This window comes from Veillonella denticariosi JCM 15641, from assembly GCF_002959855.1.
GTDB classification, from domain to species: Bacteria; Bacillota; Negativicutes; order Veillonellales; family Veillonellaceae; genus Veillonella; species Veillonella denticariosi.
Genome location: NZ_PPDB01000003.1, coordinates 1 through 57671, shown reverse-complemented (window position 1 = coordinate 57671; position 57671 = coordinate 1). Strand labels below are relative to the sequence as shown.

Here is a 57671-nt window from a genome sequence, read left to right as displayed (position 1 = left end):
TCGATTCCCTTGTGTTGGGGGAAGGCCAGATTTTGAGTCAGTTAAAGGGGGCTTATATTCAGGCGTATAGCGCAGGCTGTACAGGTACAATTTTTAATATTCTATTTCAACGTGCCATCGGTGTCGGTAAAAAGGTACGTACCAATACGGGTATTGCGAATACGCCGGTATCGGTCAGCTATACGGCTGTCAATCTTGCGGAGGACAGTCTGGATAAACCGTTATCCGAGGCGACGGTTCTCATCTTAGGGGCCGGAACGATGAGCGAATTGACGGCGACCCACTTGCAGGCAAAAGGGGTAAAGACCATATTCGTGTCGAACCGTACCTTTGCTAAGGCGGAAGCGTTGGCAAAACGTTTCAACGGTAAAGCGGTCAAGCTCGATCATTTCGTGGAACAGGCGAAGAATGCGGATATTCTCATCACATCGACGGGGGCGCCGCATTATATCATCACCCCTAAAGAAGCGAAAAAAATCGTTCAACTGCGCGAAGGAGAACCGATTGTTATGATCGACATCGCCGTACCGCGCGATATTGATCCGGCTGTGGCTGATATCGATGGAATTTATTTATTTAATATTGACTCTCTTGAAAGCGTCGTAGAAGAAAATAAGGCGCAACGCGAGGAAGAGGCGCGTCGGGCTGAACCGATCATTCACGAAGCCATCGAAGATTTATTGGATAAGCTAAGTTATTTATCCGTTCGTCCTATGATGGCCTTATTGACGGAGAAGGCTGAGCGCATACGAAGTCGTGAATTACACAGGGCGCTCGCTAAATTACCGGATATTTCCGATAAGGAGCGACGCATTATGGACTCTATGAGTCGTATGATTACCCGTAAGATTTTACGGGAACCTATGATTCACTTCAATGAAATCGCAGGTACGGAGGAAGAAGGTCTGTACTGGGAATTATTCAAAGATATGTTTAATCTTGAGAAAGAAGGCTGATGCCATGAGAGATCATATTCGTATCGGCACGCGAAAAAGTGCCCTTGCCCTATGGCAGGCTGAACATATTAGTGCGGAATTGAAGCGTCTGTATCCCGGCGTTTCAGTGGAGCTGGTTCACTTTAATACAAAAGGGGACCGTATCTTGGAAAAACCGCTCGCTCAAGTGGGCGGCAAGGGATTATTCACGGCGGAACTGGAAGCGGCTATGCACGACGGAGACATCGATATTGCCGTACATAGCCTGAAGGATATGCCTACGGAATTACCGGAAGGCTTGACCTTAGGTGCTATATCCGTTCGTGAAGTTCCCTATGATGCCCTTGTGAGCCCTGAGTATAAGACACTTGATAAATTGCCTCAAGGTGCCCGCATCGGTACGAGCAGTTTACGTCGTCAGGCACAGCTGCTTCATGTGCGTCCCGATTTACGCGTAGAGGTTATCCGCGGCAATGTACAGACACGTCTCAGTAAGATAGAGACGGACAATCTGGATGGCGTCGTGTTGGCGCAGGCCGGTCTTAAACGGCTAGGTCTGGAGAATCAGATTACGCAGGTGTTTACGGCGGATGAAATGATTCCTGCTGTGGGCCAGGGGGCGCTTGCTATCGAGTGCCGTGCGGATGATTCGGAAATGCTCGAAATGCTGGCGCCTATCAATGATGAAGCAACGCGTTATGCCGTAGAAGGGGAGCGCAGTTTTCTGCGTCAACTCAACGGCGGTTGCCAGGTGCCGATGGGCGTTCACGGCACCATCGAAAAGGGGCAGCTACGATTAAAGGCGATGATTGCATCCCTTGACGGCAGGACCGTATATGAAGGTGAGATTTCCGGCCCCGCTAAAAAGGGTGAAATTCTCGGGAAAAATCTTGCGAGAGCTTTATATGAAGAAGGGGGCAAGCATATTGTGGAAGCCCTTATAGAGGAAGGAATCATAAAATGACAGGTATGGTATATCTAATCGGTGCAGGCCCCGGTGATGTAAAATTAATTACCGTAAAAGGTCGAGAGTGCATCGAGCGTGCAGATGTAATTGTATATGACTATTTGGCGGATGCTCATCTGTTAGAATGGGCCCGTCCCGATGCGGAACTCATTTATGCGGGTAAACAGTGTAAGGATCACACGATGCATCAATGGGAAATCAATGAATTATTGGTGCAAAAAGGGAAAGAAGGTAAAATCGTGGCCCGTCTGAAGGGCGGTGATCCGCTCGTGTTCGGTCGTGGCGGAGAAGAGGCTATGGCCCTTGGCGAAGCCGGTGTTCCCTTTGAATTTGTTCCCGGCGTTACTTCGCCGATTGCGGCGCCTGCTTATGCGGGAATTCCTGTAACGCAACGGGCTATGGCCACATCCTTTGCGGTTGTTACGGGCCATGAGGATCCGACAAAATCCGTTTCCGGCATTCATTGGGAAGGCCTTGCGACTGCGGTGGATACACTTTGCTTTGTAATGGGTGTCGGCAATTTGCCTGTTATTGCGGAGAAATTGATGACCTACGGTCGCGCGCCGTCTACACCGGTCGCGCTCGTTCGTTGGGGTACGAAGCCTGTACAGGAGGTATTGGTGTCTACCCTTGAACATGTAGTGGAGGATGTGGAGAAGGCTCAGTTAAAAGCCCCTGCCATCATCGTTGTAGGCGATGTGGTAAATCTTCGGGAGAAATTGCAATGGTTCGATAATAAACCGCTGTTCGGTAAAACCGTCGTTGTTACCCGAGCCCGTGCTCAAGCGAGCGCTTTTCGTGAAAAGTTGATGGCACAGGGCGCCAATGTGGTTGAAGCGGCCGCTATCAAGACGATACCGATGGACCTTTTCGATGAGGATAAGCGTATCATCGCGAATGCCAATACATATCAATGCGTGGTATTCACATCCGGTGAAGGTGTTCGCTATTTCTTCGATGCACTTTATAAAGAAGGTAAGGATACACGTGCCTTAGGCTATGCAAAAGTGGCAGCCATCGGTTGTGCGACGGCCCGTGAACTTGGTAAATACGGTATCGTGCCGGATATTATCCCTGCTGATTACAAGGCGGAATCCGCCGTTGAGGCCCTTGAAGAAGAACTGAATGCGGGCGACTCCGTATTGTTGATTCAACCGAAGGTGGCACGTGATGTCATTCCGCGCTGCTTGCGTCACCGCGATATGAATGTAGACATTTTGCGCCTGTACGAAACGACACAGGATACATCTCAACAGGAGGCCTTGATTAATGCGTTGACTGAGGGCTCTGTGGATTACATTACGTTTACAAGCTCCTCTACGGTGACAAATACGATTCAGCTGTTGGGTGAAGATGCATTAAAACTATTGGCTAATACCAGGATTGCCTGTATCGGACCGATTACGGCTGCCACCGCTATGAGTGCGGGTCTTAATCCGCACATTATCAGCGAAGTATATACAACCGATGGCCTAGTTAATGCCATTGTAAAGGATGCTAATGCCTGAATGGGATAGAACATAGCTGGTTTCTGTTTATGAAATCGGTAATACTCTATTGCATATTTATGAGCTGGCGTTCAATTTTAATTAGCCCGTACAGGGCGATAGGAGGATTACATGTACGACTTAACATATCGTCCTCGCCGCTTGCGTATCAATCCTGAAATGCGGGATTTGGTGCGCGAAACGACACTCGACGTATCCGATTTAATTTATCCGTTATTTATCGTTCCCGGTGAAAGTATCAAAAAAGAAATCGACACGTTGCCGGGTCAATACCATTTGTCCGTTGATGAGGCCGTGAAAGTTGCTCAGGAAGCATACGATCTCGGCATTCGCGGCGTAGAAATCTTCGGCATTCCTACCTATAAGGACGAACAGGGTTCCTCAGCATGGGATATGTCGCAGCCTGTACAACAGGCGATTAAAGCGATTCGTCAGGCGGTGCCTAATCTTTTGGTTATCTCTGACGTATGCTTGTGCCAATATACATCGACAGGTCATTGCGGCATGATCGAAGATCACGAAATCCTGAATGATGAAACGTTGCCGCTACTTTGTAAGGTGGCGGTGAGCCAGGCGGAAGCAGGTGCTCATATGGTGGCGCCGTCCGATATGATGGACGGCCGTGTCGGCGCTATCCGTGAAGCCCTCGATGCGGCGGGATATAAAAATGTATCCATCATGAGTTATGCCGCAAAATATGCGTCCGCTTATTACGGTCCGTTCCGTGGCGCCGTAAACTCCGCACCTCAATTCGGGGATCGTAAATCCTATCAGATGGATCCGGGGAACCGATTGGAAGCTTTCAGAGAAATCGAACTCGATATTGCGGAAGGCACGGACATCATCATGATTAAACCGGCATTGTCCTATCTGGACATCGTCCGTGAAGCACGCGACCGCTATGAATTACCGGTGGCCGTATACAATGTGTCCGGAGAATACGCGATGGTTAAATCCGCAGCCGCGGCAGGCCTCATCGACGAGGAACGACTCGTGATGGAGACGATGCTATCCATGAAGCGGGCCGGGGCCAAGATCATCATCACATACCATGCCCTTGATATTGCAAAATGGTTACAACAATAAGGAGAAGCCATGTTACAGTTAGGTAAATCTGAAAAAGCTTTTGATGAGGCGAAGCGGTATATGCCGGGCGGCGTAAACAGTCCGGTGCGTTCGTATCGCAGTGTGGGCTCCAACCCGCCGTTCATCAGCAGTGCCAGCGGCAGCCGCATTTATGATATCGATAATAACGAATACATCGACTACGTATTGAGCTGGGGCCCCATGATTCTGGGGCATGCAAGTCCTGAGGTCATCGCGAGCCTGCAGGAGGCGATTCCGCGCGGTACCAGCTATGGAGCGCCTACGTTGTTAGAAACGGAATTGGCGAAGAAAATTCAGGCCTTCATGCCGTCCATGGAAATGATTCGCCTTGTGAACTCCGGTACGGAGGCGACCATGAGCGCCTTGCGCGTGGCTCGTGGTTATACGGGGCGCGACCGCATCGTTAAATTCGTAGGCTGTTACCATGGACACAGCGATTCTCTCTTGGTGAAAGCAGGCTCCGGCCTCGCTACATTCGGTGTACCGGACAGCCCGGGCGTGCCGCAGGGGGTAGCGGAAAATACAATTACGTTGCCGTATAATGATAGTGATGCGGTGCGTGCACTATTCGATGATATAGGCGATACCATCGCGGCTATTATCGTGGAACCTGTGGCGGGCAACATGGGCTGCGTGCCTCCTGCAGCAGGATTCCTTGAAACCTTGCGGGATGTGACAAAGACGCATGGTGCACTCTTGATTTTTGATGAAGTCATGTGCGGCTTCAGAGCGAGCAGCGGCGGAGCTCAAAAACTGTACAAGATTAAGCCTGACCTTACCTGCCTCGGCAAAATTGTCGGCGGCGGTATGCCGTTGGCCGTATTCGGCGGTGCTCGTGAAATCATGAGTCAAGTCGCTCCGTCCGGTCCGATTTACCAAGCCGGCACGTTGAGCGGCAATCCGATTGCCGTAACTTCCGGCCTTGCCACATTGTCCATCTTGCAACGGGATCCGACCATCTTCAAGCAGGTGGAGGATGCGACCATTGCACTTTGTGACGGACTCAAGCAGTTGGCTGCAAAATATAATGTGCCTGCTACGGTGCAACGCGTGGGGTCCATGTTTACACTGTTCTTTACGGATAAACTGGTCTTGAATTTCGACGATGCAGCGGCCTGCAATGAAGAACATTTCAAACTGTTCTTCCATCATAACTTGAGTCACGGCATTTATTATGCTCCGAGCCCTTATGAAAGCAACTTCGTGTCTATCTGTCATAAGAGCAGTGAAATTGAGCGTACATTGGCTGTGGCTGAGGAAGCTTTCAAAAAAATCAGTGATACATTGTAATTAAAATATAGCCATAATCAAGGCTAACTTGATTATGGTATGTGTGTATTCTCGATATAGGTGATGAACATGCAGTTTTATAAGAACTTAAAGCGTGCTCGCGTGCGCATGGGTAAGAGCCAAATCGAAGTAGCAAAGGCCGTAGGTATCAGTAATGCGGCGCTTTCAAATTACGAAACAGGGTATCGCGAACCGGATTTAGATACACTCTGTGCCCTGTCCCGTTACTATGGACTGACCTTGGATGAACTGTTGGACGTGAATAATACGGTTCATAATCCCATTTATGATCTCAATCCGATTCTGAAAAACAGATATATTGCCTATAAAGGTGATGTATACGAGCTGAAAGAATCTCAAAAACGCGTTCTGTTCCGTGAACTGGACCGCCTGTTTGAGGACTTTGAACGGTCGAAGATAAGCAGCAGTACAAAGCCGAAGACCTATAAACACGGAAACCCTCATATTAACCGTAACGGTCTGGCAAATACGGCAGGAAGCCTTGCTGCGCGTCGTGGTACAAAGAAGTAATCATTTTTGATAGATGATTGTTGTACTTGTATATTGATGGGGTTCAGTACATAACTACATTTAAATAAAAGGAAGGCCTATACTTCTTTGCTCTTCGTGACCTACGGTCGCTGCAAAAGTATAGGCCTTAATTTATAGGACTATAGATGTGAGAATTCTTGATTATATAAAACATATTTATACAAAAAATATTGATTTTATGTTTTTTTTGAGAGATATAATCGAATTAATAAGTTAATATTTAGATGGAAGTGATATAAAAGGAGAGAGGAACTTAATAATAAAATTATTGGTTATACAACTGATGGGGATGAGTTAATGCGGCAAATTAAATTTAATATAGGGAGCGTATATTTTGTATATAGGTAACATAGAGGATTTGTAGGGATGAAATTTAGAACTATTTATTCTATCATTTGGTATATGTTTATAGGTTGCTTTAGCTTGTGGCTGATTTGTGGTTTAGGTTATAAATTCTTTTTTTATGATGCTGTTGAGAAGTCTAGGTCAGAGTTGACACAAGCTTTAAATCTCTATTTCCCTCGAGATTATTATATGATTGATGGAGAGGTTTATGATTCTAATAGAAGAAATCTTTTATCAATAGGTCAATCAATTAATATAAAAAAAGACTCACAACATACAGATTTAAAATCAATAGTACCCTTAAGTGGGAATTGGACTCTCATTAAACAAAATGAGTCTCGTTGTGTCTATGAAAGTCAATCATATAGAATATATGTAACAAAGAATACGCAAGATGATGGGTATATTGTAGTTCTAACTCATAATAACTGGTTGGAAATATTACATTTATAATCAACTTGTTTTGATGCCTAGATATTGGTGGCCATGGCGGTTTAGTGATTTTGATAAATATGTTAATTCAATGTATTGGGAACGGTATTAAATATGGATATAAAAATTTATAGTTAAATTGGTGATTGAGCAGATTATATAGTTGGTATTGTTAAGGAAATCGATAACCTTAGAACTTTAAATATTCCATTATAATAGAGGAAGACATATGGAGATAATAATTAATGAAAAAAGAAATGTTGAATTTTATTTTCTAATCATTGCATTGGGGACAATTCAAGCTTATAGATATAATTGTATTGACTTAAATATATTAGAGTCTTTATTCTACAGGATGGATATGTTACAAATAATCAATGAAGAACATTTATCATCTGAACTGAAGGAGATTACTTTTCAAGGGATGGCGCTTGAGGATGTTGAATCTTGGGTTGGTGGAGTTATACCGACCATTCTGTTAGTGGATACCATAAATGGTATTGATTATGATTGTAAAGCTTTGTTACTAGATCCTGTATATCGTTCTTGCTTCAAGTCTTTTACCTTATTTGATAAAATGCATGGGAATAAGTTTAGTCTTACTATTAAGTTTAATTCATTATTGAGTTTTGAATATATTATGACTATTTTTATGTTAGGCTATACCTATTTTTTGATAGAGCTCGATGATCAATTCTCTGAGACATTTCTTGCTTTTAAAAATAATATTGTCAATGGCATTATGAATTTAAATTATGAGTACTCTGAGTATTTTGTTGAAGTGATGGAGCAATTCAATAGGATTAATATTAATGATGACATATTGAATGTTAAACGCCAAAAATTTTATTTAAAGACAATAAGTATTAATATAAGAGATTATTTCGCTTGTATAAAGAAAGATGAAATAAATGTTGATTTTGATTTTAGTAAATCAGGCGGATTAAAGTATTATGTTATTTCAACTAAGTGAGAGTCTACTTAGGGGAAATAATATTAGTAAAATGTATGGTAATTGATGGTATTTACCTTATATCAACTTAATAAAGTCTTTGATAAATAGAAAATTGATGAATCGGCAACCCGTATAGCCGGTAATGCACCTGGTAGTGGGTTTTATCTTCTGAGTCCAAAAGAGTTGGGTATTCGAGCTATGAGAACTCAATTTGAAATAGAGGATTAATTATGAAAAAAATGGTTTCTTATTTTAATTTATTGCCTTTATCGGTTAAACTTATTTTCGGCTTTACCCTTATATGTGTGATTATCATTTCTTTATTGACAATGGCTGCTTTTTTTAATAGACCGAATCAAATTCAAAAGCTTCAATTATATGAGCAAAAGCTTGTAAGTATATCTTCTCATAAGGTAAGTGAAGAACATTATGCTACAGGTAGGAATGGTCAGGTTTATAATTTTAAAATCACATATAAGAATATTGAATTTGAAAAAGTCAAAGCTTTACTTTCACATGAGAGAATGAAGTGGCGTGAAGATAAAAAAAGTTATAAAATAGGCTACGATTTAAATAATGATATTACTGTTAAACTTGAGGAAAATTCTCTTGATAATAGGGTCGTTGTAGTTTTGACGACAGAGAAGTAGTTAGTAAATAAAAAGAGGTTATTAAATCTTAGCGTATCTAATTGTTGTATTAATCTATTATTATCTTATTAGTTAGGGCGTTGATTACTGTATAACTATAATAATATTATACTTATGTTTAACTTGATGTTTGTATCTTTAATGGAAGATGGTTGATTCGCTTTAATTAACTATCTTCCGTTTTTTATTATGTTATAAATATCGAGAGATTCTATCAAATTCACCAGATTTCTACGTCATTATGAGTGTTTTATGATAAAATAAAAGGTATGAATACTTCAATAACTAGGTCTATTACCTATAATGGCGACAGAATTGAATACGAGTTGACCATCAAGCGCGTGAAGAACATGAATCTGCGTATTACAAAGGATGGTGTCGTCCATGTGTCGGCGAATGCTTATGTGCCGGAGCATCGCATTGACGCCTTTGTTATGGATAATATGCCGTTCATTGAGCGGACCCGATTCAAGATTGATGCGCTCAATGCCAAGCGGATCGAGGCGTTACAGTATGTAGACGGTGAAAGTTTATCTATTCTGGGCTTGCCCATTACGTTGCATGTAATCGAGCAGGACGGAAAGCCTCATATCGGCTTTGACGGCAAGGCACATCTCATGATGTATGTGCCTCATGAGGCGACTTACGAGCACAAACACAAACTGATGCAGGCTTTTTGGCGTCAACTGGGGGACAAGGTGTTTAATCATTGGGCACAGGTTGTGTACAAACGCTTTCACCAGCAACAAATCGATGTGCCTAAGCCGACGGTAAAGCAGCAGCGCATGAAGAGTCGTTGGGGCTCGTGTACGCCGTCAAAGCAGCTCATCAAGATGAATATGCGCCTGTTGGAAGGCCCGCAGGCATATATTGAATATGTTATGGTTCATGAGTTTGCTCATTTTAAATATCTGGATCACTCAAAGAACTTTCACAATCTGGTTGCCCAGTTTCTGCCGGATTGGAAGGCTCGTAAGAAGTCATTGAACGTGTATTTTGCTCATCGCCCTTAAAGGAGGTGTACCATGCAGCCATTTGTACATTTACATAGTCATACGGAATTCAGCTTGCTCGACGGCATCAGCCGTTTGCCTGACATGGTACGTCGTGCGAAGGAGTTGAATCAGCCGGCCTTAGCCATTACGGACCATGGCAATATGTATGCGGCCATTTACTTTTATAAAGAATGTGTAGCGCAGGGCGTTAAGCCCATTATCGGTTGTGAAGTGTATGTAACGGAAAACAGCCGATTTGACCGTCCGGAGGGGCGCAGCCGGGAGCGTTTAAAGCATTTAATCCTCTTGGCAGAGACCATGGAAGGGTATCGGAATCTCGTTAAAATCGTGTCGAAGGCGTCGACGGAGGGAATGTTATACCGTCCGCGTGCGGACCACGAGCTGTTAAGGCAATACAGTAAGGGGATTATTGCCCTCAGTGCCTGCATTCAAGGCGAGATTCCTCAGTATATTTTACAGGATAATATGGAAGGGGCTAAACGCTCCATCGAATGGTATATCGAGACGTACGGCAAGGATAATTTCTTCCTGGAGATTCAAAATCACGGATTGCCGGAGGAATTGAAGGCGCAGGAGAAACTCATCCAGCTCAGTAAGGAATATGGTCTCGGTATTGTCGCCTCTAACGATTTTCACTATGTCTTAAAAGAGGATGCGGATGCACAGGATATCAAGGTTTGTATCTCTACAGGCCGTCGCCGTGCCGAGGTGGATCGCTTAAAGTTCCCTAATGATGAGTTTTATCTAAAATCTGGGGATGAGATGGCAGAGCTATTTGGACATATTCCAGGGGCCATTGAAAATACCTTAAAAATTGCGGATCGATGCAATGTGGTGTTCAATTTCGATGAACATCATTTGCCTCATTTCGATGTGCCGGAAGGGGAAACGGCGGCGTCTTATTTGCGTACCGTCTGTGAACGAGAAATTCCGCGCCTTTACGGTGAACCTACAGATGAACTGATGAAGCGCCTCGATTATGAATTGGGCGTTATCGGTACCATGGGCTTTGAGGATTACTTTCTCATCGTGTGGGATTATGTGCGATATGCACGGGAGCACGATATCTTAGTAGGCCCCGGCCGCGGGTCCGCAGCGGGTTCTGTCGTGGCGTACCTCTTAGGCATTACGGGCCTTGACCCGTTAAAATACGATTTGCTCTTTGAACGGTTCCTCAATCCGGAACGTGTCAGCATGCCCGATATCGATATCGATTTCTGCTATGAAAAGCGGGGGCAGGCTATCGAGTATGTAACGAGAAAATACGGACAGGAGCGGGTATCGCAGATTATTACATTCGGTACCGAAGCGGCGCGTGCCGTTATCCGTGACGTAGGTCGCGTTTTGGACTTGCCTCTGGCCGAGGTGAACCGCATCGCCAAGATGATTCCCAACGAATTGGGTATTACCTTGGATAAGGCTTTACAGGGCAAGGATTTAAAGGTTCTGTACGAATCGGATTCAAATGTAAAAGAACTGTTTGATTTCGGTAAAAAACTGGAAGGGATTGCGCGCAATTCGTCCACCCACGCGGCGGGCGTCGTAATTTCCGCCGACCCGCTCGATGATCACGTACCTGTACAAACTGCCAACGATGAAGGCTTTGTCACTCAGTATGACAAGGATAATATCGAGGAACTGGGCCTCTTGAAGATGGACTTTTTGGGGCTCCGTACCTTGACTGTTATGGGGGATGCCTTAAAGCTCATCAAGGCGAATCGCGGAATTGATTTGGATTTGGATGCGATACCGCTCGATGATGCGGCGGCTTGTGAGCTTCTCACAAAGGGTGACACATCCGGTGTGTTCCAGCTCGAGTCCGAGGGGATTACGAAACTCGTTATGGACCTCAAGCCGGAGCACTTCGAGGATTTGATTCCGTTGGTGGCGCTCTATCGTCCGGGACCGTTAGGATCCGGTATGGTGGCGGACTTTATCGACCGTCGTCACGGTAAAAAAGAGGTTACCTATTTACATCCTATTTTGGAACCGATTTTGAAAGATACCTTCGGTGTTATTCTGTACCAGGAACAGGTTATGCAGATTGCGTCCGCCATGGGCGGATTCTCCCTCGGTCAGGCGGATTTGATGCGCCGCGCCATGGGTAAGAAAAAGGAATCTGTTCTGAAAGCACAGCGAGAGTCCTTTATTCAGGGCTCCGTTAAAAACGGTATCGATGAATCCGTGGCGAATGAAGTATTTGATTTGCTCGTATACTTCGCCGGCTACGGCTTTAATAAATCGCATAGTGCGGCGTATGCGTACATCGCGTATCAGACGGCATATTTGAAAGCCCATTATTTCCCTGAATTCATGGCGGCTACGATGACGAGCTTCATGCAGAACATGCAGAAGTTGACCTACTATATCAATGCCTGCAAGAAGCACAATGTTAAGGTACTAGGCCCAGATATTAACTATTCTGAGCGCAGCTTTGCCGTACAAGATGACTCTATTCGTTTCGGCCTTGGCGGTATCAAGAACGTCGGGGATAATGCCATTGATCGTTTGATTCGTGAGCGCAATGAGCATGGCCTCTATACGGATATTGTGGATTTCTGCAAACGCGTTGATAATAAGGTCGTGAATAAACGTCTTCTTGAAAGCTTAATCCGTTGCGGTGCGATGGACGGATTCAAGGAAAATCGCAATCAGTTGCTCCATATGTATGAAAGCGCTCAGGCTGTAGGTGCCAAGGAGCAGAAGGATGCGGCCATGGGCACCGTGAGTCTCTTCGGTGAAACGGAGGAATCGGCGGATTTCATCGCCGTACCGGATCTGGAGGATTTGCCGGAGGACGATAAGCTGAAGGATGAAAAGGAATATACCGGCTTTTACATTACGGGGCATCCGTTGCAAGGATATGCGAAGGAACTGGATGGACTCTTTGAATTAGGGGCGTTGATGGAAAATCCTGAGCGATATGACGGACAAACCATTACATTCGGCGGCCTCATCGAAAATAAATCGGACCGCATGACAAAACGCAATGAGGTTATGTCCATTTTGCGCATCGAAGATTATTCCGGTGCGGCCAATGTGGTGGCCTTTCCAAAGGTGTTCAGCCAATGTCAGCAATTCCTTGCCGTCGATATGATTGTAAAGGTAAAAGGTCGTGTCGATGCCGATGAAAAGGGTGTGCAAATCATTGCTGACCGGATTTCGCCTCTGAAGGTAAATTATGGTCAGGCGAAGCATATTGCCATCCATATTCACAGCCAATACGATACACCTGAAAACAGTGAGGCGTTAAAACGCATTTTGGTGAATACCGATGGTGGCGTGCCGACGTCGTTATACTTGCATCGTCAGAGAAAGCGCATCAACTTGCCGGCCAGCATGTGCTTCGATCCCAGTGATGAGTCGATTAAGGCTATCGAGGCCGTTTTGGGCGAAGGTGCTGTGGAAATTCAGTAAATTCATATGGCTATTCGTGTTGCATAGGGTACATCTTAGAACTCTATGTATTGATATAATAATGTAAATATGATGTTATAAATTTATTACTTAATGTGAAGAGATATACTCGATTAGGAGAGATTATGAAACGTACCAAAATCGTATGTACCGTGGGTCCGGGGACGGATAAATTCGGTATATTGGAAGATATGATGCGGGCCGGCATGAACGTGGCTCGATTTAACTTCTCTCACGGTACTCATGAAGAGCAGGCGGAACGTATGCAGATGGTGCGTGATGCGGCGATGATTGTGAATAAACCGATTGCTCTCATGCTCGATACAAAGGGACCTGAGGTCCGACTCGGCTTATTCAAGGAGGGGAAGGTGTTCCTCGAAGCGGGGCAACAATTTACATTGACTGCCGATGATGTGGCAGGGACTAAAGAAATCAGTTCCGTCAATCACAAGGGCCTTGTAAAGGACGTATCCGTAGGGGATAAAATCCTCTTAGCGGATGGTCTTGTAACGCTTACCATCGATGCTATTGAAGGAAATAATATCGTTACAACCGTTCAAAACAGCGGAGAAATCGGAAACCGTAAACGCGTGGCCGTACCGGGTGTGGCGCTTAGTTTACCGCCCGTGTCCGAGCAGGATGAAGCGGATTTGCGCTTCGGCTGCCAACAAGGTATCGACTTTGTTGCGGCATCCTTTATGCAACGCGCCAAGGATATCGTAGCTATCCGTCGTATATTGGAATCCGAGCAAAAAGATATCAGAATCATTGCTAAGATTGAAAATGCGGAAGGCGTCAAAAATATTGACGAAATTCTAAAGGTAGCCGACGGTCTTATGGTGGCCCGTGGTGACTTGGGGGTGGAAATTCCCGCCGAAGAGGTGCCGGTACTGCAAAAGATGATGATTGAAAAATGTAATGCTTTGGGTAAACCGGTGATTACGGCAACACAGATGTTGGAATCCATGATTCAGAATCCCCGTCCGACCCGTGCGGAGGCAAGTGACGTGGCCAATGCCATCCTCGACGGGACCGATGCGATTATGCTTTCAGGGGAAACTGCAAACGGTGCCTATCCGGTGGAAGCGGTAACGACGATGACACGCATTGCGGAGGTGACCGAACGCGCCGCTATTTATGACAGTAAGGAGCGGGCCCGCAACGAGGCTGATATGACCACTACCGATGCGGTCTGTGCAGCGAGCGTACGCATTGCTCATAATCTGGACGCATCTGCAATCCTCACGTGTACCGAGTCGGGGCATACGGCAATCAGCGTGGCTCGCCATCGTCCGGATTGTAAGATTATCGCCGTTACACCTCATGAGGAAACGATTCGCCGCATGCAGATATGCTGGGGCGTAGAGGCTATTAAGGGTAATGAAATCGTCAATTCCGATGATATGGTTAAGCGGGCTATTACCGGAGCCCTCAGCGCCGGTGCCATTGAGTCCGGAGATCTTGTTGTGGTCACTGCCGGTGTGCCGTCAGGTGCAACGGGGACGACGAATATGATTCGCGTTCATATCGCGGGGCAGGTGCTCCTGTCCGGCAACGGTATTTTGCGAAAATCCGTTACAGGCAATCTCTTTATCGCCGCAAATCATAAGGGTGATTATGATTCTTTCAAGTCCGGAGATATTCTTGTGGTGGGAACGATGGAGCCGGAATTGATGGCCCTGGCCAAACGGGCGGGCGGCATCATCGCCGTGGAGGACGGCTATACATCGGATAGCGCTATTGCAGGCATTACGTATGGGATCCCTGTCATTTTAGGTGCAAAAAATGCTCATGAAGTGTTGCTTGAAGGTCAAGAGGTGACAATCGACGGCGAACGGGGCAAGGTGTTTGCGGGCATGGCGAATGCGCGATAATTATGTAGCACGATAATATATTGTATATAGAAGGCGTGCGCTATATTGGTATAGCATATATGTTTATAATTTATCAGGAGGAGCGATTATTATGGATCAATTCAATACGGCTCAACCTAGCAATATCGGTGTTGCGCAGGTTGAATATATCGTATCTCAACGTCTGAAAGGTTCTTTCTTGTGGATGATTGTAGGTCTGATTACAACTATAGGCGTCGGCTTAGCATCTCTCATGCAGCCGAACTGGTTACGATTCACCTATGAACATTTCAGTATTATATTATTGGTTGAACTGGGCGTGGTGTTTTTATTCAGTGCTCGCGCTTACAGTGCCAACGTTATGACTTTAAGAGCGATGTTCTTTATCTATAGCGCTTTGAACGGACTTACTTTAACCTTAGTATCATTGAGCTATAATATATTTGAGGTGGTTATTCCTGCGCTGATCGGTACGTTGGCGTTCTTTATCGCTTTTGCCGTTGTAGGGGCGATGACGAAACGCAATTTATCGTCCCTTACGCCTTACGTGTTGGCTGCTTTACTGGGGATGATCATCGTATCCGTTGTGATGATGGTCGGTCGTTATTTTAATGTGGCAATTCTCAGTGTATATAGCGACACGGTAAGCCTTATCCTCGGCTATGTCGGCGTTGTGGTATTCTCCATCTTTACGGCTATCGATGTGAATCGCATCAAGAATACCGTGACCGAGTTGGCTTTAACAGAGGATGAAAGCATTCTTGATCGCGTTGAAATTGCAGGTGCCTTGAGTTTATATCTGGATTTTATTAATCTATTCCTTTCCTTATTGCGGATTTTCGGCAATAAGAGATAATATATAAAGGAGTTATTATGGATGATAGAGAATGGCGTACTTTTGTAACTGTCGTCAACGAGCGGAACATTACGAGAGCGGCCGAAACATTATTTTTATCGCAGCCGGCCTTAAGTTATCGGTTGCGGCATATGGAAAAAGCTTTGGGCCATTCTCTGTTATTGCGTAATGCTGACGGTATTGCTCTGACGGCACAGGGTGAAATCTTTTATGAATACTGTAAGCGCATGCTGCAGGAACAGGAGACACTGGAAAATGCGATGAATTCCGCATCCGGCAAGATTCAAGGTACCTTGAAAATCGCATCGTCCATTAATTTTGCGGATTATGAATTGCCGACTCTGCTGCAATCATTCCGTGAACAATATCCTGATGTTCACATTCAGGTTAAGACGGCTTTCAGCCATCAGGTGGTGAAGATGTTCAACACCGGTGACTGCATGGTGGCCTTTGCCCGCGGTGGTTACGAGGTGTCCGGTGAATCGGAACTGCTTCTGAAAGAACCGTATTGCCTGGTCTACAAGGAGTTGGTGGCTCCGGAGTCGCTTGAGAAAGTGCCGTTCATTCGGTACCAGACGGATGCATCCGTAGCCAATATTATCGAAAACTGGTGCGCCGAACATTTTGAAGGTCCTCCAATGGTTGCGATGGAGGTCAACTCCATGAGTACGTGTCGTCACTTTGTGCGCGCCGGACTGGGATGGTCCATCTTGACCTATATGGGCCTCGGGTCCTGTAAGGATAAAGATATCTACGTGAGTCCGTTGCGCAATAGGGAAGGGCAGTATATTACGCGCGATACCAATATGGTGTACACGAAGGATGCGGCAAACCTTGTGGCGGTGAAAACTTTCATCGAATACGTACGTAATTATTACAAGAAACATACGGTAGTAGATAAGAGTATATTGAGAGAATATAAAGCATAAAATCATGTAAGTGCATGTATACATCAAATTGTGTATGTATACATGCATTTTTTTCATTTTGATATGAAAATCTATAATTAAAATGCATAAAAGGTATGAGATGAAGGTATAAAAGTTTTTATAACCCCTATAAAACTAATCTATTTTTCATAATCCTTATGTCCATTTATAATGAAGATAGACTTAGACCAGGGTTCATAGATAACAGTCGCGTGTTACGTATATCTTGGATAGTGTTAGTATTGATTTTAATGCCTTGTTTAGTAAGAAAGGAAACGACATGGAAAGAATTCTAAAATTAGCCGTTATCGTGCTAATTCCGGTTATCCTCTGGTTCACGACTCCGCCGGAAGGACTTTCAGATACCGCTTGGCGCCTATTTGGTTTCTACATTGCAGGTATCTTAGGTTTGATTTTAAAACCGTATCCAATTCAAATTATTTTATTAGCTGTATTATCCGCTTCCGCATTATTCTTGGACAATGCGAAAGAAATTTTAGTAGGTTATGGCTCCACGGCATTGTGGATGATCATCGCGGCGTTCTCCTTGAGCGTAGCGTTTGGTAAGACCGGCCTTGGTCACCGCGTGGCTTATCACCTGATTCGTGCATTCGGTTCTACCGTATTGCGTTTGGGTTATGTAACAGCACTTCTTGATTTGATTCTATCTCCCGCAACACCTTCTAACACGGCACGTGCGGCCGGTATTATTTATCCGATTAACTTATCCATCGCCGAATCCATCGGTTCTTATCCGGGTGATACGGCGAAACGCGGCGGCTCCTTCATCTTGATGAACGGTTACTTCGTAACAAAGATTACATCCTTCATGTTCTTAACTGCTATGGCTCCGAATGTGTTGGCACTGGACTTCGTTACCAAGATTACAGGTCTCAGCATGACTTGGGGCGAGTGGGCATTAGCTTTGGCACTTCCTGGCCTTGTAATGTTGATCTTTGTTCCTCTTATCGGTTACTGGATTGACCGCCCTGAAAGCGTGGAAATCGACAACAAGAAATTGGCTGCTGACGGTCTTGCTAAATTGGGACCTATGAAGGTATCTGAAAAGATTTTGGCTGTTGTATTCATCCTTGCTCTTATCGGTTGGGCATTGCCTTCCATCGGCGTTGATTTAAGCGCGACCGCAGTAGCATTAGTCGCTATGACTATCGTATTCTTGAGCGGCATCATCACTTGGGATGACATGGTTCAAACTAAAGCTGTTTGGAATACGTTCATCTGGTTCGGTGCCATCCTCGGTTTGTCCACAGCGTTGACTAAAGCTAAATTTTTCGCTTGGCTTGCAACGTTTATGCAAACAAACTTGGCGCTCGATTTTTCACCACTCGTAGTCGTATTGATTCTGTCCGCTATCAGTGTTGTAATCCGTTACTTGTTCGCCTCCAGTACCGCATACATCGCATCCATGCTTCCTGTATTCTTGACGGTAGGTATGGCATCAGGTGTAGATCCGGTTATGTTCGGTCTCGTATTGCTTGCAACAAATGCGTTCGGTGGTCTCGTAACTCACTACGGCGCATCTCCTGGACCTATCATTTACTCCGCAGGTTACAACAACTTGAAAGACTGGTGGACTGCCGGTGGGATCCTTGCTATTTTGAGCTGGATTCTACTCTTCGTTGTTGGTATACCCTGGTGGACTTTCATCGGTATGATCGGTTAATCATATAAATTTATAATACTCATTGTTTTATCGGTAGGGGCCAGACATTCGCGACACGTCTGGTCTTTGCCATTTGATATATTTTTTGTGGAAAGGATGCAACATGGCACAATTAGTAAAAGCTGCGCAAGCGGGTTTCGACGAAAAAAATGATGCATTAGTAACGGTGGAACCGATTGCTAGCGGTATCGAAATCGAATTAACATCCAAAGTTATTCGCCAATACGGCGACCAAATTAAATCCGTTATCTTGAACACGGTGAAAGAAGCCGGTTTTGATGGCGTAAAAGTAATCGTACAAGATAAAAATGCTTGGGATTACACGATTAAAGCCCGCGTGTTGGGCGCATTGGAAAGGGGGAGCAAAGCATAATGGCTAACGATAAAACATTCCCAGAAGTTAAAACAAACCCATTAACGGAGGCGGCTAAAAAACGTTTGTCCCGTTCCATGATGTTCGTACCGGGTAATACACCTAAAATGATTAACAGTGCAGATATTCACGGATCTGACTCCATCATGATCGATATTGAAGATTCCGTGCCTGTTACGGAAAAAGACACAGCTCGTCTTTTGACGGCAGAAGCATTAAAATCCCGTAAATTCCGAGCTGAAACGGTCGTGCGTATCAACCATCCTACACAGACTCCTTATGGTTATGATGATCTTGATGTCATCGTTCCTGCTAAACCTGATATGATTCGTTTACCTAAAACTGAAGATGTATCCGAGGTTGAAATCGTAGCGAAGAAGATTGAAGAAGTGGAAAAAGCTAACGGCTGGCCGGAAGGCACAATCAACATTATCGTGGCTATCGAATCCGTTCGAGGCTTGTACAATGTTCGTGAAATCTGTCACGGTCCTCGCGTAGTGGCTATCGCTCTCGGTGCTGAAGATTATCGTGCTGACCTTCGCACGGGAAAACATAAACCTGCTGTCGAATTGTTGTTCGCTCGTCAAACCATTCTTCATGCGGCGCGTGAAGCAGGCATCCGCGTAATCGATACAGTATTCTCCGACGTGAAAGATCCTCAAGGTTTCCGCGAAGAAGTTGAATTCATTAAAGCGTTGGGCTATGACGGCAAGTCCTGTATTCATCCAAGCCAAATCAAAATTATCCACGAAGTATTCACTCCTGATGAAAAAGAAATTGCTCATTCCGTTAAGGTATTGAACAGCTATGCCGATGCATTGCGCAACAATAAAGGCGTAATCTCCGTAGATGGTAAAATGATCGATGGACCTATCGTAGTACGTGCGCAGCGCGTAGTCGATAAAGCACGGGCTGCAGGCATTAAAGTTGAATTAGAGGAAGGAGCAGAATACGATGTTAAATAAAGTAGGTCGCGATATCCCGACAAATATTCCCGCATTAAAAGGTCGCGAAGTATATCAAGGTGAATTCGCAATCGAACCTAAAGCTCATCGCGCAGGCAAACCTGTACATATGAGCCGCGTGGGTACCAATAAAGTACTTGCTTCTATCGATGAAGCAATCGAAAAGGCCGGCGTAAAAGATGGCATGACATTGTCCTTCCATCATCATTTGCGTAACGGTGACTATATAATGAAAATGGTTATGGAACGCGTTCAGGCGAAAGGTATTAAAGACATTACCATCGCATCTTCTTCCTTGTCTCCATGTCATGAATTCCTGGTGGAAATGATTCAGGACGGCACTGTAACAGCTATCGAAACATCCGGTTTGCGCGATCGTCTCGGTAAATTCTTGACTCAAAACCCCGGCGTATTGAAACGTCCTGTAGTGATTCGCTCTCACGGTGGCCGTGCACGCGCTATCGAATCCGGTGAGGTTCATATCGACGTAGCTTTCATGGGCGCACCTACAGCGGACCCTCGCGGTAATGCAACCGGTCGTATGGGTAAATCCGCATGTGGCGCACTCGGTTATGCTAAGGTTGACTCTCACTATGCAGATACAACCGTTATCATTACGGATAACTTGGTTGATTACGTACATAACTATGCAATTCCTCAAACTGACGTAGATTATGTTGTTCCTGTTGAAAGCATCGGTGATCCGGAAGGTATCGCTTCCGGTGCGGTAGGTTTCACTAAAAACCCTATCCAGATTAAGATTGCTGAATTGGCCGGTGAATTCCTTGATCAGGCGGGCATCATCAAAGACGGTTTCGTATTCCAATTGGGCGCCGGCGGTGCTCCTTTGACCGTTGCGAAATTCATCGCTGAAAAACTTCGTAAACGCGGTGAAGTAGGCGGTTTCGCTATCGGCGGCGCTACAGGTATCTTGACCGGTATGCTTGAAGAGGGCTTAATTAAAGCGATTTATGATACTCAAACATTCGATACTACTGCAGCGGCTTCCTTGGATAAAAACCCTGCACACATCGAAATGTCCGCTTCCATGTACGCTAATCCATGGACTGACTGCACTACAAACTACCTCGACGTAGTATTCCTCGGTGCTACTGAAATCGACCTTGATTTCAACGTAAACGTAATGACTGACTCCAACGGTGTATTGATGGGCGCTTCCGGCGGTCACTCCGATACAGCGGCAGGTGCTAAATGCACAGTTATCACTTGTCCGTTGATTCGCGGCCGCTTGCCGATGATCCGCGACAAAGTCGCTACTGTTATTACACCGGGCTCCTCCGTTGATGTACTCGTTACCGAATACGGTATCGCCATCAATCCGGCTCGTACCGATTTGATTGAACGCTTCAAAGACAGTAATTTGCCTATCTACACAATTGAAGAATTACAACAATTAGCATTCGACTTAGTAGGTAAACCACAAGATATCCCTGTATCTGATAAAGATGAAGATATCATCGCTATCGTAGAATACCGCGACGGTTCTATCATAGACGTGGTTCGCAAACCTCTATAATTGAGTAAGGGTTGGAGTCCGGTAGAATCCGTTTGGGTTCCGCTGTCAACTCATCATCCTATGCTGATTAGATACTATAAAGACCCTCCCTATGGTCCTCGGACTCATAGGGAGGGCCTTTTTGTATTTATAAAACGGTGGTTACGTAATTGTAGTACTTATAAACATCCGATATACTATAAGGTAAAGGATGCATTTTATATTACGATTTAACTATAGGAGAGAGCATATGAGCCAAGTTTTTAATCAAGATTTAACAGATACTTCAGTCCGACCAGGTGGTATCTTTTTCGTTGAGTTATTAATGCCGAAGCAGTGTGATATGCCTGACCGGGATACAATGATAGAGATATTCACGAAGCATCTAGGACCTGTTGATTGTTTTGATCACCGTCGTGAGTCTGCTGGTTTCTCCCCTCAGAATTATAAGGTCCATTACGAGGATACTGATGCAGATATTTCACCGACGTTAATGGTGATGGATTGTGAGAAAATTGATAAACCTGTATTAGATGATTTTGAACGTAGTCAGGTGTGGGATTGTCCTAATGTGGATGAGTTGTTAGTAGAGTGTCAATACAGGGTGTTTGCTACGGATATGTTAGCCTCTGGTTTAGAGGCCAAAGAACGTGCAGATATGCTTGTAAAATATGTAGATGCATTGCTAGAGTTATATCCGTCTTGTAAAGCCGTTGTATTTGGACCGTCTCATAAGTTTTTAAGTCGTGAATCGATAGAAAATCATTCAGATAAAGCGGTAACTCGGTTTATTTATTATGCTGTAAATGTGCGTTATTTTAGCATTCAAGGTACCGAAGACATGATGGTTGATTCTCTATGTATGAGTACCTTATTCTTGCCTGATGTTCAGTATCACTTTCACGGTATGAATCCTGATGAGGTAGTTAATCATGCGTATAGTGTGTTGTATTATATTTTTGAGCACGACAATCCTATCGGTGATGGGGAAACGATTGCCGGCTTAGAAAATGGAGATATGAGTCCAGACATTCAATGGAAGGTTCAATATGAGGATTCTTTAATCCAGCCCGTTCGAGAGGTTCTAGATATTAATATGGGTGAATACGCATCTGGAACTCGGTAGTATAATTTGGTAATTGTTATTAAATATGAAAGCACCTTATGTAGTGTTTATGATCTCTTAATAGAGATGTATTGACACTATATAAGGTGCTTTTGTTTTCTATATTTTATATAATTCCATTGACAGAGGACGTTTGTTCTTTTAATATGGTGAAGTATGTAATATTTTAATAAGCAGAAAGGAATTATATGAACTCATCTACACTAGAGCCTCAAAGTGGGGATATCAATTTCAGAGACTTTACGAAGCGTCGTATGCTTCACGTAGTCTTACCATTGTTTATTGTTTCTATCATTGCCTTCTTGGATCGTGTTAACATTGCTTATGCAGGTTTGACTATGAAGGAGAATTTACCATGGTTGACGCCAGAAGTATTTGGTATGGGGGCAGGCATTTTCTTTATTGGTTATGTTTTGTTTGAAGTGCCTGCATCTTTAATTGCAGCTCGTTGTAATGCTATGCATTGGGTGGCGCGTATCATGTTTAGTTGGGGTCTCGTATGTATTCTTATGACGACGATGACCACCGAGTTGGAATTTTATGTTTATCGATTTTTACTTGGCCTATGTGAGGCTTCTTTATATCCTGTAATTTATTCATTACTCATTCCAAATTGGTTCTTGCCAAAGGAACGCGCGAAAGCAATCTCCTTGATGTTAACGTCTTTATTGTTCTCTAACATCATCGGTGGACCATTGGCAGGTATTCTACTGGATACAACATTCTTTGGTCTACATGGTTGGCGTACACTCTTTATTGTTGAAGCCATTCCTGCGGTGATCTTTGCGTTCATTTTCGCATTCTGGATGAAAGAGCGTCCTGAACATGCATCTTGGGTAACCAGTGCAGAAAAGGTATATATTAAAGATGAGCTTGAAAAAGAAGAGCAACAAAAGCAAGCTGTAAAGAAATATACTACTTGGCAAGCGTTGAAAGACCCAAAGGTATTGCGCTTAGCGTTAATCTATTTCTTGTGGGTGATTGGCTTCTGGGGCTTTAGTTTCTGGATGCCTCAAGTTCTTAAAAGCTTATCTGGTTGGTCACCAAGTGTGGTAGCATGGTCTATTGCTATCCCAATGACAGCAGCCTTACTTGTACAAGTATACTGTGGCTACTCGTCTGAAAAGCGCAATGAAAAACGTTGGCACGTTGCTACTACATTATTCATTGGTACTGTTGGCTTCTTAGCAACACCACACAGTCCGTCTCCAGAAGTTAGCTTATTCTTTATATGCTTAACTGCTGTAGGTGTTTACGGTGGTATGGGTGTATGGTGGACCATGCCAACAACCTTCTTATCTGGCGCTGCTGCAGCGGGGGCGATGGGACTCATTAACTCTTCAGGTAACATGGGGGGCTGGGTAGGCCCTTATATGCTTGGATTCATCAATGGTCACACTGGTAGCTTTGCTTATGGCTACTATGTGATGGGGGCTTGCATGTTCCTTGCGGGTCTATTAATTTTGACACTTCCAAAAACTATGGAGCATAAAGAGGATTAAGTAGAGCTATATTATAGATAACTAGATTATAGATAATTTCATAGGAAAAAATTTAACGAATGCTTCAATAGTGTGATTTTGGATACTGTTCAATTTTATGTTACAATTTACAAAATAGTATTATTTAAACTTGAGGAGACAGAATATTGAAAGAGTGTAGACCTAAGTTTGATGAAATTACATCATTTGATGAATTTAAAAAATATTATTGGTATCGTGATGAACTTTCACAAATATGTAAATCACTAGGATTAGAGTATAGGGGAATAAAACAAGAACTTAATCATATTATTGAGCAGTACTTTAACGGCAATTTAATTAAGAAATCATCAATAAAAAATAGAAAAAAACAGGTGGAAAATATTACTTTAGATACATCATTACTTGAATGTAATTTTTCCTTTAATTCGAAGTTTAGAGAATATTTCTCTGATTTAATAGGTGTTTCACGATTTAAATTTAATGCTGATATGGCTACTGCTTGGAGAAAAGTAAAAAGTGAAAAAAATATAAGCTTTACCATTGGAGATTTGCTGAAAGTATATTATGGTGAATCAGATTATGCAAAGTATGACGACTCGGTTTGTCAATGGAATCAATTTTTTAAGGATTTTTGTGCAGACGAATGTAGTGGTAATTATTCGAATAAATTAAAAGTAGCATCTATTATTTGGAAAGAAGTTAGAGATTCAAAAAATGAAAAAATCTATTCAAAGGATCTTTTAAGTGAATATGCATATAAATTAGAAGCGTATCGCAAGTAGAAGCAACTTGTCATTGCAGAGACGTATGGGAAAACTAGTAATTAAATCTATAATAGAATAACGATAAAAGCACCTTATATCCTATGAGAAGAGTCATTCGTGATGACTTTTGTAGGTATATAAGGTGCTTTTATTTATTCCTGATTTCTTTATCGATTTTGTTTTGTTACATCCGGTACTTTTCCCGGATTCATATCGAGGTTTAGATCCGTCGATTTAAATTGGTATGGATTGGCATCCGGCGGCTGTACTTTCAAGTCCGGATGAAGCCATTGCAGTTGTTTCAGTTCCCAGTCGTATCGGGCACCTTCATTTTGCAGGTACCGTATATCTTTCTGGATGTCATCAATCTGATCGCTGTGCTTGTTCGCCATTCCTTCCAAAATATATAGGCGTCCAGCCACGCTTTCAATCGTGGAGCCATCGTGATCCTCGTCGACGCGCCATTGCAGTTCCGCTATCTGAATCTGCTGCATGATGATGACGGTAACCAGCACGATGATAACCGCCCACATGGGTGTTTGTTTAGCTTTCAAAAGGGCTCGCAATTTAGTAGCGAGCCCAGATGGTTTATTCATTATTGGCGTTCCTCAAGTTGTAATCCTGGTAATGGTAGTTTGGAATTTACAAAGTCTAACCACAAGCGAGATGCATGGGAGAGGTAGTGACCTTTTTTCCAAATTACGTAGAGGGTGTGAATGATTTCAGGCACTAGCGGTCTTACGACAACCTTGGAGCTGACGTCGGAGCTTTCACCGACCTCAGGGCAGAGACGGGACGGCAATAATGCAATCGCAAGATCGGCACTGACCGTCTGCAACATGAGATCCCGCTGGCTTGTCTCGAATACGATATGAGGTTGGAAGCCTGTATGTTTACATGCCTTGATAATTTCATCATGAAGGTTGAAGTCGTCCTTGTGCAGTACGAAAGATTCGTCAGCCAGCATTTCCAAGCGGATTTCCTTTTCCTTAGCCAAAGGGCTGGACTTTGGAATGATGACGGAGAGGGGATCGCTGGTTAAATAGAACGATTCAAATTCCTTCGGATTAGGTTTCGTACAGATAATCCCGATATCGATTAAACCTTCCTGGACACTGATTTCCACTTTTTTGGAACCTTGTTCGTAGAGTTCCAATTCGATTTGCGGATATACTTTTTTAAATTCCCCTAAAAGTTGTGCAAAAATCGGTGCGTCTGTAATAGGCGGAATACCGATTCGAATGGAACCCTGTTCTAAACGAAATTCGTTTTCAAAATCTGTTTTTAGATGTTCAAACATGAATACAACGCGTTTAGCATGGGTGAGGAAAATCGTGCCCCCGTCAGTGAGCTCTACGGACTTGGCGTTTCGCATGAAGAGCACTACGCCTAATTCATCCTCAAGAGCTTTAATGGTGCGGCTAATTGCTGATTGAGAAATATGTAAATTTCTCGCAGCTTTACTGAAGCTTTTTTGATCAGCTACTTCTACGAAGTATTTCAAATGATGAAAATCCATAATTAACCCCCTAATTAGAAAACTTAGCTATAGGAAGTGACTTGACTAACTGAGAATAGTTATTACTTAAATGCAATTAGCTATTACTTTATGTAAAGCATGGATAGCGATATTGGCAAAGCGACAGTCACTGTATGTATTGCTTTGATAGGGCCCTCACGTTATAATGAATTTATAGGGCTATATCAAGTTATGATATTAGGAATTATGGTTGTGCCCATTACAATATAGTATGCACACGCACATAATGCCATATTATATATAACATATATATTATTGCATTATTTTTTCATGTACGCAAGTTTGTAATGGTTGTTATTCCTATTCATAATGATAGATTAAGCAAGTGTTCTATTTTTGCTAAATGCTTAAGGAGGCAATAATCACATGAGTCGTAAATTTAAAACTATGGACGGCAACCAAGCGGCTGCTCACGTTTCTTACGGTTTTACAGAAGTAGCGGCGATCTATCCAATCACGCCATCTTCTCCAATGCCGGAACACGTTGACGAATGGGCTGCAACTGGTCGTAAAAACATCTTCGGCAACACTGTTCAAGTTGTAGAAATGCAATCTGAAGCAGGTGCTGCTGCCGCATTCCACGGTTCCTTGCAAGCTGGCGCATTAACAACAACTTTTACATCTTCTCAAGGTTTGTTATTGATGCTTCCTAACTTATATAAAGTTGCAGGTGAATTACTTCCAGGTGTATTCCAAGTAGCTGCTCGTGCTTTGGCTGCACATGCATTGGCTATCTTCGGTGACCATCAGGACGTAATGGCTGCTCGTGCAGCTGGCTGCGCTATGCTTGCTGAATCCTCCGTACAAGAAGTAATGGACTTGTCTGCAGTTGCTCATTTGACTGCTATTAAAACTCGTGTACCTTTCATCAACTTCTTCGACGGTTTCCGTACATCCCATGAAATTCAAAAAATTCAAATCTGGGATTATGAAGATTTGAAACCATTGGTTGACATGGACGCTGTAAAAGCATTCCGTAAAAATGCTTTGAATCCTGATGCTCCTGTAACTCGTGGTACTGCAGAAAACCCTGACGTATACTTCCAACATCGCGAAGCAGCTAACAAATTCTACTTGAACGTTCCTGACGTTGTAGAACATTACATGAACGAAATCAACAAGTTGGCTGGTACTGATTACCAATTGTTCAACTATGTAGGTGCTCCTGATGCGACTGACGTTGTTGTAACTATGGGTTCCTCCGCTCAAGTAGTAGAATCCACTGTTGAATACCTCAACAAATTGGGCCGTAAAGTCGGTTTCATCAACGTTCACTTGTTCCGTCCATTCGCAACAGATCGTTTGTTGAAAGTACTTCCTAAAACTGTTGAACGCATTGCAGTTCTTGACCGTACTAAAGAACCTGGCGCATTGGCTGAACCATTGTTCTTGGACGTACAGGCAGCTGTAGTTGACGGTGGCCGTAACATCAAAGTTATCGCTGGTCGTTATGGTTTGAGCTCCAAAGACGTTATCCCTGCAGACATCGTTGCTGTATTCGATAACTTGGCAGATAAAAACGGCAAGAAATTCTTCACATTGGGCATCAATGACGATGTGACATTCTTGTCCTTGGAACGCGCTAAAGACGTAGACGTTCACACTGAAGGCTTAACTGAATGTAAATTCTGGGGCTTCGGTTCTGACGGTACTGTAGGTGCGAATAAATCCGCTATCAAAATCATCGGTGACCACACTGACATGTATGCTCAAGCATACTTTGATTACGACTCCAAAAAATCCGGTGGCGTAACGATGTCTCACCTTCGTTTTGGTAAAAACCCAATCAACCAACCATACTTGGTAACTGAACCACATTTCGTAGCATGTCATCGTCAATCCTATGTACATGAATACGATCTTATCCGTGGCATTAAAAAGGGCGGTACGTTCTTATTGAACTGTACTTGGTCTCCAGAAGAATTGTCCGAACACTTGCCAGCTAAATTACGTCGCGAAATCGCTGAAAAAGAATTGAACTTCTACATCATCAATGCTGCGAAAATCGCTTCCGAAATCGGTTTGGGCGGTCGTATCAACATGGTAACGCAAGCTGCTTTCTTCAAATTGACTGAAATCATCCCTGTAGATGACGCTGTTAAATACCTTAAAGAATCCGTAGTAACTTCCTATGGTAAAAAAGGTCAGAACATCGTCGACATGAACAATGCTGCTATCGATCAAGGCGTTGGCGCTTTGGTGAAAGTAGACGTTCCTGCAGACTGGAAAAACGCTGTTGACGAAGGTCACGAAAAAGTTAAACCTGGTTGCGAATCTTGCCCATCTTTCGTTAAAAATATTGCACAACCAATCAATGCACAAGCTGGTTATGATCTTCCTGTATCCACATTTGCTGGTTACGAAGACGGTACATTACCTGCCGGTACTGCTAAATACGAAAAACGCGGTCCTGCATTGTTCGTTCCGAAATGGTTACCTGAAAACTGTATCCAATGTAACCAATGTTCTTTCGTATGTCCACATGCTACCATTCGTCCAATCTTGGCAACTGAAGCAGAAGTGGCAGCGGCTCCTGAACATTTCGATACAATCCCTGCACTTGGTGCTAAAGACCTTCAATTCCGTATCGCCGTATCCCCATTAGATTGCTTGGGTTGCGGTAACTGTGTTGATATCTGTCCTGCACCAAAAGGCAAAGCTATCGTAATGACTTCCATCGATTCCGAAATCGAACAAGCAGAAGCTTGGAATTACGGTGTGAACCTTCCTGTAAAAGAAAATCCTATGAAGAAGGATACTGTTAAGGGCTCCCAATTTGAACAACCATTGTTCGAATTCTCCGGCGCTTGCGCAGGTTGCGGTGAAACTCCTTACGCTAAATTGATTACTCAATTGTTCGGTGATCGTATGATGATTGCGAATGCTACCGGTTGTTCCTCCATCTGGGGTGCTTCCATGCCTGCATCTCCATACACTACTAACCAACTTGGTCAAGGTCCTTCCTGGGCAAACTCCTTGTTCGAAGACAATGCTGAGTTCGGTTACGGTATGTACATCGGTGTTAAAAAGATTCGCGCTCAGTTGGCGGAAGTAGCTGCAAAAGCTGCTGAAACTGCAACCGGCGAATTGAAAGAAGCTTTGGAACAATGGTTAGAATTTGCTAACCTTGGCGCTTCCAGCCGTGAACGTTCCGCTCGTTTGGTAGCGGCAATCGAAGCTGAAGGTGCTACAACTCCTGAACTTAAAGAACTTCTTGAAAAGAAACAATTCTTGGTTAAACGTTCTCACTGGATCTTCGGTGGTGACGGTTGGGCTTACGATATCGGCTTCGGCGGTGTTGACCATGTATTAGCTTCCGGCGAAGACATCAACATCTTCGTATTCGATACAGAAGTTTACTCCAACACAGGCGGTCAAGCTTCCAAATCCACTCACGTTGCTGCAGTAGCTCAATTCGCTGCTTCCGGTAAACGTACTAAGAAGAAAGACCTTGGCATGATGGCTATGTCCTACGGTTATGTATACGTAGCACAAGTAGCTATGGGCGCTGACAAAAACCAATTGATGAAAGCATTGGCAGAGGCAGAAGCTTATCCAGGTCCATCCCTAATCATCGCTTACAGCCCATGTATCAACCATGGTATCAAAGCCGGTATGGGCAAAGCTCAAGAAGAACAACGCAAAGCTGTTGCAGCTGGTTACTGGGATCTTTACAGATACAATCCTCTACTTAAAGAAGAAGGTAAAAATCCATTCTCCTTGGATTCCAAAGAACCGACTGAAAGCTTCCAAGACTTCCTTAAAGGTGAAGTACGTTACGCTTCCTTGGCAAAAGCTGCTCCTGATGTGGCAGAAGAATTGTTCGCTAAAACTGAACAAGACGCTAAAGAACGTCGCTTGAGCTATGTTCGCTTACAAAAAGGTTTTGACGACGTAAAATAATTCATTATTGACGACGTAACCTATATGAGGCACCCTTTCGAGGGTGCCTCTTTTTTGTATAATTCCCATCTTTACTCATAGGTATTACATAAGCAATTTGGTATAATGAAATAAATTATAAATCGAAATGATATTTTATAAGAACCATATGCGATGATACATTTGATGATAGTATTGATTAAATAGAGGTGCGGTATGTCAAAGAATACAGCGAAGGTGAAGGCCGATACACAACAAACAATATATAAGGAACTGGGATATAAATCATATCCGTTTCCGTTTACGACACCGACCTATTTAGAGGCTTACGGTACCTTGACAGGGCTTACCGTGCCGGCGGCAAAGACTGCACGCGTGTTGGAGCTGGGGGCTACGTATGGCGGAAATATTATTTCTCAAGCATTACATAATCCTGAGGCAACCTTTATAGGCGTTGAGCTTTCACAGGATCAGGTGGAGAAAGGAAATAAGATTATAGCTGATGCAGGCCTTGATAATGTGTCATTGATTCAAGGTGATATCATGAATTTTGATGAATCCATGGGCACCTTTGACTATATTATTGCGCATGGCCTCTATTCATGGGTCGATGACGCGATGAAGGACAAAATTCTTGAAATTATCGAAAATCATTTGACGGATGACGGTCTTGCTTATGTATCTTACAATGCTTATCCGGGATGGCATACGATGGACGAGGTTCGTCAGTTGATGGTGTTTGCAAATCGCGATCAGGCTCAACTGACTCATAAGGAGAAGGTGAAGCGCGGTAAAACAGTGGGCAGTTTTGTGGGATCTCAAATCCTTAACTACGAAAATTTAACAGAGCGGAATATCAAGTTTCTTGGCGCTCTAAAGTCAGTTATGCAAAAGGACGATTATTACGTTGGGCATGACCATTTGGAACCGCACAACGATCCGTGTTATTTTTATCAATTCAATGATCAACTGGAACGTCATAATCTCGCCTATGTATGTGATGCTGATTTGACACTGTCCATGGTTCGTACCTATGATGAAAGCATGGCGGAGCAGCTGGAGAAATTGGCGCCGGAAAATCATGTGGCACAGGAACAGTATTTGGATTTCATTTTGGATACCACATTCCGCAAGTCTATTTTCTGTAAGGTTGAGGCCGCCAAGAATCTTAACTATGATGTGTCCGACCCGTCGAAGGTTAATAGTGTACCTGTGCGGACCATCATTAATGGATTTACATTCCAAATCCTTTTTGATGAAGAGGCATTGGCGATGTTTGATAATGATATTGTGCGCGATACATTCCAAGCCCTTATAAAGGACGGTGGAACCTTTACTATGATCGAGGCACTTGCCGTTTTAAAAGCTGCACATGATGCCTTACATGATGATGATACTACATTGGAGGGTGAAGTATGCGCATTGTATAAGGCCATTGTAGAGCACATGGTGCGCGGAGGTATCCGGTTCTATAAAACCTTCCCGCAGAAACAGGAGTTTATGGATGGACTTTCATACATCCCGGAACGTTTTACGCGATTTGTGAAAGCTATTGTGGACGGCGGCGATGAGTATGTATATGGGGCGAATCTGTTTAACGATGCTATCGGGGACATTTCTTCGGAGGACTTGCTCTTTATGGAATTGTTGAGTCGGCCGAAGTCCAGGTCTACCGTAATTCGTCAAATTAAGGATGTTCTTTTTAGTGCGGATAAAACGCAGTCGGAAAAAAATCATACCGCCATGGCTGAGGCCTTTTACACGGAACTGACAAAGCGTATGGAACAATTAGGTTACGTTAGAAATAAGCAGCCTGAATCCGTTTCCTGATATAACTGTATAATGACTTAGTATAGGGAATAACCCGCTATAGTGATAGTTGCATGAGCTGTTAATTATCGCTATAGCGGGTTTTGTATTGCCCGTGGTTTAAATCATTATTACATTTAGGTATTATAGAATGACAAATTAATATAAATCAATCAATAAAGTTCATGAAAAATAGATGAATTAATCATGAAGCGTATGGTATACTATGTATGGGTATTTTTGTGTACATCATTCGCGTGTTGGGAATGATACAATAAATTGTATATTTGTAAAAGGAGTTTTTATGGCATCTAAGAAGGCTATTCTGGTATATATACTGGAAATCCTGAGAAGTGAAACAGATGCTAATCATACGTTGTCTCAGGAGGAGATACGCAATAAACTGATCGCGAAGTATGAAGTATCTGTGGATCGGAAAACATTAGGCCGTCACCTAAATGATCTTTATGAAGCCGGTGATTTCGGTATCGAATGTGAAGAGTCTGCAATGGGGACGGACGGTACTGTCAGACGGACCGATTTTTATATGATTCATCCTTTTGAGGATTCGGAATTGCGTTTGTTGGTAGATGGTCTTTTGGCATCGCGTCATATTTCGGCGGCACAGAGGAAGGACCTGATTGAACGCGTATCGAAATTAGGCAGTCCGCATTTTATTTCTCATGGTAATAATATTGAAAGTCCTACGGGGTATCTGCCTAAACGACAGGAGCTTTTCCTTAATATTGACCTCATAGAAACGGCGATACAAACAGGGAGGAAAATTTCATTATCTTATTGCCAACCTGATGTGGATAAGAAATTACATGTAAATCTCGATTCCGACGGCAAGCCGAAAAAGTATGTGTTCAATCCTTTTCAACTGGTTATGAACCACGGACAATATTATCTTGTCGGTAATCATGATAATCATGATGACATGGCTACATTGCGCATGGATCGTATCTGTCAGGTTAAGATTTTGCCTATGAACCGGAAGCTGTTACGTCAAATTAAAGGATACGAACAATTACGTGTATTTAATGTGACTCAATATATGAAAGAGCATATTTATATGTTCGGCGGAGAGTCGATTTCAGTCAGCTTTCAGGCAAAGCGAGACATTGTTAATCAGATCCTGGACTGGTTTGACGGGAATGTGAATTTCACGAAAGTGACGAAGTCAAAGGTTGTATGTCATGTGCGGGTTAATCGTGAGGCGTTTAAGTATTGGGCGCTTCAATACATGCAAAGTGTGAAGGTGCTTACACCTAAGTCGTTGGTAACCGAGATAAAGCAGGCCATTCAGGAAGGGCTTAACCAATATTCGTAGAATGACATACATTGTAACGATACCATTTGCATTATCATTATCATGAATATGTAAATGAATATGAATATGAATATGTATTGTGTTAAGTTGTGTTGTGTAGACACCGATTGCCGGCTATATGATGCGGTTCGGTTGTAAAAACTGTATAAAATAAAAAGAGATAGTTGATTCATGATGAACTGAATGTCCGATGTCAGATTTATATTTCTGATATGGGAGATTCAGTTCGGAGAATCGACTATCTTTTTTGTTATACAGCATATTTTATAGGTATAATAAATCGCTATTTTAAATTATAGAACATGCATTTTTTCTGCCTCTTTGTAATCCTTTAAAACAGGTCTCGGCGGTATTTTGCCCATCAAGCTTACCACATAGATGGCGATGGAGGAGAAGATAAAGCCCGGTACGATTTCGTAAAGGCCGAAGGGCTCAAATTGTTTCCAAATAAGGACCGTCAGACCGCCTACGATGATGCCTGCAAGACAGCCATGACGAGTCATGCGTTTCCAGAATAGAGAGAACAGAATGGCCGGACCGAAGGCGGCGCCGAAGCCTGCCCATGCATAGGCGACCATCGTCAAGATGTAGCTGTTCGGATCCATCGCCATATAGATGGCGATGAGTGCTACGATGAGCACGATTGCACGACTTACCAGGACGAGCTCTTTATCCGATGCTTTAGGATGAATGAGGTTGGCATAAAAGTCATTGGCGATAGCCGAAGCGGTTACCAAGAGCTGCGCGGATGCGGTACTCATGATGGCGGCGAGAACGGCGGACCAGATGAGACCTGCTATAAATGGTGTAAATAAGCGTTCCGTCATGATGAGGAAAATCGTTTCCGCATCGGTGCCGACTAATTTATCAGGCAACAGATATACATGGCCGATGAGACCTACGGAAATCGCCGCCAAGAGGGATAATATAACCCATACCATGGCGATGTTTGTAGATTTTTTGAGTTCACGCGCGTCGGAGATGGCCATGAAGCGAACTAAGATGTGAGGCTGCCCGAAGTATCCGAGCCCCCAGCCGAGAGCGGAAATCAGACCGATTACCCAAGCGAACAAATCCGTTGTATCTCCGAACAGGCTTAATCCTTGAGGAAATTCGTGTTGAATGAGCTGGAATGTTTCTATCGGACCGCCGAGGTACATAGCCGCTGTAATCGGCACGGCGAGAATGGCGAAGAACATCAGTGCCCCTTGAATGCAGTCCGTCCAGGATACGGCGAGAAATCCGCCGAGGAATGTATAGAATACGACGATGCCTGCGGTAATAAATAGAGACGTGGTGTAGTCCAGGCCGAAGATTGTATTGAATAATTTGCCGCCCGCAACAAAGCCGGATGATGTATAAATCAAGAAGAAAATCAGGATGAATAGTGCGGAAATAACCGCTACCGAATGAGATTGATCGTGAAATCGGTTCTTCAGATAATCCGGCAAGGTTAAACTGTCGCTGGCCACTTCGGTGTGATTGCGCAGTCGTCTCGATACGAAATTCCAGTTCGCCCAGGTTCCTAAGGTGAGCCCTACGGCAATCCATACACCGGAAATCCCCGTTGTATACGCTAATCCCGGTACCCCCATGAGCATCCATCCGCTCATATCCGATGCCTCTGCGCTGAGGGCGGTAATCCATGGTCCTAACTGACGTCCCCCGAGAATGTAATCCCCGATGCTGTTCGATTTGCGATAATAATAGACCCCGATATACATCATGAGTCCTAAATACAAGGCAAAGGCGATTATGATCATTAAATTGTCCTGTGTCATGCCTATATAAGACCTCCTTAGGTGTTTTGTATTCTATAGTATTAATACGTAGTTATTATTGTACCATATAATGAGCTTTTACAGTGGATAAAATGCATATTGCCGCAACGTTTTGACTCTTATGACTGTGAAAGTACTCAATCGATAGGGGCTGGCTACTTTGCACTCGAATAGAATATTTCAGGAAAGATAATTATCCGGATATGCTGAAAGAATTACTTGTAATATGCTAAAATAATACAATGAGATGATTTAAATAACGGTATATTGAATTATTCTCGTTCTGACAATGTACCGTAAATAGCGATGAAAGGGGGGCGATGAACGAAATGATATCTAAACAGGCCTTGCGCATGTTGGAAACATATTTCGGGTATACCTCTTTCCGTCCGGCTCAGGAAGCACCGGTTGCTTCTCTTTTACGCGATGAGGACGTCATCGGTATCATGCCGACAGGTGCAGGGAAGTCTATTTGCTTTCAGATACCGGCCCTTTGTAAATCGGGGCTGACCATTGTGTTTTCACCACTTATTTCACTTATGAAAGATCAGGTGGACGGCCTGGTGGTGCAGAATATTCCGGCGGCTCTCATCAACAGTACTTTGACGCAGGCCGAGTTCAATAAGACCATGTATGAGGTGCGAAGCGGTAAGATTAAACTGCTGTACATTGCACCGGAGCGATTGGGATCCAATTTTTTCTGCAATGTGTTGCGGGCGTTACCGATTGCACAGGTCATCGTGGATGAGGCGCATTGTATCTCCGAGTGGGGCCATGATTTCAGACCGTCATATCGACTCATCGGTGAATGGTTGCGTTCGTTGCCGAAACGACCTGTTATCGGCGCTTTCACGGCGACGGCGACAAAGTCCGTAGAAAATGATATTAAGCAGTTGCTGGGATTGCAGGAGGCGAATGTGTATGTAACGGGATTTGACAGGCCGAACTTGTCATTTTCCGTTATTCGCACGCCGAAGCGCATGGACTATGTGGTGCATTATGTGCGTCAACATATGAGTGAAAACGGCATTATTTATTGTTCCACCCGTAAGGATGTGGAACGTGTTTATGATAATTTGACCCGTGCCGGCATCAAGACCGGTTACTATCACGGCGGTTTGTCCGATGAGGTGCGTCATAAAATGCAAAATGCGTATGCAGATGATACGTTACAGGTCATGGTGGCGACTAACGCTTTCGGCATGGGTATCGATAAGAGTAATGTGCGCTATGTATTGCATTACCAGATGCCGCGCAATATGGAATCCTACTATCAAGAGGCGGGCCGTGCCGGCCGTGACGGAGCGCCGGCGGAATGTATTCTTCTCTACAGCGGTCAAGACGTGCAGGTGCATAAATATCTGATTGAGCAGTCCATTGAGTCCCCGATCCGGCAAGAGATAGAGATGCGTAAGTTGCAGGCCATGATCGATTACTGTTTCTGCAGTTCCTGTCTGCGTAAATATATGCTTAGCTATTTTGGTGAAAGCACTGTCTGGACATCTTGTGATAACTGCAGTTCCTGTAAGGGGGATAATGAGCGCGTCAACGTGACGCGAGAGGCGAAGGCCGTTTTCCGTGCTATTATGGGAACGGAAGAACGCTACGGGGCGACGATGATTGTCGCCATTGTCAGAGGCGAACGGACGGAGCGGATTACACGTGCCGGACACGATGCATTGCCGGTGTTCGGTGCTCTCAGCGATGTGGATGAAAAATCTCTAAAAGGCCTTATCCAGCAATTTGTAGCATCCGGTTATCTGCACAGTTCCGGTGGAAAATATCCGGTTCTGTCATTGACGGCCGGTGCTGAAGAGGTCTTGGCGGGACGTAAAGAGGTGGAGGAAATCAGACAACATGTATCCGTGCCATCTCGCCGCAGCAAAGTTTCTACGCGTACGGGAACGGCGGGGACACGGAATGCTGCAGGTGGGCTCTTTGAGCATTTACGGCAACATCGCAAAAAGTTGTCTAAAGAGGAAAACCTCAGACCGTACCTTATTTTTCCCGATACGGTGCTCATCGATTTAGCTAATTTAAGACCGACTACATTGGGGGAATTCGCTAATGTAAAAGGTGTAGGGGAAGCGAAGCTTAAAAAATATGGTCTTTCATTTTTGCAGGCCATTTCTGAATATAAGGGGGATTTATGAGTTTAGCAGATACACAATACCTCGGTATTATTGAAAATATTTTGAATAATGGGATTTACGGTCAGAATCGTACCGGTGTGGCGACTTACAAATTACCGCATCAGATCATGCAGTTTGATTTGCAGGAGGAATTTCCGATTTTAACGACGAAATTCGTCGCTTTCAAAACGGCTGTAAAAGAATTGTTGTGGATTTGGCAAATGCAATCCAACGATGTGCGTAAACTACAGGAAATGAATGTTCGCGTGTGGGACGAATGGATGCGCGAAGATGGCACTATCGGAAAGGCGTATGGGTATCAAATCGCGAAATACAAGCAACTGGATAACCTTATTAAAACGATTAAAGAGGATCCTGACAGCCGTCGTATGATCGTTACGCTCTGGAATATCGAAGATCTGCCGGATATGGCGCTTCAGCCTTGTGCGTATGAAACACTGTGGGATGTAGGAAATGGTTATTTGAACTGTATGCTCATTCAACGGAGCGGTGATATGGGCCTCGGTGTCCCTTTCAATACGGCGCAATATGCGGCTCTTGTGTGTATGATTGCGCAGGTGACGGGACTTAAACCGGGAAAATTTACTCATGTCATTAATAATGCTCATGTTTACGAAAACCATGTGGATGCGTTGCGTGAACAGCTGGCTCGTCGAGAACAGGCATTGCCTGCACCTAAGATTATCATCAATCCGGAGGTGAAGGATTTCTACGCTTTCACACCGGAAGATATTTTGCTCGAAGGGTATGAGCATTTAGGTAAGTTATCTATGACTGTGGCTGTATAAGAGGAATACTATGTTAGCATTAATCGTGGCCGTAGCGCGTAATCGTGTCATCGGCAAGGATAATTCACTGATTTGGCATCTGCCGAATGATTTGAAATTTTTTAAGGAAAAAACGACGGGGCATGTCATTATCATGGGACGTAAGACATTTGAAAGCTTACCGTTCTTATTACCAAATCGGGAGCATTGGGTCATTACTCGTGATAAAGGTTTTAATGCGCCGGAAGGCGTTCGTATATTCCATAGCGTCGAAGCGGTTGTGGAAGCATCGAAGACCCTTGATGCGGCTTATATCATCGGCGGTGCCCAGGTGTATGAAGCGTTTTTGCCATATGTAGATATTATGTACATCACCGAGGTTGATCACGACTTTGACGGGGATGTATTTTTCCCGGAATTTTCAAAGGATGATTTCCTTGTTGAATCCGTTATGGATGGCATCGTAGATGAGAAAAATCAATATCCTCATCGTTTTGTAACGTATCGTAGAAAGGCAGCTAAATGAGTGAAAGAATGTTTGCCATCATCGGCAGTGAATTAAATGTTAAGCCGAAGCAGGTACAGGCGGCAGTAGAGTTGTTGGACGAAGGAAATACGGTGCCGTTTATCGCGCGGTATCGTAAAGAGGTGACGGGAGAGCTGCAGGATGAGCAGTTGCGCACGATTGAGGAGCGCATAAAGTATTTGCGTAATCTGGAAACACGCCGTCAGGAAATCATCACATCCGTCACGGATCAGGAGAAGATGACTGATGAATTGATGAAAGCCTTGGAGTCGGCTACGAAATTACAAGAGTTAGAGGATTTGTATCTGCCGTATCGTCCGAAAAAGCGGACTCGCGCTATGATTGCACGAGAACGTGGCCTTGAGCCGTTGGCGATGATGATGCTCGAGGATACGGAAACGAGCGGCGACCCATTTGCAATTGCTGCGGACTATATTACGGAAGAGGTACCGACCGCGAAAGAGGCTCTTCAAGGCGCATCGGATATCGTAGCGGAAATCGTCAGCGACAGTGTGGATTTTCGTGCATATCTGCGTAAAAAGATGTGGAATGAAGGCTATATTCAGGCCGAATTATCCGGTGAAGAGGACATACAGCAGCAATTTCTGCAGTATGCGGACTATGCCGAGCCTGTACGCCAAATGCCGTCCCATCGTATTTTGGCGGTTAATCGCGGTGAGAAATTAGGTGCTTTGAAATTAGCTCTAACTGTACCAGGAGACACCTATGTTGCTTACATGGTTCAAAAGTTAGAGAAAAATCCGAAGTCCATATTTAGTGAATATAAGGCGGCTGCCGTAGCGGATGCCTATAAGCGTCTTATTTTCCCGGCATTGGAACGTGATATACGCAATGAATTGACGGAGCATGCCGATGAACAAGCTATTAAGGTGTTCGGCGTAAACCTTAAAAACTTATTGCTTCAACCGCCATTAGCAGGGCATGTTATCATGGGACTTGATCCGGGATACCGCACGGGTTGCAAGATGGCCATCATCGATCAACAGGGTAATGTGCTGGACTATGGTGCTTACTACTTAACGAACAGTGAAAAGCTTCGTAAAGAAGCGCAAAAAGTGTTAGCGGATAAGATTCGCAAGTTCAAGGTAACGCTCTTGTCTATCGGTAACGGAACGGCGTCGTATGAGACGGAACAGTTTGCATCTACCATGATTGAAGAGGAAAAACTGGATTGTCACTATATCATCACCAATGAAGCGGGGGCATCCGTGTATTCCGCATCGAAATTGGCAATCGATGAACTACCGGATCTGGATGTAACCATTCGCGGTGCCGTATCTATTGCACGCCGTGTACAAGATCCATTGGCGGAATCCGTTAAAATCGATCCGAAATCCATCGGCGTCGGTCAATACCAACATGATGTAAATCAGAAGCAATTGACCCATACATTGGATCAAGTGGTGGAAACCGTGGTAAACCACGTCGGGGTAGAACTAAATACGGCATCCCCGGCTATCTTGCAGCATGTTGCAGGCATTTCTAGTGCTGTGGCTAAAAATATTGTTGCATACCGTCAGGAGAACGGCGTATTTAAAAGCCGTAAGGAATTGTTAAAAGTACCTCGTTTAGGTCCTGCAGCCTTTACACAATGTGCTGGTTTTCTCCTCTTACAGCATGGTAAAAATCCGTTAGATAATACATCTGTCCATCCAGAGTCTTATGAATTGGCGGAACGCATTATCGGTGAATTGGGGTTTACGCTGAAAGATATTCAGGATAAATCACAACTGGAAGCGCTACAAGTGAAACTTCCGTTGGTTGATGCGGAGCGGTTAGCTAAAAAACTTGATGCAGGTGTGCCGACTGTTCGGGATATCTTAGCGGCTCTTGCTAAACCGGGTCGCGACCCTCGGGAAGATTTACCGGCTCCATTGACCAGAAAACACGTAGTGAGCCTTGAGGATATCAAGGTAGGTACAGTTGTAAAAGGTACCGTTCATAATGTAGTTGATTTCGGGGCTTTCGTGGACTTTGGTCTTAAAACGAATGGTCTATTACATCGCAGCGAGCTTTGCAACAGCCGTCAGCACCCATCTGATGTGCTTGCCGTAGGTGATATTATCGAAGCGCAAATCATCTCTGTTGACGTAAAACGCAATCGCATCGGTTTGTCTGTAAAAGCATTGCAACCGGAAAAGCCTAAGAATAACGATAATAATCGTCATGGAAATAACAACGGTCAGCGTCGAAATAATAATAACCGTAATAATAACCGTAATAATGGTGGACGCCAAAATGATAATCGCAATAATGGTTCTCGTAACAATGGGGATCGTCGTAAATCATAATTTATTAGAAATCTAGTTAATCTACATTAACAAATTTAAAATGATAGTCATTCTTGACTAAAAGTTATTATACCCAAAACCGCACCCTCTATGGTTTTAGAGGGTGTGGTTTCTCTATATAGCTAAAAATTATGCATGTTAATGCAGAACAGATATATCGAAAACAATATATCTAATTGAAAATTTTAGATGTAAGGAGTATGATGGAATCACAGAGGGGAAATTTCCAAATCATATTCCTAAAGAGGAGGTAATGCAATGAGCTTGAACCTTAAAGAAAGATATGGACTTTTAATTAATAATGAATGGGTAAAGGCATCTGACGGTGCTGAATTTAATGTATATAACCCTGCTAATGGCGAACAACTCGCTATCTGTGCAGAGGCGACGAATGATGATGTTGATAGAGCTGTAGAGGCTGCAACAGAAGCTTTCAAAACATGGAAAAAAGTATCTCAAGTAGAACGCGCTGATTATTTGTTAAAAATTGCGGAGACTATCGATGCGCATAAAGAACATTTGGCGCAAGTTGAAACATATGACAACGGTAAACCTATCCGTGAAACATTGAACGTGGATATTCCACTTGGGGCTGACCATTTCCGTTACTTCGCTGGCGTGCTTCGTTCCGAAGAAGGTTCTGCACAAGTATTTGATGAAAATACATTAAGCCTTATTGTTCGCGAACCGATTGGCGTTGTAGGTCAAGTTGTGCCTTGGAACTTCCCATTCCTGATGGCCGCTTGGAAATTGGCACCAGCTCTTGCGGCAGGTTGTACAGTTGTTATCAAACCTTCTAGCCACACATCTCTTAGCCTTTTAGTATTAGGCGATATTTTGAAAGAAATCTTGCCACCAGGTGTCGTAAACATCATCACTGGTAAAGGTTCTAAATCCGGTCAATATATCCTTGATCATCCTGGTTTCAGTAAACTTGCTTTCACAGGCTCTACAGAGGTAGGTCTAGATGTATATAAAGCAGCATCTGAACGCTTGATTCCTGCTACATTGGAATTAGGTGGTAAATCTGCGAATATCTTCTTTGATGATGCGAACTGGAAACAAGCTCTTGATGGGGCAATGCTCGGCATCCTCTTCAACCAAGGTCAAGTATGCTGTGCCGGTTCCCGTATCTTCGTACAAGATACAATTTACGATAAATTCGTAGCTGAACTTGCCGCACTATTCGATAAGGTGAAAGTCGGTTTGCCATGGGATCCATCCACTCAACTCGGTTCCTTGATCTACGAAGATCAAGTTAACAAAGTACTTAGCTATGTAGACCTTGCAAAAGAAGAAGGTGCTCGCGTCGTAGTCGGTGGTGTGCGTGTTACTGATGGTGAACTTGGTAAAGGGTGCTTCGTAAGACCTACTCTTATCGCAGATGCTACAAATGATATGCGCGTAGCTCGCGAAGAAATCTTCGGACCTGTAGCCGTTGTCATCAAATTTCACAGCGAAGAAGAAGTTATCGAACAAGCAAATGACAGCTTATACGGCCTTGGCGGTGGCGTATTCACTCAAAACATCAACCGTGCTATCCGCGTAGCTCGCGGTATCGAAACAGGTCGTATGTGGGTAAATACATATAATTCCATCCCTGCAGGCGCTCCGTTCGGCGGCTATAAACAATCCGGTATCGGACGCGAAACTCACAAAGTTATCCTTGAGCACTATACTCAAATGAAAAATATCATCGTAAACTTGAGCGATAAACCATCTGGGTTCTACGACTTAGATTAATAACATATCAATTTCTCCAATAAACTATAACAAAGAGGCACCTTGAAGGAGGTGCTTTTTTGTGTTTAATATAGGAGATCAATATCTTAAAAGTGAGGAGCTGTCGTATGCTATAATTAAGAACGTCTAAGAGTGTATTGTAAAAGAGACTGGTGAAAAATGAGTAAACTTGAAACATTAGGATATTTTTTTGTTTTTATGTCTATGTCGTTATCTATAGGGTTATATAAACTTGAGATTAGTAAAGTTGTCATTGATGAGGAGTTTGAATATATAAAAAAGCATAGAGTTTTTGGTAACCTAACAAAGTATTTATCTATAACTTCTATTATAAGTTTAATAATATTAAATCTTAAATTTATAATCGACAAAGATTATAAATTTATAGTCAGTTATGGCAGTGTTTGGTTGTTTTTCTTCTTTTTTACAATGCTTACAGGGCTTTGTCAGAAGAGAGACAGTGTATATTTTAAACGGAGTCTTGTTGCAATGTGCTCCTTATTATTTGCTATGGTTGTGTATGCTTATGCATTTAGGAATGTATTATTTTAATAGACCATATATCAATTCTGACTTTATTAATATAAGTGTTATTTTGAGAGGGAACTTATGAATTTAAAGTGAGTGCTTAAGTGGATTGGTTGTATCATTATCATAATAATATTGATTTATATCATCATAACGGGATTATTGATATATTTCTTGGTGGGTGGCGACTTTAAAAATAGTTTGATTTATTTAAGTGAACTTCAAGAGAGCGGATTATACTATGGCAATGAAAATCGTAAGATTGCTGATAATGTAGTTGCTGTTCATGAGGTGGATAATAAACTCTATTACATAACTTTAGACGGTATTGGTATTTTTGATGAAAATGTAAGTTTGCTAGATGCTTGGAATAAAGATATAAATATAACACTTTCATTCCTCGGATAGATGCTTAAGAAACGCAATTTAATGTGAGTCTTGATGAGTTATACCCTAATATTTCTAGTCTTGATGAAAGTGATAGAGATATATGGCATGAAATCTTTTTTGATAGTAAACAACGATATACAAGTTTATACGCTGGACATCCTATAAAGCTACCTTTCTATGTATCGTATAGAAAGGAAAATCAGATTAAGCATAATGATATAGTAGATCTTTCTACAGGGGCTATTATTGGTGAGCATGGTAGTGAGCATATTTTAAGAAATAATGCTTATTATAATTTTGAATTCGGAAAATTGACTAAAATTGATTTCTATCAGAAGGCTATATATAGCTATTATTCTGATAATCTTGATATAGGTCGGTTTAGCAAGAATAATGCAGATGATGAGAGATATGAATCTTATGCACGAAATGAGCTAGATAGAGTAAGAACGAAAGATTTGGAGGTATTACCTAATTTATTGAATCAACGATTTATAGTGTTTAATTCCTTTAACGAGTTTTCTGAGTTTGATAAAGATACTTTTGAAGCATTAGCCATCAATGCAATTAAAAATCGGAAGGCGTTACAATTAGGGCCATTAGAAAATCAAACACTTCGTCAGTATTTGAGTAAGTAGTTATATAGTGGATGGTGGGAAAATGAGTAAACTTGAAACATTAGGATTTTTTTTTGTTTTTATGTCTATGTCGTTATCTATAGGGTTATATAAACTTGAGATTAGTAAACGTGTCATTGATGAAGAGTATGAATATATCAAAAGGCATAGGGCTTTTGGCGATTTAACCAAGTATTTAGCAATAATTGCAATTATAAGTATAATTCTATTAAATTTTAAATTTCTAATTGACAAAGATTATGCGTTTATGGCCTGCTTTGGTGTTGCTTGGGGCGTATTCGTGCTTTTTACAATGTGTACAGGTTTTTATCAAAAGCGGAATAGTTTGTATTATAAACGCGGCCTTTTTGCTATTTTTTCTATACTATTTGGTATTGCTGGTTCTGCTTATGCATTAAAAAATATATTCTTTAAATAGCAAATATATTAATTTTGACTTTATTAATATAAGTGTTATTTTGAGAGGGATCTTATGAGTTTAAAAAGAGTACTTAAGCGGATTGGTTGCATTTTTCTGACTTTTATCCAGTGCGTATAGTTCAGGTGAGGCGTATTTTATATGGATCAGTTTCAAATAAGTAAAATGTTAAACATGAATAATCTACAAGATATTTTGAGTCCTGGTAAAGTAAATGCAATGAAGGTGAGCAGATATATAGATTTTTGTTAACAAATGAGTATTATATATCTAGTGAGTATGAAGTAGTAAATAGTCTCTTTAAAGTTATGCTTATAAATAACTTGTGGGATGCTCAAATTGCATTGCGATATTTTGAGTATTTAAATTATGAAAGTTGGGAATAAGAGTGTTTAATAATAAGAGGTGCACTTTTAGAGAATAATATAAGCTTGGCAGGTGAATTCTGCTTAGAAACCAAATTAGTTCAAAATGGTCTTAGTTACTTTAGAGAAACTGCTATTTGGAGAGGTTCTGATTATGATAATGAGGATATTCCGGTATTTTTAGTAGAGTGGGCGATTGGATATGATTATTTGAGAAAAACTTTTTTATGAAATCAAATAATTATTCTATTGGTATTTCTGGGAATCCAGCATTATATGATATTGAAAATGCATCTACAGAGGAAGAACAAAAAGAAGGTGTGTTTGAATTTGTTAAGGATTTATTTTCTAGAAATAAAAAAATGATTAAAGGACAGTATAAACTATGATTCAGTTAGATTATCTATTAATTATAGGAGTATTACTTAGTGTTTTACTCTTTCTTTTGGTTGGAGTATTTTACTATAGTAAATCTAAACTTTTAAAGGGCCTAAATATTTGGTTTTTAATAATACTTAGTGGTCTATTGAGTTATTTATTATATCCTTTATATGAACTGACAGATTATAGAGCAGAATTTACATCAATAGTTATTATTGCTGCGATAATCATTAAAATAATTATCAATTTATCTATATTTATGATAGCTGATAGAATAACAACAAAATGGATTTCTAAATTACTATTAATTCTATGGGTTGTTTTTGTTGAATGCTTGTATACGTCTATTCATTTATCGTACATTGTTTTGCTATGTGTAACAGGTGGAATTATTTTAATGGAACGTTTTAGGGGGAGAAGAAATCCTATTTAGTTCAGATTCAGAATTACTCTTATAGCTCTCACACTCGAAATATGATATACTATTCAAATGCGCATAGTTCGTGCGCGATAGGAGGAAACACATTTAGATGTTAGAAAAATTTGAACAATTAATGATTAGCGAACCTGTTCTAAGAGCGTTAAACGATATGGGCTTTGAAGAGCCTACGCCAATTCAACAGGAAGCTATCCCGGTAGCCATGAGCGGTAAAGATATGATCGGTCAGGCTCAAACAGGCACCGGCAAGACCGCCGCATTCGGCTTACCTGTATTGGAACGCGTAGACGGGAACGAGCGTCACGTTCAAGTAGTGATTTTATCCCCTACACGAGAATTAGCTATTCAAGTAGCTGAAGAGCTTAACAAAATGGCTCAGTACACGAATATCACGGCCTTGCCTATTTACGGCGGTCAAGATATCGGTCGTCAGTTCCGTGCATTGAAAAAGAACCCTCAAATCATCGTTGCCACACCGGGCCGATTGATGGACCATATGGATCGCGGTTCTATCCACTTTGACCATGTGAAAGTTGTCGTATTGGACGAAGCCGATGAAATGTTAAACATGGGCTTTGTTGATGACATCAATAAAATTTTAGGGGCTATCCCGGAAGATCATCAGACATTGTTGTTCTCTGCTACGATGCCGAAAGCCATTCAACAATTGGCTGAAACGTATTTAACAGAGCCGACCTTGATTCGCATGAAACCGACTCAAGTGACGATGGACTTGATTGAACAATACTATATCGAAGTACAGGACCGTCAAAAATTTGATGTTCTTTGCCGTCTGTTTGATATTCAGACACCTGACCTCGCTATCATTTTCACGCGTACGAAACGCCGTGTTGATGAAGTGACGGAAGGTCTTAAGAAACGCGGTTACATGGCGGAAGGCATCCATGGCGATTTGTCTCAGCAAAAACGGGACAGCGTAATTCGCCAATTCCGTGAAGGCACTATCGATATTCTTGTTGCTACGGATGTAGCGGCTCGTGGTCTTGATATTTCCGGCGTGTCTCACGTATATAACTATGATATGCCTCAAGATCCTGAAAGCTATACACATCGCGTAGGTCGTACAGGCCGTGCCGGTAAGGCGGGTCAAGCTTTCACGTTCGTTATTCTTCGTGAAATGGAGCATTTACATGCTATCGAGCGTTTAACGAAACGTAAAATCGCACGCCGTCGTGCACCTTCCTTAGGTGAAGTCCTTGAAGGTCAACAACGTTTGGCAATTGAAAGCCTCGTTGAAATGACGGATAATTTAGAGGCATTGGCGCCGTTTAAAACGAGTGCCGAGGAGTTGTTGAACGATACGGATTCCGTAACGCTGTTAGCAGCGGCTCTTAAATTGTTGACAAAGGAACCGGATACGACCCCTGTTAATATTACGGAGGAAAAACCGTTGCGCGTACGTCGTCGCCGTGATAGCAGTCGCGGTCGCAGCGACCGTCGCCGTCGTGACGGTGATCGTCGTCGAGATGGAGATCGTTCTCGTCGCAGTCGTGATGACCGCAAAGGTGATCGTAGAAGTGACCGTCGCCGTGATGATCGAAAGTTTGATCGTCCACGCGGTGAGAAGAAACAACGCCATCAAGGGGAAGGCTTTAAGCCGTACTTTAAAGATTGATATGATGTGGATTGCTTTTGGGCAATCCACATTTTTTATTACCTAATACTTGCTACTGTTTATCTTGATAAATGGTGAGAATTTTGCTATAATAAAGAATAATTATTTCTTGTAAATGGCCGATAATGGCCAATACCTTGTAGATTTCCAAGTGGAGAAAGGTAGATTATTATGGATATCGCACAGATTTTACGTAGTCAGGGGTTTAAGGTAACACCACAGCGTATTGCGATTTATGATGCTTTGCGTGCTCATCATGATCATCCGACGGCAGAAATGTTGTATCATACATTGCGTCCGGAACATCCAAGCATGAGTTTAGCCACCGTATACAAGACAATGGAGATTTTTGAAAAAATCGGTCTTGTGAAAATTTTAGAGGTCGGTGATGAACGGGCTCATTACGATTGGGATACGGAGGACCATTGCCACATCCGTTGCATTCGCTGCAACAAGGTGGAGGATTTAATGGGCGTCGATTTGAAAGCTATCTCGGAGATTGCTAATCAAGGTAGCGATTATCGAATTATAGGTCAACACATTACCTTTGAAGGTGTTTGCCCGGCCTGTGCTAAAAAAGAAAGTCATTAATACATAACCCCTGTCGTTGAAGGGCTGCCTTCACGGTAGGGGTTTTATAGTTTTAATACAGGGACGATTCATTTTGGTTTATAGGTTTATGTTAGGTGTATTATTAATAGATTGTAAGATTTTAAGAATTTTTCAGGTTAGAGGTGTTTTATGTTTGTTATAGGTAGTCATTTATCAATCAGTAAAGGTTATTTACATATGGGGAAAGAAGCGACCGCTATCGGTGGCAATACGTTCCAATATTTTACCCGCAACCCTCGTGGTGGCGGCATGCGTGCATTAGATGTTGAAGATATGAACGCTCTTGATGCATATATGAAGGAACATAACTTCGGAACGATTTTAGCACATGCGCCGTATACATATAATCCGTGTGCGGCGAAGGAGGATTTACGAAATTTTGCTAAACAGTCTATGATGGAGGATTTGGAGCGCATGGAATATCTGCCGGGACAGATGTATAACTTTCACCCGGGCAGTCATGTGAAGCAAGGCGTGGATCAAGGAATTGAATATATCGTCGACTGTTTGAACGAGGTGCTGTTTCCTGGCATGAAGACCACGGTTCTGCTGGAAGTGATGGCGGGGAAAGGTACTGAAGTGGGTTCCCGTTTTGAAGAAATTGCCCGCATCATCGATGGCGTTAAACTGAAAGAATATATGGGCGTCTGTGTCGATACCTGCCATATTCACGAAGGAGGCTATGACATTATAGATGATTTGGACGGCGTGCTTGATGAATTTGACCGATTTGTAGGGCTAGACCGTTTAAAGGCAATTCATCTCAATGATTCTAAAAATCCTCGCGGTGCTCATAAGGATCGTCATGAAAAAATCGGAGAAGGGCATATCGGCATCGATGCTATCGCAAGAATTGTCACCCATCCGAAGTTGACGAATTTGCCGTTTTATTTGGAGACGCCTAATGAATTGGACGGATATGCACGAGAAATCAGCATGCTTCGCTCCATCGTTGAAAATGCTTAATCTTGGTTTTATATGTAGCGGTTAACGTTTTGATAAAAGAGTTACACAAAGCAGATACAGTATTTAAGAAGTACATATAATGTTTACAGTCTATATAATGTCTACAGGCCATATAGGCCTATAGAGTATATGTCATGATTTTAGCAAGATGTATTGTGATGGTGTTCATTGTATAATAAGGGTAATGAATCGATTGTTATTTTAGTTTGGGGAAGGGCGGCTTGTTATGCGTTTGCTACATACGGCGGATTGGCATTTGGGGCGTATCTTTTACGGTCAATACTTAACAGATGATCAGGCCCATGTGTTAGAACATCAGTTTTTCCATATCCTTCGTGATGAAAAAATAGATGGAGTGCTTTTGGCGGGCGATGTATTCGATCGTGCGGTACCGCCTGTGGAGGCTGTTGAATTATGGGATTCCATCATTACCCGCCTCGCCATGGATTATAAGATTACCTTGTTTGTGGTCAGCGGAAATCACGATGGGGCGGAACGGCTCGAGGTCGGTCGTTCGATGCTCGGCCGTTCCGGTATTCATATCTGGGGGGCTCCGCAACGTTCATTGGAACCCTATGTTTTCGAGGCTTCCGATGGGGCGGTGGCAATCTGTCCGATGCCTTTTAGCGAGCCGAGACGTATAGCGGTTAGTCTAGGACTTGGTGAAAGTATATCTGCCGAGGAGTCGGTTACTAATCTTCATAGTTATGACCATATGTATCAGGCCTGGAGTGAACATCTGCAGAGTCAGGTTCCGAACGGTATGCGTTCTATCGCACTTAGTCATGCCTTTGTGATGGGCGGCGAGGTAGGCGGTTCAGAGCGCACCTTATCACTTGGGGGCAGCGAGATGGTTAATCCGGCTGTATTTAAAGACTTTCATTATACGGCTCTCGGTCATTTGCATGGACCGCAACGCATGGGGGCGGACTATATTCGTTATAGCGGATCTCCTTTAAAATATTCCTTTGATGAGCATGCGCAGAAAAAATCTTTTACCATTGTCGATATGGATGGGAAAGGGCAGGTTGAGGTTGATACCATTCCTGTTGAGGCGAAGCGGGATGTGGTGATTCTTGAAGGATATTTTGAAGATTTGCTGAATAGTACAGCTCTTCAAAATGCATATCGTGATGATTATGTACAGGTTCGCCTGCTCGATACGATACCGGTAATGGATGGAATGGCAAAGTTGAGGCAAGTGTATCATCAGTGTATGACCATTGAGCTGGTCGGCCGAGTTGCAATGCCGACGGCGGAAATATCGGATCCTATTTTTAAATCGCTTAATGAGCGGGAGCTGTTCAATCAATTCGCCGAGTCTGTCTGGCAACAGCCGTTGACGGAGCGGGAAACATCCTATATCAATTCTTTGTGGGACCGTATCGTAAAGGAGGACTAAATGAAGCCTATTTCATTGACTATGCAGGCCTTCGGTCCGTATCGCGATACGATATCATTGGACTTTAATGCACTGGAAGGTCATTCGATGTTTCTTATTTCCGGTCCTACGGGGGCGGGGAAAACATCTATTCTGGATGCCATCGTATACGCGTTATATGGCGAGCCCAGCGGAGAAGTGCGCAAGACGGATGCCATACGTAGCGATTTTGCGGAACCTCATACGATGACGCGCGTTGAATTCACCTTTGCCATCGGAGAAAAAGAATATCGTATAGAGCGATTACCGAAGCAGTTGGTGGCAAAGAAACGGGGCACCGGTATGCGTGAACAGAATGCCAGTGCGACCGTGTATGCTATGGAGGACGGTGAATGGCAGGTGATTGCCACATCGGCGGCAGCTGTACGTGAATCCGTTCAAAGTATTATCGGATTTCGGAAGGACCAATTTTTACAGGTCGTCCTTTTACCGCAAGGAGAATTTCGAAAATTACTGGTCGCGTCTACGGGTGAACGTGAAGAATTACTGCATACGCTGTTTAGAACCGAGTTGTACCGAAGATTACAAGAGGCTTTAAAGGAGGCGTACGAATCGTCCAAGCAGGGAATTGAGGAAAATCTGACTAAACAGCAGATTGTTTTGCAATCGATTCCCCACGATGAAGATACACCGATATTGACGATAGAGCATGTACGGCAATTATTAGCGTCCCGCGTACCGCAACGCGATGTACTTGAGAAACAACGTGATGAGGCGGTGCGCATTGTTGCGGATTATGATGCATTGCGTAACAGATGGGCTTTATATAATCAGGTGAAACAGTCTTTGCTTGATGCACAAATCGCTCTGGATAAGGTGAAAGCGAAAGAACCTGAGCGATGTAAACTGGCTCGGCAAGTACAGTTCTTGACGGCCTTAAAGCCTGTATATGAATTATATAAACAACATAAAAATAAGGCGGACAACTTACATACGTTAGAGAAAACCTTGGCGGAGGCACAGACGTCACTGGTTACAGCTCAAGTGGTTGAGGCCCAATGTTGTAAAGCTTATGAGGTGCTACAGGCGCAGTCGGATGCGATGCAGAAAAATCGGGTAACGTTGACGTACTGGGAACAGCAGGCTGAAAGCTTGATAGAATTAGAGTCGACTCAAAAGGAACTCGATTCTTTAATAAAAAAACGTGCCGAGTATGATGTGGTACAAGCTGAGAAAGCCGCTTTGCTCGGACGGGAGAACGTTCAAAATCTACAACATGAGATACAGACTTTGCGGGACAGGATAAGTTCAAATATAAAAGAAACTGATCGGATTCATACCGTAAAGGACAGACTGTCTGTACTGGATACTTTCAAAACAGTACAGTCTGAATGGCAGACACTTTCACATGCTATGGATAATAAAGTCGAGAGATTGTCTAAATTAGATAATGAGGTGCATTCCGCCAAAGTACAGTTGGAGCGCTTGGAACATCTGTTACAGGAGGGGCGCGCTTATGAACTGGCCGACCTTGTAAAAGATAACGCACCGTGCCCTGTGTGCGGTTCGTTGGAACATCCTGCGCTGGCGAAGAAGCCGGAGTTATATCCTACGAAGAAAGAAGTGGACACGGCTCGCAAGTTATATCAGGATTTGATAGAAACGTTGGCGAAGGAGCAGGGCGCGAAAGAGTCTCTGGCGCAGAGAATAGCTGAAGCTGAAGCAACTCTTGATAAACAACAAGATGATATTGCCTCTATGATCGACGGATTTTCTGCTGATACTTTCGATGATACCTATACGTCTTTGCGAGCTGATGTGATTCGATTAGAAGCGTTGCGTACGGATACCGAGGTACTGCAGGATACACTTCGCCACAAAGAAGAGGCACTTGTTGCTGCGGAGAAGGAGGTTTCTGATTTAGAAAAGGCTAAGGATACTGTCGCATCAGAGGCTCACCGATTAGATGTGAAAATCGGAACGGTTCAGGCGAAAACGGATACGCTATCGGTTAATTTGCGTATAGATGATATCGATACTTGGCGGATAAAGCTGACTAACTTGAAGGCGGAGTTAAGCACATACGATGAGGATGTCACGAAGGCTCGAACGCGACTGGAAAGCGCACGACAAACGGTTAGCGGTGATAAAGGTCGTGTCGATACGTTCACGTCTCAGGTTAGACAGGAGGCAGAATCTTTAGCAACTGTTCGTAAAGCGTACGAACAGTCTCTTGCGGCGATAGACTTGGTAGAGTCTGAATTTGAAGAACAACTGGCGGACTATGAACAATGCGATACGTATCGTGAGAAGTTAAAAATATTAGATGATGATTATCAGAAGGCACAAGCCGTATATGAATCGGCACAAAAGAAATCGGATTCAACAGTAAAGCCTGAAGATATGGTATCTGATGAAATGTATGAAGCCGCGGTACAATCCCGTGATGATATAGTAGGCGCTCTTGCCACATGGGACAAGGAATCAGAACAAATAGAGGATGCACTCCGGAAATTAGAAGTCCTTGATGCGGCTATGGGTGAAGCTTGTGATGAAGTGGAATTTCTTGGACGTCTTAATGATTTAGCGAATGGCGGAGCACAAGGCTTTAAAAATGTTACCTTTGAGCGTTATGTATTAGGTGCTATCTTGGATGAAGTGGTATACGCGGCGAATTTACGATTGCAGAGAATGAGTCGCAGCCGTTATTTTTTAGAACGGTCCGACTATATTGGCGGCGGACGAGGTAAGCAGGGGCTTGATTTAGCCGTGATGGATGCTTTCACGGGTCAGTCGAGGCCGGCGAATACATTATCCGGCGGAGAAACATTTCTCGCATCTATGGCGCTAGCCTTAGGCTTGGCGGATGTTATTCAAAGCTATGCAGGCGGAATCCATATGGATACGATTTTCATCGATGAAGGGTTTGGTACTTTGGATCCGGATACGTTGGAACTGGCGATGGAAACCTTGGTGCAACTACAATCGTCGGGACGCCTCATCGGCATTATATCCCATGTGCCTGAGTTGAAATCCCGTATACCGGCACATCTTGAAGTAACTCGTGGCGATGCTGGCAGTACGGCGCGATTCGTTATTAATTAGGCGGATTATATATTTGATGTAAAAATGGTTATATCCGTTGTGGAATATGATAGATACCGTGATTTACAATATATGGTATGGAATTGCTAAATGTGATACTATTATAGAAGGATAATTCCTACAAAAACATACTGTATTTATAAAGGAGTTTCTATGAAGTTTTCTTTTGCTCATAATAATATCAATGTGAAGGACTTAGACAAGAGTCTTGCTTTTTATAAAGAAGCATTACTATTGGAGGAGTCCCGTCGGCTGGAGGATCCAAGCGGTGCTTTCATCCTCGTGTATCTGAAGAGCCCTTATACGGCACATGAGCTTGAACTCACATGGTTGCGCGATTGGAATCGCCCTTATAATTTAGGGGATAATGAATCCCATTTGGCCTTCTATGTGGATGATTATGAGGCGGCGCTCAAAAAACATAAAGACATGGGTGTCGTAGCTTATGAAAATACGGATATGGGTATTTATTTTATTGCGGATCCTGATGGGTATTGGACGGAGATTATTCCGTCAGGTAAATATTAATGGAACATATGCTGACGCGTCTCGAATGGTTAGTGGGAGCGGATAAAATCGACACGTTGAAAGATACATCTGTCGCCCTGTTTGGGGTAGGCGGTGTCGGAGGCGGTGCTTTAGAGGCACTTGTTCGTGCCGGTGTGGGGCGTATAGTTTTAATCGACGGGGATTCGGTTGCACCCAGCAATTTAAATCGTCAGATGATTACGACCTATGCATCCATAGGTCGACGCAAGGTGGAGGTCGCTAAGGAACGCGCTCTTTCCATTAATCCTGATGCAGTCGTTGAAATACACGATATAATGTATACGGAGGAATCGCATCCCGGTTTTATTGAAAGTTTGCGTGTCGATTATGTTATCGATGCCATTGATATGGTGACGGCAAAGATCAATATTATCGAGGTGTGCCAACGTGAAAGTATCCCCGTAATTTCCTGCATGGGCGGGGGAAACCGTTTTTATCCTGAAAAACTGATGATTGCCGATATTTCTAAATCCCATACGTGTCCGTTGGCACGCGTTATGCGGCGAGAACTAAAAAAACGAGGCATAAAAAAACAGTTAGTTTTATTTTCTGCAGAAAAACCGACGAAGCCACAGTTTCGGGGCGATGAAACGAGCCCCGGTACATGCAGTTTTGTGCCACCTGTGGCGGGTTTTATATTAGCAGCCCATGTGTTGCGTACGATTTTGGAGGTACCTGAACAATGAAACAAGCAAAAATTCATATGGCTAATGGCGGCGATATTGTAATTGAACTATTTGATAAGGAAGCACCTGGTACGGTGGAAAATTTTGTTGAGCTGATTAAGCAGGGCTTTTACAACGGCCTTACATTCCATCGTGTTATTCCCGGCTTTGTTGCACAAGGCGGCTGTCCTATGGGAAATGGTACAGGTGGTCCCGGCTATACAATTAAAGACGAATTGATCGGTAATCCTCATAAACATGAAAGAGGCGCTTTGTCCATGGCGCATCGCGGCCCTAATACGGGCGGCAGTCAGTTTTTTATCGTATATGAACCGCAACCTCATTTAGATGGCGTGCATACCGTATTCGGTAAAGTGATTGAAGGCATGGATGTTGTGGACGGTATCCATCAAGGAGATATCATGGAAACCGTAGAAGTAATTGAAGGCTAGTAAGATGACTGATGTATCGATTAAACATCCTGAGTGGTTATATATCGATGTGAACGGTAAGATATCACATGGTTATGATCAGGAATGGTTTAAGGACGAGTGGCAACGTTTGGCCGGTTGCGGTCCGACGACGGCCACACAAGTATTGAGCTATTCACAGTTTCGTGATGGGGTGCTCGATGTTGCGACTACATCTGATCAGGCGCTTGCATTAGAACGCATGAATCTGGTGTGGAATTATGTTAAACCGCGTTTTGGTGGCGGTTTATATAAAACGCAATGGATGGAACGTGGCTTGGATCGCCTTTTAGGTGATGAAAGTTTACCTTATGAGGTACATATGCTTACTGTCTCTCCGTTCTGTGCCTCTCGTGTAGAGGTGGAAGCGGCAGCTAAATTTATCCGTGATGCGTTGGCGCAAGATGTGCCCGTAGCATTTTTGAATCGTCATAAAGGTAAGGAACGAGCTCTTTACACATGGCATTGGGTTCCTATTTATAAGATTTTTAACGCTGGTGACGATATTCGTTGCGGCATCTTTGACGAAGGTGAAATTCGTGACTTTTCATTAGCGAAGTGGATGAAAGATACCATTTTAGGCGGCGGCTTCTGCTATATTAGTCGCAAGGGATAGGGCGTATAAGGTTATCGATATTGTTCTATACGCATCGCAGCTTTCTGCGATGCGTTATATTATTAATTAGTCGAGTATATATAGTTAAGTTCACTATTATGTAATTGTATTAATTTTCTATAGTCAAATAGGTTTTTAACAGTAGGTTGTAAGCAGTAGGAGGTATTTATCGTGAGTCAATGGATTACAGAGGAGCAGACACCTTATTTGCGTCTCAGTGCCGAGGCGGAAGAGGTCGTATATTCCGGTGAGTCTGAATTTCAGAAAATCGAAGTATTTAAGTCCAAAGAATATGGAATGATGCTCGCGTTGGACGGTGTATTCCAAACATCCGAGCGCGAAGAATTTATCTATCATGAAATGATGAGTCACGTACCTTTGTTTTTACATCCTAGTCCGGAACGCGTGTTGATTATCGGCGGCGGCGATGGCGGTGTGGCACGGGAATGTGTGCGCCATGACTGTGTGAAAGAAGTAACAATGGTTGAAATCGACGGCAAGGTTGTGGAATTGGCAAAACAATATTTGCCAACCATCGCTAAAGCTATGATTGAGAACAACCCTAAGCTGACAGTGAAAATCGGTGACGGTATAGGATTCATGGCGGAAGCCGAAGACTACTATGATGTTATTATCGTGGACTGCTCCGACCCGATCGGTCCGGGGGAAGGCCTGTTTACTGAAGATTTTTATAAGAATACTCTGAAAGCGCTAAAAAAGGACGGTTTATTTGTGCAACAGACAGAATCACCTATGTTGCATCAACCGCTGGTGAAAAAGGTGTTCGGATATGTTAACAGCCATTTTCCGATTGCGCGACTCTACATGGCGTTTATTCCGATTTATCCGGCGGGCATGCATTGCTTTACGTTGGGATCTAAAACCTTTGATCCTTTAACGTGGACGCCTAATCGCGAACAAAATTTTGAAACTCAATATTATAATCAGGATATTCAAAAGGCGGCTTTTGCATTGCCTAATTTTGTGAAAGCATACTTGCCTAAGAAGTGATAACCTATAAATAGTTAAATCCTCTTTTATATATTGGTACGAGTCTTTGAGTATTGAAATGAAACAATTCTCATAGTAAGAGGCGGAAATATATAAAAGAGGATTTTCTATGTATAAAAGGTCAACTCCTTGTGCGCCCGGAAAATATGAGAAAGTTATAAAAAGGTGTTGACACTACTCTCTAAAACCGATATAATTCTTTTTGTTACAAAGGCAACATGCCTTTGATACCTACAAGGTGGTGGGTATGGTGAAGCGGTTAACACGGCGGATTGTGGCTCCGTTACGCGTGGGTTCGATCCCCACTACTCACCCCATAACCTACACATCATAATCAATGTAGGGGTGTCGCCAAGTGGTAAGGCAACGGACTTTGACTCCGTTATGCGCTGGTTCGATCCCAGCCACCCCTGCCAACATGACTCACTAGCTCAGTTGGCAGAGCACCTGACTTTTAATCAGGGTGTCCCGCGTTCGAGTCGCGGGTGAGTCACCAAATTTAAACTCACAAACTTAGGTTTGTGAGTTTTCTATCTCTATTTTTAGAGAATTTGGTTGTGATTGTGAGTATAAATATGGCGAGAAATTTTGGGTAAAAGTAAATTGAAAATCTCATGAAAAAGAGGTTGACGATTTAAAAAATGATTGCTATACTTATACAAGTCGTTAGGTGAGAACCTGATGAACAGATCTTTGAAAACTGAACAATGATAGGTAATCAATCAAAACGATTGAACATATGCCAGAGTGCGGGTTTTGACGATGTCAAAACCAACCATAATTCAAAGCTACTTAAGTGTAGCGACAACAAAACAAATGAGCTATTCAAATAGCTTCAAGATATCTTGGAGAGTTTGATCCTGGCTCAGGACGAACGCTGGCGGCGTGCTTAACACATGCAAGTCGAACGAAGAGCGACGGAAGCTTGCTT

47 protein-coding genes, 3 tRNA genes and 1 rRNA gene (1 of these 51 running past the window's edge) are annotated in these 57671 nt (G+C 43.1%); 48 read left to right on the top strand and 3 right to left on the bottom strand.

Features of this window, described 5'->3' with window-relative positions:
• From hemA to VEHSUH05_RS02480, 21 genes are all read left to right on the top strand, one after another.
• Nucleotides 1-956, top strand: partial view of a glutamyl-tRNA reductase gene (gene hemA / locus VEHSUH05_RS02585; protein ID WP_038117836.1) — the 3' portion only. It extends 316 nt beyond the left edge of the window; the window shows 956 of its 1272 coding nt (coding positions 317-1272); its start codon lies off the left edge, out of view; it ends in the stop codon at nt 954-956.
• Between the two features lie 4 nt (nt 957-960).
• Complete coding sequence (hemC, locus tag VEHSUH05_RS02580) at nt 961-1899, top strand: hydroxymethylbilane synthase (protein ID WP_105090656.1); 939 nt, start codon at nt 961-963, stop codon at nt 1897-1899.
• A complete protein-coding gene (gene cobA, locus VEHSUH05_RS02575) occupies nt 1896-3410 on the top strand; it encodes a uroporphyrinogen-III C-methyltransferase (RefSeq protein ID WP_105090655.1) in 1515 nt (504 codons plus the stop codon). Before hemC ends, cobA begins: the two co-directional genes overlap by 4 nt.
• A 111-nt stretch (nt 3411-3521) precedes the next feature.
• Nucleotides 3522-4496 (top strand): porphobilinogen synthase, encoded by a 975-nt coding sequence (gene hemB / locus VEHSUH05_RS02570; protein WP_105090654.1) that lies wholly within the window; start codon nt 3522-3524, stop codon nt 4494-4496.
• Between the two features lie 9 nt (nt 4497-4505).
• Entirely contained in the window at nt 4506-5807 is a 1302-nt protein-coding gene (gene hemL, locus VEHSUH05_RS02565; protein WP_105090653.1) for a glutamate-1-semialdehyde 2,1-aminomutase, read from the top strand.
• Between the two features lie 69 nt (nt 5808-5876).
• Complete coding sequence (locus VEHSUH05_RS02560; protein ID WP_054674665.1) at nt 5877-6338, top strand: helix-turn-helix domain-containing protein; 462 nt, start codon at nt 5877-5879, stop codon at nt 6336-6338.
• Between the two features lie 387 nt (nt 6339-6725).
• Nucleotides 6726-7157 (top strand): hypothetical protein, encoded by a 432-nt coding sequence (locus VEHSUH05_RS02555; RefSeq protein ID WP_038117819.1) that lies wholly within the window; start codon nt 6726-6728, stop codon nt 7155-7157.
• A 208-nt stretch (nt 7158-7365) separates the two neighbouring features.
• Nucleotides 7366-8109, top strand: coding sequence for a DUF3969 family protein (locus VEHSUH05_RS02550; protein ID WP_038117817.1), 744 nt, complete (start codon nt 7366-7368; stop codon nt 8107-8109).
• Nucleotides 8110-8321: 212 nt separating this feature from the next.
• Nucleotides 8322-8741, top strand: a complete 420-nt coding sequence (locus VEHSUH05_RS02545) for a hypothetical protein (protein ID WP_054674666.1) — start codon at nt 8322-8324, stop codon at nt 8739-8741.
• Nucleotides 8742-8986: 245 nt separating this feature from the next.
• Complete coding sequence (locus VEHSUH05_RS02540) at nt 8987-9754, top strand: M48 family metallopeptidase (RefSeq protein ID WP_105090652.1); 768 nt, start codon at nt 8987-8989, stop codon at nt 9752-9754.
• Between the two features lie 12 nt (nt 9755-9766).
• Nucleotides 9767-13174 carry a DNA polymerase III subunit alpha gene (locus tag VEHSUH05_RS02535; RefSeq protein ID WP_105090651.1) on the top strand — a complete coding sequence of 1136 codons (3408 nt, stop codon included), beginning with the start codon at nt 9767-9769 and terminating at the stop codon, nt 13172-13174.
• 125 nt (nt 13175-13299) lie between these two features.
• Nucleotides 13300-15048 (top strand): pyruvate kinase, encoded by a 1749-nt coding sequence (pyk, locus tag VEHSUH05_RS02530; protein WP_105090650.1) that lies wholly within the window; start codon nt 13300-13302, stop codon nt 15046-15048.
• A gap of 91 nt (nt 15049-15139) precedes the next feature.
• A complete protein-coding gene (locus VEHSUH05_RS02525) occupies nt 15140-15883 on the top strand; it encodes a Bax inhibitor-1/YccA family protein (RefSeq protein WP_105090649.1) in 744 nt (247 codons plus the stop codon).
• 17 nt (nt 15884-15900) lie between these two features.
• On the top strand, nt 15901-16812 hold the full coding sequence (locus tag VEHSUH05_RS02520) for a LysR family transcriptional regulator (protein ID WP_054674670.1): 912 nt from the start codon (nt 15901-15903) through the stop codon (nt 16810-16812).
• A 280-nt stretch (nt 16813-17092) separates the two neighbouring features.
• Nucleotides 17093-18496 (top strand): DASS family sodium-coupled anion symporter, encoded by a 1404-nt coding sequence (locus VEHSUH05_RS02515; RefSeq protein WP_038117797.1) that lies wholly within the window; start codon nt 17093-17095, stop codon nt 18494-18496.
• 103 nt (nt 18497-18599) lie between these two features.
• Nucleotides 18600-18869, top strand: a complete 270-nt coding sequence (citD, locus tag VEHSUH05_RS02510; RefSeq protein ID WP_005385629.1) for a citrate lyase acyl carrier protein — start codon at nt 18600-18602, stop codon at nt 18867-18869.
• Nucleotides 18869-19834: an HpcH/HpaI aldolase/citrate lyase family protein gene (locus VEHSUH05_RS02505; protein WP_038117792.1), complete on the top strand. Its 966-nt coding sequence runs from the start codon at nt 18869-18871 to the stop codon at nt 19832-19834. Before citD ends, VEHSUH05_RS02505 begins: the two co-directional genes overlap by 1 nt.
• A complete protein-coding gene (citF, locus tag VEHSUH05_RS02500; RefSeq protein ID WP_054674674.1) occupies nt 19824-21371 on the top strand; it encodes a citrate lyase subunit alpha in 1548 nt (515 codons plus the stop codon). The genes VEHSUH05_RS02505 and citF overlap by 11 nt, the downstream gene beginning before the upstream one ends.
• A 229-nt stretch (nt 21372-21600) precedes the next feature.
• Nucleotides 21601-22476, top strand: coding sequence for a DUF4261 domain-containing protein (locus VEHSUH05_RS02490; protein ID WP_105090647.1), 876 nt, complete (start codon nt 21601-21603; stop codon nt 22474-22476).
• Between the two features lie 188 nt (nt 22477-22664).
• Entirely contained in the window at nt 22665-23978 is a 1314-nt protein-coding gene (locus VEHSUH05_RS02485; RefSeq protein ID WP_038117783.1) for an MFS transporter, read from the top strand.
• Between the two features lie 146 nt (nt 23979-24124).
• Nucleotides 24125-24742 (top strand): SAP domain-containing protein, encoded by a 618-nt coding sequence (locus VEHSUH05_RS02480; RefSeq protein WP_038117780.1) that lies wholly within the window; start codon nt 24125-24127, stop codon nt 24740-24742.
• Nucleotides 24743-24891: 149 nt separating this feature from the next.
• Here VEHSUH05_RS02480 and VEHSUH05_RS02475 read toward each other — a convergent pair whose 3' ends face one another.
• Nucleotides 24892-25320: a hypothetical protein gene (locus VEHSUH05_RS02475; RefSeq protein ID WP_105090646.1), complete on the bottom strand. Its 429-nt coding sequence runs from the start codon at nt 25318-25320 to the stop codon at nt 24892-24894.
• Nucleotides 25320-26243 (bottom strand): LysR family transcriptional regulator, encoded by a 924-nt coding sequence (locus VEHSUH05_RS02470; protein WP_038117774.1) that lies wholly within the window; start codon nt 26241-26243, stop codon nt 25320-25322. The genes VEHSUH05_RS02475 and VEHSUH05_RS02470 overlap by 1 nt, the downstream gene beginning before the upstream one ends.
• 387 nt (nt 26244-26630) lie before the next feature.
• On the opposite strand from VEHSUH05_RS02470, the gene nifJ reads away from it, so the two are divergent.
• From nifJ to VEHSUH05_RS02455, 3 genes are all read left to right on the top strand, one after another.
• Nucleotides 26631-30167 (top strand): pyruvate:ferredoxin (flavodoxin) oxidoreductase, encoded by a 3537-nt coding sequence (gene nifJ / locus VEHSUH05_RS02465; RefSeq protein ID WP_038117771.1) that lies wholly within the window; start codon nt 26631-26633, stop codon nt 30165-30167.
• 195 nt (nt 30168-30362) lie between these two features.
• Nucleotides 30363-31976 (top strand): methyltransferase regulatory domain-containing protein, encoded by a 1614-nt coding sequence (locus VEHSUH05_RS02460; protein ID WP_105090645.1) that lies wholly within the window; start codon nt 30363-30365, stop codon nt 31974-31976.
• Between the two features lie 283 nt (nt 31977-32259).
• Nucleotides 32260-33288, top strand: a complete 1029-nt coding sequence (locus VEHSUH05_RS02455) for a helix-turn-helix transcriptional regulator (protein WP_038117765.1) — start codon at nt 32260-32262, stop codon at nt 33286-33288.
• Nucleotides 33289-33581: 293 nt separating this feature from the next.
• On the opposite strand, the gene putP is transcribed toward VEHSUH05_RS02455, so the two are convergent.
• Nucleotides 33582-35069 (bottom strand): sodium/proline symporter PutP, encoded by a 1488-nt coding sequence (gene putP / locus VEHSUH05_RS02450; protein WP_038117763.1) that lies wholly within the window; start codon nt 35067-35069, stop codon nt 33582-33584.
• 320 nt (nt 35070-35389) lie between these two features.
• Between putP and recQ the strand changes: the two genes are divergently transcribed.
• From recQ to VEHSUH05_RS02330, 24 genes are all read left to right on the top strand, one after another.
• A complete protein-coding gene (recQ, locus tag VEHSUH05_RS02445) occupies nt 35390-37222 on the top strand; it encodes a DNA helicase RecQ (protein WP_105090644.1) in 1833 nt (610 codons plus the stop codon).
• Nucleotides 37219-38010, top strand: a complete 792-nt coding sequence (locus VEHSUH05_RS02440; RefSeq protein WP_105090643.1) for a thymidylate synthase — start codon at nt 37219-37221, stop codon at nt 38008-38010. Before recQ ends, VEHSUH05_RS02440 begins: the two co-directional genes overlap by 4 nt.
• A gap of 10 nt (nt 38011-38020) precedes the next feature.
• The gene (locus tag VEHSUH05_RS02435; RefSeq protein ID WP_054674681.1) at nt 38021-38515 is read left to right on the top strand and encodes a dihydrofolate reductase; all 495 of its coding nucleotides are present in this window, start codon (nt 38021-38023) and stop codon (nt 38513-38515) included.
• Entirely contained in the window at nt 38512-40827 is a 2316-nt protein-coding gene (locus VEHSUH05_RS02430; protein ID WP_245875916.1) for a Tex family protein, read from the top strand. The genes VEHSUH05_RS02435 and VEHSUH05_RS02430 overlap by 4 nt, the downstream gene beginning before the upstream one ends.
• 258 nt (nt 40828-41085) lie before the next feature.
• Nucleotides 41086-42570, top strand: a complete 1485-nt coding sequence (locus tag VEHSUH05_RS02425; protein WP_054674683.1) for an aldehyde dehydrogenase family protein — start codon at nt 41086-41088, stop codon at nt 42568-42570.
• A gap of 159 nt (nt 42571-42729) precedes the next feature.
• Nucleotides 42730-43122: a hypothetical protein gene (locus VEHSUH05_RS02420; protein WP_105090641.1), complete on the top strand. Its 393-nt coding sequence runs from the start codon at nt 42730-42732 to the stop codon at nt 43120-43122.
• 72 nt (nt 43123-43194) lie between these two features.
• Nucleotides 43195-43506 (top strand): hypothetical protein, encoded by a 312-nt coding sequence (locus VEHSUH05_RS09360; protein ID WP_245875915.1) that lies wholly within the window; start codon nt 43195-43197, stop codon nt 43504-43506.
• A 23-nt stretch (nt 43507-43529) separates the two neighbouring features.
• Complete coding sequence (locus tag VEHSUH05_RS09355) at nt 43530-44126, top strand: hypothetical protein (RefSeq protein WP_245875914.1); 597 nt, start codon at nt 43530-43532, stop codon at nt 44124-44126.
• 22 nt (nt 44127-44148) lie between these two features.
• Nucleotides 44149-44544, top strand: coding sequence for a hypothetical protein (locus VEHSUH05_RS02410; RefSeq protein ID WP_105090640.1), 396 nt, complete (start codon nt 44149-44151; stop codon nt 44542-44544).
• Nucleotides 44545-45136: 592 nt separating this feature from the next.
• Nucleotides 45137-45298 carry a hypothetical protein gene (locus VEHSUH05_RS09285; RefSeq protein ID WP_170007089.1) on the top strand — a complete coding sequence of 54 codons (162 nt, stop codon included), beginning with the start codon at nt 45137-45139 and terminating at the stop codon, nt 45296-45298.
• A gap of 522 nt (nt 45299-45820) precedes the next feature.
• Nucleotides 45821-47365: a degradosome RNA helicase CshA gene (gene cshA, locus VEHSUH05_RS02395; protein WP_105090638.1), complete on the top strand. Its 1545-nt coding sequence runs from the start codon at nt 45821-45823 to the stop codon at nt 47363-47365.
• A 171-nt stretch (nt 47366-47536) separates the two neighbouring features.
• Nucleotides 47537-47956 (top strand): Fur family transcriptional regulator, encoded by a 420-nt coding sequence (locus VEHSUH05_RS02390; RefSeq protein ID WP_038117737.1) that lies wholly within the window; start codon nt 47537-47539, stop codon nt 47954-47956.
• Nucleotides 47957-48106: 150 nt separating this feature from the next.
• Nucleotides 48107-48943 (top strand): deoxyribonuclease IV, encoded by an 837-nt coding sequence (locus tag VEHSUH05_RS02385; RefSeq protein ID WP_105090637.1) that lies wholly within the window; start codon nt 48107-48109, stop codon nt 48941-48943.
• Between the two features lie 226 nt (nt 48944-49169).
• A complete protein-coding gene (locus tag VEHSUH05_RS02380; RefSeq protein WP_105090636.1) occupies nt 49170-50345 on the top strand; it encodes an exonuclease SbcCD subunit D in 1176 nt (391 codons plus the stop codon).
• Nucleotides 50346-53429, top strand: a complete 3084-nt coding sequence (locus VEHSUH05_RS02375) for an AAA family ATPase (RefSeq protein ID WP_105090635.1) — start codon at nt 50346-50348, stop codon at nt 53427-53429. It begins immediately after the preceding gene.
• Between the two features lie 153 nt (nt 53430-53582).
• Complete coding sequence (locus VEHSUH05_RS02370; protein WP_105090634.1) at nt 53583-53957, top strand: VOC family protein; 375 nt, start codon at nt 53583-53585, stop codon at nt 53955-53957.
• On the top strand, nt 53957-54664 hold the full coding sequence (locus VEHSUH05_RS02365) for a tRNA threonylcarbamoyladenosine dehydratase (RefSeq protein ID WP_038117724.1): 708 nt from the start codon (nt 53957-53959) through the stop codon (nt 54662-54664). The genes VEHSUH05_RS02370 and VEHSUH05_RS02365 overlap by 1 nt, the downstream gene beginning before the upstream one ends.
• Nucleotides 54661-55095 carry a peptidylprolyl isomerase gene (locus VEHSUH05_RS02360; protein WP_038117722.1) on the top strand — a complete coding sequence of 145 codons (435 nt, stop codon included), beginning with the start codon at nt 54661-54663 and terminating at the stop codon, nt 55093-55095. Before VEHSUH05_RS02365 ends, VEHSUH05_RS02360 begins: the two co-directional genes overlap by 4 nt.
• 4 nt (nt 55096-55099) lie before the next feature.
• Nucleotides 55100-55729 carry a hypothetical protein gene (locus VEHSUH05_RS02355; RefSeq protein ID WP_105090633.1) on the top strand — a complete coding sequence of 210 codons (630 nt, stop codon included), beginning with the start codon at nt 55100-55102 and terminating at the stop codon, nt 55727-55729.
• A 171-nt stretch (nt 55730-55900) separates the two neighbouring features.
• On the top strand, nt 55901-56740 hold the full coding sequence (gene speE, locus VEHSUH05_RS02350) for a polyamine aminopropyltransferase (RefSeq protein ID WP_038117715.1): 840 nt from the start codon (nt 55901-55903) through the stop codon (nt 56738-56740).
• A 241-nt stretch (nt 56741-56981) separates the two neighbouring features.
• Nucleotides 56982-57057, top strand: a tRNA-His gene (locus tag VEHSUH05_RS02345).
• Nucleotides 57058-57081: 24 nt separating this feature from the next.
• Nucleotides 57082-57156, top strand: a tRNA-Gln gene (locus tag VEHSUH05_RS02340).
• Nucleotides 57157-57160: 4 nt separating this feature from the next.
• A tRNA-Lys gene (locus VEHSUH05_RS02335) sits at nt 57161-57236 on the top strand.
• A gap of 346 nt (nt 57237-57582) precedes the next feature.
• Nucleotides 57583-57671, top strand: a 16S ribosomal RNA gene (locus tag VEHSUH05_RS02330); the annotation flags it as partial.

Bases quoted from the DNA above. Each gene is read 5' to 3' on its own strand.
- hemC (WP_105090656.1), top strand. From the start codon at position 961: ATGAGAGATCATATTCGTATCGGCACGCGAAAAAGTGCCCTTGCCCTA.
- cobA (WP_105090655.1), top strand. From the start codon at position 1,896: ATGACAGGTATGGTATATCTAATCGGTGCAGGCCCCGGTGATGTAAAA.
- hemB (WP_105090654.1), top strand. From the start codon at position 3,522: ATGTACGACTTAACATATCGTCCTCGCCGCTTGCGTATCAATCCTGAA.
- hemL (WP_105090653.1), top strand. From the start codon at position 4,506: ATGTTACAGTTAGGTAAATCTGAAAAAGCTTTTGATGAGGCGAAGCGG.
- VEHSUH05_RS02560 (WP_054674665.1), top strand. From the start codon at position 5,877: ATGCAGTTTTATAAGAACTTAAAGCGTGCTCGCGTGCGCATGGGTAAG.
- VEHSUH05_RS02555 (WP_038117819.1), top strand. From the start codon at position 6,726: ATGAAATTTAGAACTATTTATTCTATCATTTGGTATATGTTTATAGGT.
- VEHSUH05_RS02550 (WP_038117817.1), top strand. From the start codon at position 7,366: ATGGAGATAATAATTAATGAAAAAAGAAATGTTGAATTTTATTTTCTA.
- VEHSUH05_RS02545 (WP_054674666.1), top strand. From the start codon at position 8,322: ATGAAAAAAATGGTTTCTTATTTTAATTTATTGCCTTTATCGGTTAAA.
- VEHSUH05_RS02535 (WP_105090651.1), top strand. From the start codon at position 9,767: ATGCAGCCATTTGTACATTTACATAGTCATACGGAATTCAGCTTGCTC.
- pyk (WP_105090650.1), top strand. From the start codon at position 13,300: ATGAAACGTACCAAAATCGTATGTACCGTGGGTCCGGGGACGGATAAA.
- VEHSUH05_RS02525 (WP_105090649.1), top strand. From the start codon at position 15,140: ATGGATCAATTCAATACGGCTCAACCTAGCAATATCGGTGTTGCGCAG.
- VEHSUH05_RS02520 (WP_054674670.1), top strand. From the start codon at position 15,901: ATGGATGATAGAGAATGGCGTACTTTTGTAACTGTCGTCAACGAGCGG.
- VEHSUH05_RS02515 (WP_038117797.1), top strand. From the start codon at position 17,093: ATGGAAAGAATTCTAAAATTAGCCGTTATCGTGCTAATTCCGGTTATC.
- citD (WP_005385629.1), top strand. From the start codon at position 18,600: ATGGCACAATTAGTAAAAGCTGCGCAAGCGGGTTTCGACGAAAAAAAT.
- VEHSUH05_RS02505 (WP_038117792.1), top strand. From the start codon at position 18,869: ATGGCTAACGATAAAACATTCCCAGAAGTTAAAACAAACCCATTAACG.
- citF (WP_054674674.1), top strand. From the start codon at position 19,824: ATGTTAAATAAAGTAGGTCGCGATATCCCGACAAATATTCCCGCATTA.
- VEHSUH05_RS02490 (WP_105090647.1), top strand. From the start codon at position 21,601: ATGAGCCAAGTTTTTAATCAAGATTTAACAGATACTTCAGTCCGACCA.
- VEHSUH05_RS02485 (WP_038117783.1), top strand. From the start codon at position 22,665: ATGAACTCATCTACACTAGAGCCTCAAAGTGGGGATATCAATTTCAGA.
- VEHSUH05_RS02475 (WP_105090646.1), bottom strand. From the start codon at position 25,320: ATGAATAAACCATCTGGGCTCGCTACTAAATTGCGAGCCCTTTTGAAA.
- VEHSUH05_RS02470 (WP_038117774.1), bottom strand. From the start codon at position 26,243: ATGGATTTTCATCATTTGAAATACTTCGTAGAAGTAGCTGATCAAAAA.
- nifJ (WP_038117771.1), top strand. From the start codon at position 26,631: ATGAGTCGTAAATTTAAAACTATGGACGGCAACCAAGCGGCTGCTCAC.
- VEHSUH05_RS02460 (WP_105090645.1), top strand. From the start codon at position 30,363: ATGTCAAAGAATACAGCGAAGGTGAAGGCCGATACACAACAAACAATA.
- VEHSUH05_RS02455 (WP_038117765.1), top strand. From the start codon at position 32,260: ATGGCATCTAAGAAGGCTATTCTGGTATATATACTGGAAATCCTGAGA.
- putP (WP_038117763.1), bottom strand. From the start codon at position 35,069: ATGACACAGGACAATTTAATGATCATAATCGCCTTTGCCTTGTATTTA.
- recQ (WP_105090644.1), top strand. From the start codon at position 35,390: ATGAACGAAATGATATCTAAACAGGCCTTGCGCATGTTGGAAACATAT.
- VEHSUH05_RS02440 (WP_105090643.1), top strand. From the start codon at position 37,219: ATGAGTTTAGCAGATACACAATACCTCGGTATTATTGAAAATATTTTG.
- VEHSUH05_RS02435 (WP_054674681.1), top strand. From the start codon at position 38,021: ATGTTAGCATTAATCGTGGCCGTAGCGCGTAATCGTGTCATCGGCAAG.
- VEHSUH05_RS02430 (WP_245875916.1), top strand. From the start codon at position 38,512: ATGAGTGAAAGAATGTTTGCCATCATCGGCAGTGAATTAAATGTTAAG.
- VEHSUH05_RS02425 (WP_054674683.1), top strand. From the start codon at position 41,086: ATGAGCTTGAACCTTAAAGAAAGATATGGACTTTTAATTAATAATGAA.
- VEHSUH05_RS02420 (WP_105090641.1), top strand. From the start codon at position 42,730: ATGAGTAAACTTGAAACATTAGGATATTTTTTTGTTTTTATGTCTATG.
- VEHSUH05_RS02410 (WP_105090640.1), top strand. From the start codon at position 44,149: ATGAGTAAACTTGAAACATTAGGATTTTTTTTTGTTTTTATGTCTATG.
- VEHSUH05_RS09285 (WP_170007089.1), top strand. From the start codon at position 45,137: ATGAAATCAAATAATTATTCTATTGGTATTTCTGGGAATCCAGCATTA.
- cshA (WP_105090638.1), top strand. From the start codon at position 45,821: ATGTTAGAAAAATTTGAACAATTAATGATTAGCGAACCTGTTCTAAGA.
- VEHSUH05_RS02390 (WP_038117737.1), top strand. From the start codon at position 47,537: ATGGATATCGCACAGATTTTACGTAGTCAGGGGTTTAAGGTAACACCA.
- VEHSUH05_RS02385 (WP_105090637.1), top strand. From the start codon at position 48,107: ATGTTTGTTATAGGTAGTCATTTATCAATCAGTAAAGGTTATTTACAT.
- VEHSUH05_RS02380 (WP_105090636.1), top strand. From the start codon at position 49,170: ATGCGTTTGCTACATACGGCGGATTGGCATTTGGGGCGTATCTTTTAC.
- VEHSUH05_RS02375 (WP_105090635.1), top strand. From the start codon at position 50,346: ATGAAGCCTATTTCATTGACTATGCAGGCCTTCGGTCCGTATCGCGAT.
- VEHSUH05_RS02370 (WP_105090634.1), top strand. From the start codon at position 53,583: ATGAAGTTTTCTTTTGCTCATAATAATATCAATGTGAAGGACTTAGAC.
- VEHSUH05_RS02365 (WP_038117724.1), top strand. From the start codon at position 53,957: ATGGAACATATGCTGACGCGTCTCGAATGGTTAGTGGGAGCGGATAAA.
- VEHSUH05_RS02360 (WP_038117722.1), top strand. From the start codon at position 54,661: ATGAAACAAGCAAAAATTCATATGGCTAATGGCGGCGATATTGTAATT.
- VEHSUH05_RS02355 (WP_105090633.1), top strand. From the start codon at position 55,100: ATGACTGATGTATCGATTAAACATCCTGAGTGGTTATATATCGATGTG.